Source organism: Mycobacterium sp. PS03-16, from assembly GCF_004570325.1.
Lineage (GTDB): Bacteria > Actinomycetota > Actinomycetes > Mycobacteriales > Mycobacteriaceae > Mycobacterium.
In genome coordinates this window covers 224,004-281,674 of the sequence record NZ_SPQO01000002.1, presented here as the reverse complement: position 1 = coordinate 281,674, position 57,671 = coordinate 224,004, and the positions used below count along the sequence as shown (strand labels likewise).

The window sequence follows — 57,671 nt, the reverse complement described above, 5'->3', positions numbered from 1 at the left end:
CGTGCGGCGGGGCACGCGCGCGGTCAGCGCCGCGATCAGCGGTGCGCCGACCACCACGCCCAGCGCGTAGGCGGAGATCACGTGGCCGGCGGTCGGTTCGGTGACGCCCAGGCTGGTCGCGATGTCGGGCAGCAGGCCCATCGCCACGAACTCCGTCGTGCCGATGCCGAACCCGCCGAGCGCGAGTGCCAGCACGGCGAGCCAGCGCACCGACGGCGCAGGCGCCACCACGGATTGCGGCACCGGGGGTCGCTCCAGAGATGTGGTCACGTGCAGCCACGGTAGCGACACTTAAGCCGCATCGCCACCTCACTTATGTCTTTTTGAGACATAAGTGAGCGACGTTACGCTGGCAGGCATGCCTGTCCTGCCGGTGTCGCCTGGGCCCGGGGAGGTCTATGCGTTGATCCGGGCGCGTGGCGCGATCACCCGCGCCGACATCGGACAGTGGACCGGTCTGTCCCGCACCGCGGTGACGGCCCGGCTCGCCCCGCTGCTCGACGCCGGTCTGGTCACCGAGGTGCAGCCCGCCGCCTCCACCGGCGGCCGCCCGGCCACCCTGCTCACCGTCAACGCCACCGCCGGTGTGGTGCTCGCCGCGGCGGTCGGCCGCAGCCGGGTCCGGCTGGCGGTCTGCGACCTGGCCGGCGCGATCCTGGCGCTCGACGACGTCGACCAGGGGCCCGGTCGCGGTCCCCGGGAGCTGATGCCGGAGGTCGTCACCCGGTCGGCGGCCCTGCTCGCCGACTCCGGGCACGGGCAGTGCCCGGTCTACGGCGTCGGGCTGAGCCTGCCCGGCAGCGTCGACCAGCGCCGCGGATGCACCATCGACTCGCCGGTGATGACCGGGTGGGACGGCGTCGCGCTGCCCCCGTACTTCGCCGACCTGACCGGTGCGCCGGTCGTACTCGACAACGACGCCAACGTGATCGCGCTGGCCGAGCGCCGCGCCGACCGGCCACCCGTCGACGACCTCCTGGTGGTCAAGGCGTCGACCGGCCTGGGCGCGGGCATCATCGCCGGCGGCGCCCTGCAGCGCGGTGCCGCCCAGGCCGCCGGGGAGTTCGGCCACAACAAGACGCCCGCCGCGGACGGCATCGCGTGCCGCTGCGGCGACAGTGGCTGCCTGGAGGCCGTGGCCGGTGGCTGGGCGCTGGTCCGCGCGCTGCGTGAACAGGGCCGGGACGTGACGCACCTGAGAGAGGTCATCGGCCTGGCCCACGGCGGCGACGCCGAGGCCCGCCGGCTCATCAGGGACAGCGGCCGCCATGTCGGCCAGGTGATGGCCGCCGCGGTGAACCTGCTCAACCCGGCCGAACTCGTGGTCGCCGGCGACATGGTCGAGGCCTACGACATCTTCGTCGCCGGCCTGCGGGAGTCGCTGTACGGCTACGCGACCGCCCTGGCCACCCGGACCCTGCAGGTGCTGCCCGCCGCGTTCGGCGACCGGTCCGGCGTGATCGGCAGTGCCATGGTGGTGCTCGACCATGTGCTGAACCCGACAGCCATCGCCGAACGCGTTCGGCGCGCTGACGCGCTGACCGTCGGTCGCGCCGAGTAACCTGGGAGGTCACCCGGGGGTTCAGCACCAGCCCCGCACAGCGTCACCTGGTTGAGGTGGTCACCATTACTTCAGCTGTTGGTCCGACCGGAACCGAACACACCCTCGTCGAGCTCACCGATCCCGACGAGGTCGCGGCGTACCTCGAAACCGCCTACGGCGCCCGGTTGCGCCTGTCGGCGATCACCGAGCGGCGCGACGATGTCCCGCTGCTGTCGCACGCCCGCACCGACGCCGGCCGGTTCGCGATCGACGAGCTGCGCATCGCCGGTGAACTCAAATGCGCACCGGATGCGCTCGAGAAGGTCATGGTGCTGTGGGTGCACGGCGGCACCGTGGAGAGCGACTGCGAAGGCATGAGCACTGTCGCCGGCACCGGTGACGTCACGATGACCGCGCAGCACGACCTGCCGTTCGAAGCGCACACCGAGGACCTGACGGTCACCACCGTGCTGCTCGACCCGGCGCTGGTCGCCGAGGTCGCCACCGGACTGCCCGCCGCCCACACCGCGTTGCCCATCCGGTTCTCGTCGTTTGCGCCGGTCGACGAGGCCGCCTGCCGGCTGTGGCAGGAGACCGTGCGATACGTCACTCAGACCGTGCTGGCCGACGCCGCGTCGGCCGGCCCGGTGCTGCTCGGGCAGGCCAGCCGGTTGCTAGCCGCCGCGACGCTCGCGGCGTTCCCCAACTCCGTCACTGCCCAAGACGAGGATGCGGAGTGTGCCGAGCACTACCCGGCGCTGCTGCGGCGGGCGGTCGACTTCATCGAGGCGAATGCCGGCAACGAGATCGCGCTGGCCGACATCTCCGCGGCAGTGCACATCTCACCCCGGGCGGTGCAGTACATGTTCCGCAGACACCTCGAGACCACCCCGCTGCAGTACCTGCGGCGATTGCGCCTGCACCACGCCCACCAGGATCTGCTCTCCGGCAACCCGGTCGACGACACCGTGACCAGCATCGCTGCGCGCTGGGGGTTCGCCCACACCGGCCGCTTCGCAGTGCAGTACCGGCAGACCTACGGCCGCAGCCCGCATGAGACGCTTCGGGCGTGACGGATGTGTGCCGTGCGCGTGCGCAGTACGGTTGAACCGGTACCTGGCCGGAAAGCGAACCATGAGCACGACGACGAACCCGTCCGACGACAGTGCAGCGGCCGGTCGCGGCGCGACGGCGAAGGCCCGCGCCGAGGAACTGCGCGCCCGGCGTCATGAACTGGCGCAGGGCTTGCCGTCGTCCGACGAGACGGTCCGCCTTGCCCGGCAGCGGGCCGGTGACGCGCTCGAACGCGCCATCCAGGCACACGAGGCGGCGGCACTGCGGCACCGCGAGGCCGGTGAGGCGCATCGTCGCGCGGCGGCGATACACGAAGAAGCCGCGCTGCGGGCCGGCGACGGGAGTGCGGAGTCCCACCAGGACGCGGCCGAATACCACCGGCTCGAAGCGGACCGGCACGACGGCGCCGCCGCCGCGGACGATCGCGGCCGGGACGACGACATCCGCCGCCGGCGCTAGGTGGCGACTTCTTCAATCAACAGCAGGGCGCCATCGACGGTGCCGTTCGGGGACCTGAATGCGGTGCAGGTGACCCTGACTCTGGCCGGGCGTCCCCGGCGGTTCACCGCATCGACCGTCGCCGTGCCCACGCTGTCCGCTTCGACGAATACCTGCCCGATCAACGGGTTGATGTCCTGCACCGGGAGCCCGAAGTCCAGCGCCGCGAGCAGGTTGCCCGTCGTTTCATCGGAGCGCAGGCCCCACAGCTCTTCACATCCGCGGTTCCACACCACGACCCGCAATTCCCGATCCACCACGATCATGCCGAATCGGATGGAATTCACGAGGGTGTCCAGGAACCCGTGGGCGTCGTCGAGTTCGGCGCTGCGTTCCCGCAGAGCGTCATTGATGGTGTGTAGCTCGTCGTTGGTGGACTGCAGCTCCTCGTTCATCGTCTCGAGTTCTTCGTTGGTGGACTGCAGTTCCTCGTTGGTGGTCTCGAGCTCTTCGACGGTCGACTGCAATTCCTCGTTGGTGGTCTCCAACTCCTCGTTCGTGGACTGCAACTCCTCGTACGCGGTTTCGAGCTGCCGGTTGGTGTGTACCACTCGGTCGATCAGCGCGCGTGTCGACGTGACGTCGAAGAACACCACCGAGACGCCGAGCAGCCCGTTTTCGGAGTCCACGAGCGGGTTCACATGAATTTCGAACCAGGTCTCTTCCGCGCCGGGGCGTTGCCATCGGACGTCCTCGATGCGAGCCGAGCGCCGCTCGACCTTCGCCTGCTCGAGATGGGCACGCAGCTCCACCGGACGAAACGAGATCTCCAGATCACGCAGCAGCCTGCCGATGTCGCGCGCGGACAGCCCGAACATCACCTCGGCCTGCTGGTTGACCATGGCGACGACGTCGTCACCGGTCACCACGATCTGGGCCACGGGGCTGACCCGGAAAGCCAATTCCCTGAGCGGGGACAGTCCCGGGAGGTCGCCGGAGCGCTCGATGGCAGGCACCGGAGGATCGACGCGATCCTGAGAGTGGAACGAGCGTAACGACTTTCGGAATATTCGATTCTTCAGGTCGAGCGCGGTGAAGCGATCACTGTGACTGAGCAGCATCTCGGCGTGGCCCAGGAACAGGGTGCCCATCGGCGCGAGGGCGAAGTGCAGGCGGTTGAGCACATTGCGCTGGGTCTCGGCGTTGAAGTACATGAGCGTGTTCCGGCACGTCAGCAGGTCGACGCGGGAGATCGGAGCATCCCGGACGAGGTCGTTGCGCCCGAAGATCACGGCGCGCCGCAGATCCTTCCGGAAGGTGTAACGGCCGCCTGCGTGGTCGAAGTACCGCTCGAGCAGAGTCGCGGGAACCGACTCCACGGCCTTCGCGTCGTAGGACGCCGCCCGCGCCTCGGAAAGGGCGTCCTCGTCGACGTCGGTCGCGTAGATCTTCACCCGGCGCCGGAAGCTCTCCGGCCCGAGCACCTCGGCCAAGAGCATGGCCAGCGTGTACGCCTCCTGACCGGACGCGCACCCGGCGCTCCACACCCGGATGGGATCGTGCGGGCCCCGTTCGGCCAGGATCGACGGGATGACGTCATCGCGGATGACCTCCCAGGCCGCCGGGTCACGGAAGAATCCGGTGACGTTGATGAGGATCGTGTTGAACAGCGCCGAGAATTCGTCCGACGACGCCTGCAGAACATCGAGGTACTCGTCGAACGTCTGATGGCCGGACTGATCCATCCGGTGGCGGACCCGCCGCATCAGCGACGTTCGCTTGTAGCCCGTGAAGTCGAATCCCCGGGAGTCCCGCATGAAGCGCAGGAGCGCTTCGAACGATTCGTCAGTCTCGCCGCTCACCATCGTCCCGTCCGCCGGAATTGACCACGGAGATTGAACATACTCGCGGCTAGAGGCAATTCTCCGGTCCCAGCACCGCCCACACGGTCTTGCCGGTCGGCGTCGGCGCGTTACCCCACATCCGGGTCAGGACCGCGACGATCCTCAGGCCCGAGGGAAGATCCGGCGAGTCGACCTCTTCGCGGACGTGCGCCGGGCGGCTGCTGGTGTCGTCGACCGCGACGGTGAGCACTGTGCCGTCGGTCTCCAGCCGTAGCGATGGTGCGCTCTCGGTGTGCTCGAGAACGTTCTCTATCAGAGCGGTGGCGACGACCTTGGCGACGGGGATGTACGCCGTTTGCGACCACGTCGTCAACCATTCCTCGATCACCGAGCGGGACTGGGCCAGGCTGCCCCGTCCTGCGACCAGATCCGTGCGCGCGCGGCGCCGGTGAGGCCGCGATTCACCGTCTGCCTGTGCGGCGAGGGCCGCGGAAGCACTCGGGAATACCGGAACGTAGCGACATATTCCGTTGCGCTTGATCGCGCCTCGTCCCCACTCGTGTTCACACACCAGCAGGATGGGCACGTCGGGCCACCGCGCGACATGCCAGCGTGCGCTGGTGAACACCGACCATGCCGACTGGGCGGGTACATCGAGCCGCGTGACGTCGACGACCACCGCCGCCGGCTCGTCGAGCGCCGCCTTGATGATCCGGTCGCGCACCCGCTGGTAGGTACTGCTGTCGAGTGTTCCGCGCAGCGTCAGGACCGCTGCATCGCCGTCGGCCATGGCGTCGATGAGCAGGTCCCCGTGGTTACAGCTCACCGCCGCCGCCCTCGTCCAGAGACGGATCGGCGAGACGCTTACCGAGGATTGTCATCGCCCGCTCCGCTTCCTCGGCCTGCTGCGTGTAGCGGCGCTGGAGTGCGCCGGGGCCAACGGTCTCGGACAGCCGGCGTGACAGCCGGGCCTTCTCCTGAAGGCTCCGCAAAGCCACCCACAGGGCTCCCTCGACCTCGTCGTCGCGGGCCCCGAGCAGCGCGTCGGCGGTCCACGCGTGCCCGACCTCGCACCGATAGCTCGTGTCGCTGATCGTCACGAGAGAACCGTTGCAGTCCGGGCAGGTGTACCCCGACGGTGGTCCGAGGGCTTCGGTGTCGAAGTCGACGTTGAACTTCCTGCCCATCGCGATCCGATTCTCCAACTCCATACTCCGGTCGGGTTCCATCTCCCGCTCCTCGATCGCGCGGCCGGACAGCTTGGTGAGAAGGGCGCCGATGTCCGCGGCGGCGGCCTGGTGATCGATGACGCGCGCGTCGACCGCGTGCTGAGGCATCGACGGGAACATGGCATCGCCGGGCAGTTGGGCCACCGTCACACCGCCGCGGTCGCGGATCGCCTTGGCGCCCAGAACACCGTCGTCGAGGACGCCGGACAACACCACGCCGATGGCCCGCGGCCCGAATTGCAGCGCCACCGATCGGAAGAGCGCGTTGACCGACGGTCGGTGTGCGTTCTCCGTCGGCCCTTCGGTCAGCACCATCCGATGATCACTGACCAGGAAGTGACGATCGGGCACGGCGACGTAGATGTGCCCGGGCTTCATTTCACCGCCGTGGACGGCGGGGGACGCCGGCAGCGGAGACCGTCGATTCAGGATCTCGGCGAGGACGCTGGGTGCGTCGGCCGGCATATGCAGAACAACAAGCACCGCGTACGGGAGGTCGGTCGGCAGGGCCGCGACCAACTGGGTGAGCGCCTCAACGCCACCCGCCGACGCGCCGACCGCCACGACCCGCAACGCATCATTCATCCGTTGGCCCCGCCAGACATCGTTGTGTCTGTACCCCGGGAGGGGTCGGTTTACGCGGTGTGCACCTTGGAGATGACGTTCTCGGCGAACCATTCGAGGTTGCGGATCTTGTCCTGCAGCGGCTCGGTGTCGCGTCCGGTGATGTAGGGGATGCGGAAGCCGACGATCACGTCGGTCACGCCCTTGTCCTCCAGGCGTTTGATGCCGTCCACGGTGAACGCGTCGGCCGAGATGACGTGGATCTCGAACGGCCCGGTGCGGCCCTGCTCCTCGCGGAACGCAGTGAGCTGTTTGATCAGCCGGTCGAGCTCGTCCGGGTCGCCGCCACCGTGCATCCACCCGTCGCAGCGGGCGGCGCGCCGCAGCGCGGCATCGGCGTGCCCGCCGGCCAGGATCGGCACCGGCTGCGTCGGGGCGGGCGTCATCTTGGTCTTCGGGATGTCGTAGAACTCGCCGTGGAATTCGAAGTACTCGCCGGTGGTGAGGCCCTTGATGATCTCGATGCACTCGTCCATGCGCTTACCGCGCTTGGCGAACGGGACGCCCATCAGCTCGTAGTCCTCCGGCCACGGGCTGGTGCCCACGCCGAGGCCGAGGCGGTTGCCGAACAGCGCGGCCAGCGACCCGGCCTGTTTGGCCACCAGGGCGGGCGGGCGGATCGGCAGTTTGAGGACGAAGAAGTTGAACTTCAGCGTGGTGGTCACGGCGCTGAGGGCACCGGCCAGCACGAAGGATTCGATGAACGCCTTGCCGTCGAGGAACTCGCGGCTGCCGTCTTCGGTGTAGGGGTAGGTCGAGTCGGAATCGAAGGGGTAGGCGACGCTGTCGGGGATCGTCATCGCGTGGTACCCGGCCGCCTCGGCCGCCTGCGCCAGCGGGATGTAGTAGGTGGGATCGGTCATCGCCTCGGCGTAGGTGAATCGCACCGACCGATACTAGAACAGGTTCTAGTGCTGGGTTTGGACTTCGCGGCGACGGGAACGCAAGCGCCATGAGCGCGGCCAAGACTGTCTACAAGCCCCTGTCGATCGCCAGCAGCGTCCTCGGGGGGCTCATCGCAGGCAAGATCTTCACCGAGATCTGGCAGCGGGTGAATCCGGACGACGAAGAACCCGATCCCAAGGATCTGAGCCGATCGATGAAGGAAGTGTTCATCGCTGCCGCCATCCAGGGGCTCATCGTCGGTGTGGTGCGCGCGGCGCTGGCCCGCGGACAGGCGAAGGGCTTCGCGGCGCTGACGGACGAGGACCTCAGCTAGCCGGCAGTGAGTGTCGCCGGGCGCCGTCGCTGATTGGCGTCGGGCCCGCCGGGTATGCGGCGGCGATGACCGAATCATCAGCGACGAACCTCGTCGCCGACGCGATCGTTGCCCGGCTCCGTGACTGGGGCGCCGAGCGCATCTTCGGCTACGCCGGCGACGGCATCAACACCCTGCTCGGTGCGTTACAGCGCGCCGGCGCCCCGGAATTCGTGTCGACCCGGCACGAGGAACTCGCGGCGTTCATGGCGTGCGGACATGCCAAGTACAGCGGCGGCGTGGGCGTCTGTATGGCCACCCAGGGCCCGGGCGCGATCCACCTGCTGGCCGGGCTGTACGACGCGAAACTCGACCGGCGGCCGGTCGTCGCGATCGTCGGCCAGGTGGTCTCGACCGCGCTGGGCAGCGGGTATCTGCAGGAGGTCGATCTGCACGCGCTGTTCAAGGACGTGTGTGGGCAGTACGTGCAGACGGTGTTCGCACCCGAGCAGGCGTTGATGGCACTGGACAACGCGATGCGCACCGCGATCGCGACGTCCACGCCGACGTGCCTGATCATCCCGCACGACGTGCAGCAGGCCGAGATGCCCGACGAGGTGCAGCACACCCACGGCGTCGTCCCGTCGGCGGCGGTCAGCGCGCGGGCCCGGATCACCGCTCCCGACAGTCAGATCCGCAAGGCCGCCGAGGTGCTCAACGCCGGAGACCGGACCGCGCTGCTGGTCGGGCGGGGAGCGGCGGGCGCCGAGGAGGAGATCGTCCGCATCGTCGACGTGCTCGGCGCCGGCGTCACGACGTCGCTGCTCGGCAAGCCGGTTCTGCGCGAGGACGAACCGTGGCACACCGGGGTGATGGGCCACCTCGGCACCACGGCCAGCGCCCGGCTCATGGAGAACTGCGACACGCTGCTGATCGTCGGCTGCAACGATCCGTGGACCGAGTTCTATCCGCCGCCCGGCCAGGCCCGCGCCGTGCAGATCGACGTGCAACCGCGCGTGATCGGCGCGAAGTACCCGGTGGAGGCGCCGGTGATCGGCGAAGCCGCGGCGAGCCTGTCGGCGCTGCTGCCGCTTCTCGAACCGGCCGCCGACCGCGGGTGGCAGGACCGGGTGCGGCAGTGGACGCAGCAGTGGCATGAGGACGCCGACGCCCGGGCGGCGGTCGAGTTCACCGACGCCAACCCCGAGGCCGTGGTTCGCGCGCTGTCGGAGCACCTGCCCGCCGACGCGCGCGTCGCGGTGGATGTCGGCTCGACCACCTACTGGTATGCCCGGCACCTCCGGCTGCCCGCGGGCGTCCCCGCGCACGTGTCGGGCTATCTGGCCTCCATGGGCTGCGCACTGCCGTACGGTGTGGCCGCGAAACTCGATGCGCCGCAACGTCCGGTGGTCGCGCTCGTGGGGGACGGCGCCATGCAGATGAGCGGGCTGCTCGAGCTGATCACGATCGCCGACCGGTGGCGCAGCTGGGCCGACCCGCGCTTCGCGATCCTGGTGCTGCACAACGCCGACCTCACCGAGGTGTCGTGGGAGCAGCGCGAGATGGAGGGCAATCCGCGGTTCACCGCCTCGCAGGACGTGCCGGCGTTCCCGTACGCCGACTACGCCGAACTGCTGGGCCTGCAGGGCATCCGGCTCACCGATTCGGCCGCGGCCGGCGAGGCGTGGTCGCGCGCCCTGAGCGCCGACCGCCCGACGCTGATCGAGGCGATGGTGGACGCCGCCACGCCGCTGCTGCCGCCTCTGATGCCGGACAGCAAGGCCGACAAGGTGTTCGGCGCCATCGAACGGGAAGAAGGGGACGCGGCCGCGCAGCGGGTCGCCGATCAACGGCAGCGCGAACAGCGCTAGTGGGCCGGGATGCTGACCACCACGTCGTCGAGCGCGAACGGCGGCGTCCCGACCCCGGCCACGGCGTGGCTGCCCCACGGCGTGCGCTCGGCGATGCGGCCCGGCGCGGTGCGTCCGTCGATGGTCACGGTGACCGCCCCGGAGCGGGGCAGCGCGTCATCGGGCAGGGCGTCGAGAATCAGTCCGCGCCAATGGTATCGGCCGTCGATCGGGTCGAGGTGACCCGACAGCCGGACCCGCACCGCGTGGACTGTGTCGCCGGCGCCGAGGTCGGCGGGACCGTCGTACACCTCGTCCTCGACCGCCACGTGGGAGCTGAAGTCGAACGCGGTGCCGATCCGGCGCCGCATCCGGTGCCAGAACCAGCGCCCGGTGCGTGCCGGGGCGCCGGCCTCGCGCTGCGCGCTGTGGCGCACCTCGATCCGGGTGGATCCGGTGGCGGCCATCAACCGGAGGCACTCGGCGATGAACCGCACCTGCGCGGTGCGCAGCGGCTCGGCCGCGGCCAGGCTGAACCAGTTGGGGCGCCCGTGCTCGGCCACGCCGAGGTACGGGGCGTTGCCGTCCGCCGCGCTGATGACGAGGCCCGAGTCGACGGTGCCATCGCCGGTGTCGATCGTCCACCGGTGGGCCGTCTCGTCGAAGCGCGCGCCTGCCACGGCCGGGCCGGACAGCGACAGCACGTCGCCGCCCAGCGCGTCACGAAGCTCAGGGGCGTCGATCACCACGACGTCGAAAAGCGGTGTGCTCACAGGAAACCGGCGCGCTTCCACATCCGCCGGGCCACGCGGCCCATCAGGCCGGTCTCGGTGAGGAAAGCGGCCAGCGGAGCGAACCCGCTCACCTGTACCTCGCGGCGATACGGGCTGCGCCTGGCCATCCGTTGCGCCTGCTTCGGGTCCAGGCCGACGCGGCGGTAGGGCACGGCGTTGGTGAACAGGCGTTGGTAGAACGGGCCGCCGACCCCGTGCAGATTGGCCACCCACATCCGGGTGAGCCTGCGCATGTGCGGCACCCGCTTGCGCACGCCGTCGCGGGCGAACTGGATGTGGCGCGCCTCCTCGGTGACATGAATGCGCATGAGCCGCTGCACAACCGGTTGCAGCTCGGGGTCTTCGAGCATCTGGCGCTGTAGGCTGTCGAAGATCTCCTCGCCGACCAGCGCCGCCACCCACAGCAGCGAGCCGCGGAACAGGAACGGCAGCGCGTTGATGATGATCCGCTGCGAGCGCCGCGGCTGGATCGGCCGGGCGCCGACGGTGGTGATGGCCCGGCCGAACATCACCATGTGGCGGGTTTCGTCACCCAGTTCGGTGAGCTCGTAGTGGGTGGCCCGGGCGGTCGGGTCCTGGTGCATCATCTTGCGCAGCAACGCCTGGTTGAGGATGTTCTCGAACCAGATGCCCGCCGAGAGCGTGTTGACCAGTTCCTGGCGCGAGAGTTCGATCTGCTGCTCGCGGGTCATGGTGTCCCACAACGGGGTTCCGTACAGTGACACCACCTTCGGCGGCAGGAAGAATTTGTCGGGATCCAGCGGCGCGTCCCAGTCGATGTCGACGATCGGGGCGTAGGACTTCTTCACCGAACCCTTGAGCAGGCGTTCGGAGAACTCCTGGCGGCTGCGGGCGGTGCTGGATCGGACCGAGGCTGTCATCGTCGACGTCCCTTCGTTGGCCGGGTACTTGCCGACGGTAGGGTCGCCGTCGCTCACATGTCAATACCCGGGGTATCGGGTACCTGCGGTACAGCGGGGATTGCGTTTGACGGACCGGCGCCCGGGTATCGACGGGGCATGGCCGAATCCGCGCCTGCCGAGGCGGAAAACCGTGTGCCCGATCCGGACGATCCACGCAAACCGGACTCCCCGACCGATCTGACGAAACGGTCGTGGCTGTATGTGCTGCGTAAGACCGCCAGGGAGTTCCAGCAGGACCAGTGCACCGACCTCGCCGCCGCGCTGACCTATTACGCGGTGCTCTCGCTGTTCCCGGCGCTGCTGGTGATGGTGTCGCTGCTCGGCGTCATCGGGCAGGGGGAGCGCACCACCAACGCGGTGCTCGACCTGGTCGACGACGTCGCGCCGGGTACCGCGGTCGACACGCTGCGGCCCACCATCGAACAGCTGGTCGCCGCGCCGTCGGCCGGCTTGGCGCTGATCTTCGGCATCCTCGGCGCGCTGTGGTCGGCATCCGGCTACGTCGGCGCCTTCGCCCGCGCGATGAACCGCATCTACGAGATCGACGAGGGCCGGCCGTTCTGGAAACTGCGCCCGCTGCAGCTGATCCTGACCCTGGGGGCGCTGGTGCTGGCCGCGGCGGTGGCGTTCATGCTGGCCGTCAGCGGTCCGGTGGCCGAGGCGATCGGCGGTGTCATCGGCCTCGGCGAGGCCGCCGTCACCGTCTGGGGCATCGCCAAATGGCCGGTGATCCTGCTGTTCGTGGTGCTCGTCGTCGCCGTCCTGTACTACGCGACGCCCAACGTCAAGCAGCCGAAGTTCCGCTGGATGTCGCTGGGCGCGCTGATCGCGATCCTTGTCTGGGTCCTGGCCTCGGTGCTGTTCGGCCTCTACGTCGCCAACTTCGGCAGCTACAACAAGACCTACGGCGCGCTGGCCGGCGTCATCGTGTTCCTGCTCTGGCTGTGGATCACCAACGTGGTGCTGCTGTTCGGCGCCGAACTGGACGCCGAACTCGAACGCGGCAGGCAGTTGCAGGCCGGCCTGCCCGCCGAACGCGATCTGCAGCTGCCGCCCCGCGACGACCGCAACATCAAGAAGCAGGCCGAAGCCGAGGAGAAGGACATCGAGCTGGGCCGCAAGCTGCGCCACTCGCGCGGAAAAGAGAGCTGACGCCGCGTCGTCCCGTGCCCGCGGCGCGTGCGTGGCAGGATCGGGCGCATGGCGTTTCTGCTGCGTGCCGCGCTGACCGGGATCGCGCTGTGGATCGTCACCTGGTTCGTGCCCGGCATGACGTTCGTCGGCGGCGACACCACGCTGCAGCGGATCGGCATCGTGTTCGTGGTCGCGGTGATCTTCGGCCTGGTCAACGCGGTGATCAAACCGATCGTGCAGATCATGTCGATCCCGCTCTACGTCCTCACGCTCGGGCTGATCCATATCGTGATCAACGCGCTGATGCTGTGGTTCACCGCGTGGATCACCGAGCACACCACCCACTGGGGTCTGGCCATCGACCACTTCTGGTGGACCGCGATCTGGGCCGGCATCGTGCTGTCGATCGTGAGCTGGGTGCTCTCGCTGCTCACCGGCGGCCTGGTCAAGAACTGACGGCACACTGGACCCATGCCTGAACTGCCGGAGGTCGAAGCGCTCGCCGACCATCTGCGCCGCCACGCCGTCGGCTCGACCATCGGGCGCGTCGACGTCTCGGCGTTCTCGGTCCTCAAGACCTTCGACCCGCCGATCACCGCGCTGCACGGCCGCGAGGTCACCGGTGCCCACCGGTGGGGGAAGTACCTCGGCCTGCAGGCCGGCGATCTGCATTTGATCACCCACCTGTCGCGCGCGGGCTGGTTGAAGTGGTCGGACAAGCTGGCGGCCGCACCGCTCAAACCGGGTAAGGGGCCGATCGCGCTGCGCGTGCACCTCGGCCGGCCGGGGGAGGGTGCGGGGTTCGACCTGACCGAGGCCGGCACCCAGAAGCGGCTCGCGGTGTGGCTGGTCGCGGACCCGGCCTCGGTGCCGGGCATCGCCACCCTCGGCCCCGACGCGCTCGAGTTGACCGCCGAGGATCTCGGCGCGGTGCTGGCCGGGCAGAGCGGCCGCATCAAGACCGTCCTCACCGACCAGAAGGTGATCGCCGGCATCGGCAACGCCTACAGCGACGAGATCCTGCACGTCGCCCGGCTCTCCCCGTTCGCCACCGCCAGCAAGCTGACCGGTGAACAACTGGCCACCCTGCACGACGCGATGATCTCGGTGCTGACCGACGCGGTGTCGCGGTCGGTGGGCCAGCAGGCCGCGACGCTCAAGGGCGAGAAGCGGTCCGGGCTGCGGGTGCACGCCCGCACCGGGCTGCCGTGTCCGGTGTGCGGGGACACCGTGCGTGAGGTGTCGTTCGCGGACAAGTCCTTCCAGTACTGCCCGACGTGCCAGACCGGTGGCAAGGTGCTGGCCGACCGGCGGATGTCGCGCCTGCTCAAGTAGCGATTTCGGGGTAGTTGGTCGCGCTGGCCGTGACCAACCACACCGAAATCGCCAGGCGGCTAGGCGGAGCGGCCGCGCTCGCTGCGGTAGCGGCGCACCAGGGCGTCGGTCGAGGTGTCGGACTGCTCGGCCGGGGAGTCGTCGCCGGTCAGCACCGGCAGCAGCGCCTTGGCCTGCGTCTTGCCCAGCTCGACGCCCCACTGATCGAACGAGTCGATGCCCCACACCACACCCTCGGTGAACACCTGGTGCTCGTAGAGCGCGACCAGCTGGCCCACCACCGACGGCGTCAGCGTGGTCGCGAGAATGCTCGTGGTGGGCCGGTTGCCGGGCATCACCTTGTGCGGCACCACATCCGACGGAGTCCCTTCGGCGGCGATCTCCTCGGCCGTCTTGCCGAACGCCAGCACCTGGGTCTGGGCGAAGAAGTTGCTCATCAGCAGGTCGTGCATGCTGCCCGTGCCGTCGGCGGTCGGCAGATCGTCGGTGGGCCGGCTGAACCCGATGAAGTCCGCGGGCACCAGCCGGGTGCCCTGGTGCAGCAGCTGGTAGAACGCGTGCTGGCCGTTGGTGCCCGGCTCACCCCAGAAGATCTCGCCGGTGTCGGTGACGACGGACGAGCCGTCGGCGCGTACCGACTTGCCGTTGGACTCCATGGTCAACTGCTGCAGGTAGGCCGCGAACCGTGACAGGTCGTTGGAGTAGGGCAGCACCGCGCGGGACTGTGCGCCGAAGAAGTTCGAGTACCACAGCCCGATCAGCCCGAGCAGCGCCGGCGCGTTGACCTCCAGCGGCGCGGTGCGGAAATGCTCGTCGACGACGTGGAAGCCGGACAGGAATTCCGCGAACCGCTCCCGGCCGATCACCGCCATCACGCTCAGCCCGATCGCGCTGTCCACCGAGTACCGGCCGCCGACCCAGTCCCAGAACCCGAACATGTTGTCGGTGTTGATGCCGAAGTCGTCGACCAGCTTGCGGTTCGTCGACACCGCGACGAAGTGCTTGGCCACCGCGGCGTCGCCGAGCGCATCGGTCAGCCAGCGCCGCGCGGCGGTCGCGTTGGTCAGTGTCTCCAGCGTCGAGAACGTCTTCGAGGCGACGATGAACAGCGTGCGGGCCGGGTCGAGGCCGTCGAGCTTGGCCACCAGGTCGGCGGGGTCCACGTTGGACACGAAGCGCGCCGAGATGCCGGCGTCGGCGTAGTGGCGCAGCGCCTCGTAGACCATCACCGGGCCGAGATCCGATCCGCCGATCCCGATGTTGACCACGGTCGTGATGCGTTCGCCGGTGGCGCCGGTCCATTCGCCGCTGCGCAGCCGGTCGGTGAAGTCACCCATCCGGTCCAGGACGTCGTGCACGTCGGCGACCACGTCCTGTCCGTCGACCTCGAGCGTGGCCCCGCGGGGCAGCCGCAGCGCGGTGTGCAGCACCGCGCGGTCCTCGGAGGTGTTGATGTGCACGCCGGAGAACATCGCGTCGCGCCGCTGCTCGAGCCCGGCCGCCCGGGCCAGGTCGATCAGCAGCGCCACCGTCTCGCGGGTGATGCGGTGCTTGCTGTAGTCGATGTAGAGGTCACCGACCGTCAGCGTCAGCTCGGTACCGCGCTTCGGGTCGTCGGCGAAGAACTCCCGCAGGTGCCGACCCCCGATCTCCTCGTGGTGCCGGACCAGAGCCTGCCACGCCGGAGTGGCTGCGATGTCGGGGATCTGCTGCGTCTGATCGGTCATGTTTTCGACCCTAGTGCGGCGGTCTCGTCGAAGGTGTAAATGATGGATGTATGGACACCAGCGCGCTGTTGAAGTCAGTTCCCACCGGGTTGTGGATCGGCGGTGAGGAACGGCAGGGTTCGTCGACGTTCGACGTGCTCGACCCCAGCGACGATCAGGTGCTCGTCTCGGTCGCCGACGCGACGGCCGAGGACGCGATCGCCGCGCTCGACGCCGCCTGCGCGGTGCAGGCCGAATGGGCCGCCACCCCGGCCCGCAAGCGCGGCGAGATCCTGCGGTCGGTGTTCGAGACGATCACCGCCCGGGCCGACGACATCGCCGCGCTGATGACCCTCGAGATGGGCAAGGTGGTCGCCGAGAGCAAGGGGGAGGTGACCTACGGCGCCGAGTTCTTCCGCTGGTTCGCCGAGGAAGCCGTGCGCATCGGCGGTCGCTACACGCCGAGCCCGGCAGGCACCGGCCGCATCATCGTCACCAAACAGCCCGTCGGCCCCTGCTACGCGATCACGCCGTGGAACTTCCCGCTGGCCATGGGCACCCGCAAGATGGGGCCGGCGTTCGCGGCGGGCTGCACGATGATCGTCAAACCCGCGCAGGAGACGCCGCTGACGATGCTCTACCTCGCCAAGCTGTGCGACGAGGCGGGCCTGCCCAAGGGTGTGCTCTCGGTGCTGCCGACCAGCAGCCCCGGCCCGGTCACCGAGGCGCTCATCGACGACGGCCGGCTGCGCAAGCTGACCTTCACCGGGTCGACCGGGGTGGGCAAGGCGCTGGTCAAGCAGTCGGCCGACAAGCTGCTGCGCACGTCGATGGAGTTGGGCGGCAACGCGCCGTTCATCGTGTTCGACGACGCCGACGTCGACGCCGCCGTCGAGGGCGCGCTGCTGGCCAAGATGCGCAACGGCGGTGAGGCGTGCACGGCGGCCAACCGCTTCCACGTCGCCAATGCCGTGCGTGAGGAGTTCACCGAGAAGCTGGTGAAGCGGATGAGCGAGTACACGCTCGGCAAGGGTCTCGACGAATCGTCGAAGCTGGGGCCGCTGATCAACTCCAAGCAGCTGGAGAAGGTCACCGAACTGGTGTCCGACGCGGTGTCGCGCGGCGCCACCGTCGCGGTCGGCGGCGTCGCCCCGGGCGGGCCGGGCAACTTCTACCCGGCCACCGTGCTGGCCGACGTCCCCGACGACGCGCGGATTCTCAAGGAGGAGGTGTTCGGGCCCGTCGCGCCGATCACCGGCTTCGACACCGAGGCCGACGGCATCGCCGCGGCCAACGACACCGAATACGGCCTGGCCGCCTACGTGTACACCCAGTCGCTGGACCGGGCGCTGCGGGTGGCCGAGGCGATCGAGTCCGGCATGGTGGGCGTGAACCGCGGGGTGATCTCCGATGCGGCCGCCCCGTTCGGCGGCATCAAGGAGTCCGGCTTCGGCCGCGAGGGCGGCATCGAGGGCATCGAGGAGTACCTCGACACGAAATACATTGCCTTGACGAAGTAATTCGCCGGCGCGAGCAGGCCCCCGCAAGCGGGCGGTGCCCCCCGCGAAAGTGCCCGACACAGCCTGATTTCGGGCACTTTTGCGACTGCTCGCCAACGCGCCGGTGCGCCTTACCTATCGGGCGCCGCGCCGCCCATAAACTCCCATGCTCGGAACCGATATGGGAGGCGCCGGAGACGTGACAGCCGTGACTGCGGCGCCGGTCCGCGTTGCCGCACGTCGTCGGTGGGTGGCTCCCGTGGCGGCGAAGGGGCGGCGCGGGACCGGAGTCCGGCGCGACATCCCCGCACTCGACGGCATCCGTGCCGTCGCCGTCGCACTGGTGCTCGCCGACCACGGCGGCATCCCCGGCGTGTCCGGCGGCTTCCTCGGCGTCGACGTGTTCTTCGTGCTGAGCGGATTTCTGATCACCTCGCTGCTGCTCGACGAGCTGGGCCGCACCGGCCGGATCGGGTTGCGCGGGTTCTGGATCCGGCGGGCCCGCCGGCTGCTGCCCGCCCTGCTGGCGACGGTGATCGCGGTGATCGCGGCACGCGAGTTCTTTCCGCCCGAGTCGGTCGCCGCACTGCGCGACGATGCGGTCGCCGCGTTCTTCTGGGTCGCCAACTGGGCGTTCGTCGCCCAGGACACCGACTACTTCTCCCAGGGCGCCCCACCCTCACCGCTGCAGCACATGTGGTCGCTGGGCGTGGAGGAGCAGTTCTATCTGGTGTGGCCGCTGCTGCTGATCGCGGTCGTGGGCGTGCTGGCGCTGCGGCGTTCGGCGCCGACGCTGCGCACGGTGCGCTGGGTCGTGTTCGGGCTGGCCGCCGTCGGCGCCGCGGGATCGGCCGCCGCGGCGGTGCTGCTGACCAGCGACGCCACCGCCAACCGCGTGTACTTCGGCACCGACACCCGGGTGCAGGCGCTGCTGATCGGCGCGGCCGCGGCCGCCCTGCTGGTCTCCGACTGGTCGACGGTCACGCTGGGCACCCCGATCCGGTCCCGCTGGGTGCGCTGGCCGGCGCGGCTGCTGTCGGTGGCCGGGGTGGCCGGGCTGGCCCTGCTGGCCCATCACGCCACCGGCAACCCGGGCGAGTACCGTGCCGGGCTGTTCACCGCGGCCGCGGCGGCGGCGGTGCTGGTCGTCGCGACCGTGGCGCTCGACCAGCGCGGGCCGATGGCGCGGGTGCTGGCACTGCCGCCGCTGGTGTGGCTGGGCGCCATCTCCTACGGCGTGTACCTGTGGCACTGGCCGATCTTCCTGGTCCTCAACGGTGAGCGCACCGGCTGGTCGGGGTGGGCCCTGTTCGCCGCCCGCTGCGCGGCGACGCTGGCGGCCGCGGTGGTGTCGTACTGGCTGATCGAGCGGCCGGTCCGGCGCTGGCGACCGGTGTCGGTGCCGCAACTCCCGCTCGCGGTCGCGACGGCCGCGACCGCCGCCGTCGTGACGATGAGCGTGGTGCCCGTCGGCTTCACGCCGGCCGAGGACACCGAGCCCGGAGGACCGCTCGACATCGCGACGGCCGCCCAGGTGCTACCCGAGATCCCGTCGGCCATCGGCTCGAGAGAGGCGCAGCTGCCGCCGGGCACCCGGACCGTCGCGGTGTTCGGGGATTCGATCGCCTGGACGCTGATGCGCTACCTGCCCGAGACGCCGGGTCTGCACTTCAGCAACTACACGACGATCGGCTGCGGCATCGCCCGTGGCGGGCCGTACCGCACCACCGGCCAGACGCTCACCCAGAAACCCGAGTGCGACACCTGGCCGAGCCGCTGGGCGCAGCGCATCAACCACGACCGGCCGGACGTGGTGCTGCTGATGATCGGCCGCTGGGAGCTCGTCGACCGGGTCAACGAGGGCCACTGGACCCATGTCGGTGAGGACGGCTACGACGCCTACCTGCGCGGGGAACTCGACCGCGCGCTCACGATCCTCGGCTCCACCGGCGCGCGCGTCGTCGTCACCACCGCGCCCTACAACCGGCGCGCCGAACAGGCCGACGGCAGCCTGTACCCCGAGGACGACCCCGACCGGGCGGACGAGTGGAACGAGATCCTGCGCGCGGCCGCCGAGAAGCGGCCCAACGTCACGGTGCTCGACCTCAACGACAAGCTCGCGCCGCGCGGCGTCTACACCAACCGCATCGACGGCATCCAGATGCGCAGCGACGGGGTGCATCCCACGCCGGAGGCCGTCGAGTGGCTGACGCCGTGGCTGGCCGACGCGCTCATCAAGTGATTTCGGCGTGGCCGGTCGCGCTGAACGCGACCGAGCACACCGAAATCGCTGAGACGAGTCAGTGACCGAGGCGGCCGCGGCCCAGGCGCAGCAGCAGCATCGCCAGATCCTTGCCCTCCGGGCCGAGCTGGCTGTAGCGCTCGATGACCTTCATCTCGCGGCTGTGCACCAGACGGGTGCCGCCGGAGGCCATGCGGGCCTTGCCGATCAGACGGGACACCTCGGTACGACGCTGCACGGCCGCGAGGATGGCGGCGTCGAGCTCGTCGATCTCCTTGCGCAGGTCGTCGATGTCGTCAACGCTTCGGTCGGCTTCGATACTCACCTCGGACTCCTCGTCGTGTGGGGGTTGTGGTCTCATCCGGTTTCGGGCCTCACACAGGAGTCGAGCCCCGGATCCGGAAAGCGGACCGCGGGGCTCTGGGGGAAGCAGCTAGACCACGGGCACCGCGGGCCGGTACCCGTAGAAAAATCGCCGCGTGTCGAGCACGGTTGTCAGTGTGCCACCTGCCGCCGCGCCGACGCAAAGGATGTCACCCGGCGGCGGTAAGTTGGGTCAGACATGAGCGTGCACGTGACCGAAGCGTTATCCACATCCGACCACTCGGCGGACGGCCTTCTCGAGGGCCTCAACCCGCAGCAGCGGCAGGCCGTCCTGCACGAGGGGTCGCCGCTGCTGATCGTCGCGGGCGCCGGCTCGGGCAAGACCGCGGTGCTCACGCGCCGCATCGCCTACCTGCTGGCGGCCCGCGAGGTGGGCGTCGGGCAGGTCCTGGCGATCACGTTCACCAACAAGGCCGCCGCCGAGATGCGCGAGCGGGTGGTGGCGCTGGTCGGGCCGCGGGCTCGTTCCATGTGGGTGGCCACGTTCCACTCCACCTGTGTGCGCATCCTGCGCAACCAGGCCTCGCTGCTGCCCGGGCTGAACTCCAACTTCTCGATCTACGACGCCGACGATTCCCGGCGCCTGCTGATGATGATCGGCAAGGACATGGGGCTCGACACCAAGAAGTACTCGCCCCGCCTGCTGGCCAACGGCATCTCCAACCTCAAGAACGAGCTGATCGGTCCCGAGCAGGCGGCCGCGGAGGCCTCTGAGGCCGCCGACGATCTGGCCCGCATCATCGCCGACGTCTACGCCGAGTACCAGCGCCGGCTCCGGGCGGCCAACGCGCTCGACTTCGACGACCTCATCGGTGAGACCGTCGCGGTGCTGCAGCGCTTCCCGCAGATCGCGCAGTACTACCGCCGCCGGTTCCGGCACATCCTCGTCGACGAGTACCAGGACACCAACCACGCCCAGTACATGCTGGTGCGCGAGCTGGTCGGGCACGACCTGCCCGAGGACGACGGCGTCGGGCCGGGCGAGCTGTGCGTGGTGGGCGACGCCGACCAGTCGATCTACGCGTTCCGCGGCGCGACGATCCGCAACATCGAGGACTTCGAGCGCGACTACCCGGACGCCACCACGATCCTGTTGGAGCAGAACTACCGCTCCACCCAGACCATCCTCAACGCCGCGAACTCGGTCATCGCGCGCAACGCCGGCCGGCGGGAGAAGCGGCTGTGGACCGACTCCGGTCAGGGTGAGCTGATCGTCGGCTACGTCGCCGACAACGAGCACGACGAGGCCCGCTTCGTCGCGCAGGAGATCGACGCGCTGGCCGACCGCGGCGGCATCTCCTATAACGATGTCGCGGTGTTCTATCGCACCAACAACAGCTCCCGCGCGCTGGAGGAGGTGTTCATCCGCGCAGGCATCCCGTACAAGGTCGTCGGCGGTGTGCGGTTCTACGAGCGCCGGGAGATCCGCGACATCGTCGCCTACCTGCGCGTGCTGGACAACCCGGGCGATTCGGTGAGCATGCGGCGCATCCTCAACACCCCGCGGCGCGGCATCGGGGACCGCGCCGAGGCGTGCGTCGCGGTGTACGCCGAGAACACCGGAGCGAGTTTCAACGACGCCCTGCAGGCCGCCGCCGAGGGCAAGGTGCCGATGCTCAACACCCGGTCGGAGAAGTGCATCGCGAGTTTCGTGCAGATGCTCGACGAGCTGCGCGGCCGCCTCGACGACGAGCTGGGTGATCTGGTGGAGGCGGTGCTGGAACGCACCGGCTACCGCGCCGAGCTCGAGGCCTCCAGCGATCCGCAGGACCTGGCCCGCCTCGACAACCTCAACGAGTTGGTCAGCGTCGCACACGAATTCAGCATCGACCGGGCGAACGCCGCCGCGCTGGCCGAGGAGCTCGACGAACCGGCCGACGAGGACGTGCCCGACACCGGTGTGCTCGCCCAGTTCCTCGAGCGGGTGTCGCTGGTGGCCGACGCCGACGAACTGCCCGAACACGGCGCCGGCGTGGTCACGATGATGACCCTGCACACCGCCAAGGGACTGGAGTTCCCGGTCGTCTTCGTCACCGGCTGGGAGGACGGCATGTTCCCGCACATGCGGGCACTCGGCGACCCGACCGAGCTCTCCGAGGAGCGCCGGCTGGCCTACGTCGGCATCACCCGCGCGCGCCAGCGGCTCTACCTCAGCCGGGCCAAGGTGCGCTCGTCGTGGGGTCAGCCGATGCTCAACCCGGAGTCGCGGTTCCTGCGCGAGATCCCGCAGGAGCTCATCGACTGGCGCCGCACCGACCCCGCGCCGTCGTCGTTCAGCGCGCCGGTGAGCGGTGCCGGACGCTTCGGCACCCCGCGCCCGTCACCGATGCGTCCGGGCGCCGGGAAACGCGCGCTGGTCGTGCTGGAGCCGGGCGATCGCGTCACGCACGACAAGTACGGATTGGGCCGCGTCGAGGAGGTCTCCGGCGTCGGTGAGTCGGCGATGTCGCTGATCGACTTCGGCAGTTCGGGACGGGTCAAGCTGATGCACAACCACGCGCCGATCCAGAAGCTCTAGTCCTCGCGGCTCCAGCGCCCGGTGGACGGCAGCAGCGTGGTGGCGATGGCGGCCAGCGGCAGCACGGGGATCGCGTAGACGATCGGCGGGAACTTCGCCCCGGCGAGGAACAGGCTGCCGAAGATGAGCAGCCCGATGACGCAGCCGACGACGATCAGCAGCCGGCCCATGCGCCGGCGCAGCAGCAGCGCGATCAGCCCGCCGATGGTCGCGGCCGCGGAGATCGCGGCGAGGAATCCGATCGCCACGCAGAACAGCCGGTCGGTGCTCCACCACCCGGTGATCAGGTCGGTGGCGATGACGCCGGTGCTCCAGCCGGACAGGATGCTCAGCGCCGCGGCGGCCACCGCGGTGCGCGGATCGGCCTCCGCCGCGGTGGGCGGGATCTCGACCGGCCGGGGCCGGGGGATGTACGACGTCTGGGGGCCGTCCGCGGCGGGCGGCTCGATGTAGCTGGTCGGCGGTTCGGTGCCGGTCGGCAGGCCGCCGGTGGGATGGCGGCGGATGATGCCGGTCTTGGGCTCGTCGGACGCGACGGGAAGCTCACCGGTCGGGTGCCGGCGGATGATGCCTGTCCTGGGTTCGTCGGTGGTGGCGGGATCGTCTGGGTGACCAGTCGAGTCGGCTGCGCTCACTCAGCCAACATAGCCGCCGACGCTGATGCCACGCTGGGCCAGCCATCCGGCGGGATCGATGCGGTTCGCACCGTCTTGCAGGACCTCGAAGTGCAGATGCGGACCGGTCGAGTTGCCGCGGTTGCCCATCGTGGCGATCTGGTCACCGGCCATGACGCGCTCACCGACGCTGACCGACCAGGTGTTGAGGTGGCCGTAGAGCGTGACGGTGCCGTCGGCGTGGCGCAGCTTGACCCAGGCGCCGTAGCCGGCGGTCGGGCCGACGTCGATGACGACGCCGTCGGAGGCGGCCAGGATCGGGGTGCCGATCGGGCCGGCGATGTCGATACCGGCGTGCAGCACGCCCCAGCGGTAACCGAAGCCCGACGTCCACACACCCTTGGTGGGCATCACGAACAGCGGGCGCAGCTGGCGGGCCTCGCGTTCGGCGCGTTCCTGGGCGAAGGCGGCGGCCTTGGTGATCTCCTCGGCGTGCACCGCGGAGTTCGTGGTGGAGGCCACCGAGACGATCTGCATGCCGTCGACCGAACCGGTGATCGACGCGCCCTCGACCACGGTCTCGCCGGAAGCGAGCACGGTGTCCGCGTTGGCCGGGGCGGAGTTCTGGGTCATCGAGTACGCACCGGCGGCGGTGGCGCCCGCGGCCATGGCGGCGATGACCAGCCTGCTCTTGATCGGCCCCTCGGCGTCCTTGCGGTGCGCGGCACGGCGGGAGCCGATGTTGATGATGTCGGTGGCGGCTGTGCCGTCGCTCACATCGGTGTTGCTGTCGCGGTACGCGCGCGACGCGCGGGCGCCGCGCGACGCGGCCGACGGGGTGCCCGCGCCGCGGGTGGCGTCACCGTCGGCGCGGAATTGCGCGGGGACGGCCAGCCGCAGCGGGATCAGGTCGTCGGTGTCGTGAAGGTCGTCGAGCTCCGGCGCACCGATGACCTGCGCCTCACGGTCGAACGTCGAGTTGTCACGAAAACCCAAGTCGCCGGCCAGATCTCCGAGATCCCCGAATTCGTTGAACGGGATGATGTCGGTGATCTCCGCGGCGGTCTCCGGCGGTGCGACGGGCGTCTGCCGCGGGCGTGCGTTCGTCGACGCTCCCTGAGGGGACCGGGACGAACGATGCGCTGCCAACCTGAAGAGTCCTTCGTCGTAATCAGAACGTGACCTGTCGAGACCAGATGGCACGTTAACCAAATCCCAATGTTGGTGGCAACCCGTGCGGGTATTCCGGCCGATATTGTGAGCTGTATCACGCTTGGGGTGCGGTGAGATCTACCACATGACCGGCAGGCGGTGCCGAGGTCGGACGGGGTTGTGGATACAGTTCCTGCGAGCCCATCGGGCGCCAGGTGCGAGCGACCGTCACGGCCCGCGGGCCGGGGCTCAGCGACCGGGGATCGATAACAGACAGACAGTGAGTCAATGGACCTTTTCGAGTACCAGGCGAAAGAGCTGTTCGCCAAGCACAACGTCCCGACCACGCCTGGCCGGGTGACCGACACCGCCGAGGATGCCAAGGCGATCGCCGAGGAGATCGGCAAGCCGGTGATGGTCAAGGCGCAGGTGAAGACCGGCGGCCGCGGTAAGGCCGGCGGCGTGAAGTACGCGGCCACCGCCGACGACGCGTTCACCCACGCGCAGAACATCCTGGGCCTCGACATCAAGGGCCACGTCGTCAAGAAGCTGCTGGTGTCCGAGGCGAGCGACATCGCCGAGGAGTACTACATCTCGTTCCTGCTGGACCGGGCGAACCGCACCTACCTCGCGATGTGTTCGGTCGAGGGCGGTATGGAGATCGAAGAGGTCGCGGCCACCAAGCCCGAGCGCCTCGCCCGCGTCCCCGTCGACGCGGTCAAGGGTGTCGACGAGGCCTTCGCCCGCGAGATCGCCGAGAAGGGCCACCTGCCCGCCGAGGTGCTCGACGCCGCCGCGGTGACCATCGCCAAGCTGTGGGAGGTCTTCGTCAAGGAGGACGCCACGCTGGTCGAGGTCAACCCGCTGGTGCGTACCCCCGACGATCAGATCCTGGCGCTGGACGGCAAGGTCACCCTGGACGCCAACGCGGACTTCCGTCAGGAAGGACACGCGGAGTTCGAGGACAAGGACGCCACCGATCCGCTGGAGCTCAAGGCCAAGGAGAACGACCTCAACTACGTCAAGCTCGACGGGCAGGTCGGCATCATCGGCAACGGTGCGGGCCTGGTCATGTCGACGCTCGACGTGGTCGCCTACGCCGGTGAGAAGCACGGCGGCGTGAAGCCGGCCAACTTCCTCGACATCGGCGGCGGCGCCTCGGCCGAGGTGATGGCCAACGGGCTCGACGTGATCCTGGGCGACCAGCAGGTCAAGAGCGTGTTCGTCAACGTGTTCGGCGGCATCACCGCGTGCGACGCGGTCGCCAACGGCATCGTCAAGGCGCTCGAGATCCTCGGCGAGGAGGCCAACAAGCCACTCGTCGTGCGCCTCGACGGCAACCGTGTCGACGAGGGCCGCAAGATCCTCGCCGACGCCAACCACCCGCTGGTGGTGCTCGCCCAGACCATGGACGAAGGCGCCGACAAGGCCGCCGAGCTGGCCGCGAAGTAAGGGACGCGAAGAATGTCGATCTTTCTGAACAAAGACTCCAAGGTCATCGTCCAGGGCATCACCGGCGGCGAGGGCACCAAGCACACCAAGCTGATGCTCAAGGCCGGCACCCAGATCGTGGGCGGCGTGAATGCCCGTAAGGCCGGCACGACCGTGACGCACGAGGACAAAGACGGCAACGAGGTCGAGTTGCCGGTGTTCGGCAGTGTCGCCGAGGCGATGAAGGAGACCGGCGCCGACGTGTCGATCGCCTTCGTGCCGCCGAAGTTCGCCAAGGACGCGATCATCGAGGCCATCGACGCCGAGATCCCGCTGCTGGTCGTCATCACCGAGGGCATCCCGGTGCAGGACACCGCCTACGCGTGGGCCTATAACGTCGAGAAGGGCGAAAAGACCCGGATCATCGGGCCGAACTGCCCCGGCATCATCACCCCCGGTGAGTCGCTGGTCGGCATCACGCCGAACAACATCACCGGCAAGGGTCCGATCGGCCTGGTGTCGAAGTCGGGCACGCTGACTTACCAGATGATGTACGAGCTGCGCGATCTCGGCTTCTCGACCGCCATCGGCATCGGCGGTGACCCGGTCATCGGCACCACCCACATCGACGCCATCGAGGCGTTCGAGAAGGATCCCGAGACCAAGATCATCGTGATGATCGGCGAGATCGGCGGTGACGCCGAGGAGCGCGCGGCCGACTACATCAAGGCCAACGTGAGCAAGCCGGTCGTCGGCTACGTCGCGGGCTTCACCGCGCCGGAGGGCAAGACCATGGGCCACGCGGGCGCGATCGTGTCCGGCTCGTCGGGCACCGCCTCGGCGAAGAAGGAGGCCCTCGAGGCCGCAGGCGTGAAGGTCGGCAAGACGCCGTCCGAGACCGCCGCGCTGGCCCGGGAGATCCTGCAGAACGCCTGAGCACTGCACCGAGACTGCGGTCAGATCGCGAATCCGGCGGGGTTCGCGATCTGGCCGCAGTTTCGCGTTGCGGGCCGGTTCGATTAGCCTGGCGAATTAACACCTGTCGGGAGGTTTGTCATGGCGGTCGATCCGCGCACGCCGGTGCTCGTCGGCGTCGGACAGTTCACCGAGCGCATCGACGACCCCGACTACCGGGGCATGTCGGCGGTCGACCTCGCCACCGCCGCGGTCCGCGCGGCCCTCGATGACACCGGCGCCCCCGCCGACACGATCGCCGAGGCGGTCGACGTGGTGTTCGGCCTGCGGCAGTTCGAGATCTCCGGCCCCATGCCGGCGACGCTGGGCAAGTCCAACAACTACCCGCGTTCGGTGATGCGCCGGGTGGGTGCGGACCCGGCGCGGGTGGTGCTCGAACCGGTCGGCGGCCAGAGCCCGCAGAAGCTCGTCACCGAGGCGGGCAACGGCATCGCCGCCGGCGAGATCGACGTCGCGATGATCATCGGATCCGAACCGGGGTCGACCCATAGGTACTTCGCCGACCGGGACGACAAGCCGGATTTCACCGAACACGTCGACGGCCAGCTCGAGGACCGCGGCCACCAGATCCACCAGTACTTCACCGAGTACACCGCCAATCACGGGTTGACCGGCGCCGCCGTCCAGTACGGCCTGCTCGACAACGCCCGGCGGGCCCGGCTGGGCATGAGCGTGGCCGACTACCGCCGCACGATGGCCGAGCTGTTCGCGCCGATGTCCAAAGTGGCTGCGAAGAACCCGTTCTCGTCGTCACCGGTGGAACGCTCCGTCGATGAGATCGTCACGGTCACCGACGACAACCGGATGATCTGCGATCCGTACCCGCGCCTGCTGGTGGCGCGCGACCAGGTCAACCAGGGCGCCGCGGTGGTCATGATGAGTGTGGCCGCGGCGCGCCGCCTCGGCGTGCCCGAGGAGAAGTGGGTGTACGTCCACGGGCACGCGGACCTGACCGAACAGCCCCTGCTCGACCGGGTCGACCTGAGCGCCAGCCCCGCGGCGGTGCGCTCGGCGCGCGAAGCGCTGCGGGTGGCGCAGATCGGCGCCGACGACATCGCGACGTTCGACCTCTACAGCTGCTTCCCGTTCCCCGTCTTCGTCATCTGCGAGGCCCTCGGCCTCGACGGCGACGACCCGCGCGGGCTGACGGTCACCGGCGGGTTGCCGTACTTCGGCGGTCCGGGCAACAGCTACTCGCTGCACGCCATCGCCGAGACCGTCGCGCAACTGCGGGACCGGCCGGGACGGTTCGGCTTCGTCGGCGCCAACGGCGGCACCATCAGCAAGTACTCGACCGGGGTGTACTCGACGCTGCCGGTCGAGTGGCGGGCCGACAACAGCGCGGCGCTCAACGCGGAGGTGGCCGCCCTGCCGACCGTGCCGGTGACCGAGAGGCCGGACGGGATCGGCACGATCGAGACCTACTCGGTGCGCTACGACTGGCCGGTGCGCACCGGCATCATCGTGGGCCGCACGCCGGCCGGCGAGCGGTTCATGGCGACGTCGGAGGACGAGGAGCTCGTCGCGCTGATGAGCGACGGCGACCCGCTCGGCGCGCGCATCGTCGTGCGCGCCGGCGACAAGGCCAACCACGCGACGCTGGCCTGAGTCCGCTCAGATTTCCGGCCGAGCAGACGCAAAAGTGCCCTGAAACAGTCGATTCAGGGCCCTTTTGTGTCTGCTCGCGCAGAGAAGGTCAGACCAGGGCGGAGAGCTTGCCGGCCAGCCGCTCGACATACGCCGCGACGTCCGCCTCGGATTTGTCCGGCAACCCGAACAGCACCTCGGTGACGCCCAGGTCGCGCCAGCGCGCCAGCTTGTCCGGGTCCGGCTTGAAGTCCAGCGCGACGATCTGCGGGGCGCCGTCGCGGCCGGCCGCCGCCCAGGTGTCCTGCAGCAGCTTGACCGGCGCGTCGATGTCGAAATCGCGCGGCGTGGTGATCCAGCCGTCCGCCGACCGGGCGATCCACTTGAAGTTCTTCTCGGTGCCCGCCGCGCCGACGAGCACGGGGATGTGGGACTGCACCGGTTTGGGCCACGCCCAGCTGGGCCCGAAGTTCACGAATTCGCCCTCGTAGGACGCCTCCTCCTGCGTCCACAGCGCCCGCATCGCCTCCAGGTATTCGCGCAGCATCGTGCGGCGCCGCCCGGGCGGAACCTTGTGGTCGGCCAGTTCGTCGGTGTTCCACCCGAACCCGACGCCGAGCGAGACCCGCCCGCCCGAGAGGTGGTCCAGCGTGGCGATCGACTTCGCCAGCGTGATCGGGTCGTGCTCGACCGGCAGCGCCACCGCCGTCGACAGCCGCACGCGCGACGTCACCGCGCACGCCGTGCCCAGCGACACCCACGGGTCCAGCGTGCGCATGTAGCGGTCGTCGGGCAGCGATTCGTCGCCGGTGGTCGGGTGGGCCGCCTCCCGCTTGATCGGGATGTGTGTGTGCTCGGGCACGTAGAAGGTGCGGAAGCCGTGATCGTCGGCGAGCGTCGCGGCTTTCGCCGGTGTGATGCCCCGGTCGCTGGTGAACAGTACGAGCCCGTAGTCCATGTCACGAATTAGAACGTGTTCTAGTGGATAGGGCAAGCACACGTTCCGGCGTCGCCCGGAGCCCCGTGGTGCGCCGGGGGTGACGGGGCGTGCGCTAGCGTGGGAGATCGAATTGCTCAGGTGGTCCGTGTTCAGCGCACGTGTTGCCCACGTCCGACGCCCGATCAACACAGGAGAGGTCATGACCTACTCGCCCGGTAACCCCGGATATCCACCGGCCAATCAGCCGACCACCCAGTTCTCGGCGCCCACGCAGAATTTCGGCAAGCTGGCCGAGACCCCCACGGCCGACGGCCCGAGCAAGCTGCCCGGCTACCTGCTGATGGCGGCCGCCGTGCTGGGCCTGCTCGTCTACCTGCTCAACTTCGGGCCGATCTTCGAGGTCAACGCCGGTGACATCTTCGGTCAGGGCGGCACCGTCAGCGGTTCCACGCTGGGCATCGGGCTGGCGGTCATCTCCGCGCTGCTCGCGGGTCTGCTCGCCGGCGCCAGCCTGCTCGTGAAGAACAAGGGCTTCATCGCGGTGTCCGCGGTGCTGTCGGTCCTGGCGTTCCTGCTGATCATCGCCGAGCTGGTCAACAAGCCCGAGGAGGCGTCGATCGGCTGGGCGCTCTACGTGCTGATCGTGGTGTCGCTGCTGCAGGCCGGCACCTCGGTGGCCGCGCTGCTCTACGACACCGGCGTGCTGACCCCGCCGACCCCGCGACCCAAGTACGACCAGCAGCAGCAGTACGGCCAGTACGGCGCACCCGGCGGGTACTACGGTCAGCCGCACAGCGGTCAGCACCAGGCCCAGCACCACGGTGGCCACCAGGGCCCGCCCCAGCAGGTCCCGCAGCAGCGGCCCGGCTACCCCACGCAGTACGGCGGCTACCCCGGTGGCAGCGGCCCGTCGACCGGCGGTTTCTCCGGTGGTGGGCAGCAGAGCGGTCCGCCGACCCCTCCCACCGGCTTCCCGACGTACGGCCAGCCGCAGCAGCAGGCCCAGTCCGGCAGTGGGCAGTCGACGGCGCCGCAGCAGCCGCAGTCGTCGCAGCAGTCCGGCCCGACCTCCTCATAAGCTGACCGCGCGTGCGTGACCGGCGCGCACGCCGGCCTGCGCGACCAACGGCCCCGTACGTGGACAAGCGCCCCGCCGGGGGAGGAACCCCCCGGCCCGTCGGCCCACGCCAAGCGCGTGAGCTGCTGCGGGTCGCGTTCGGGCCGTCCGTCGTGGCGCTCGTCGTCATCGCGGCGGTGACGCTGCTGCAGCTGCTCATTGCGAACAGCGACATGACGGGGGCGTTCGGCGCGATCGCCAGCATGTGGCTCGGTGTGCACCAGGTACCGGTGTCGATCGGCGGGCGTGAGCTCGGCGTCATGCCGCTGATGCCGGTGTTGGCGATGGTGTGGGGCACCGCGCGCACGACCGCCGCGGCGACGTCACCGTACGGATCGTGGTTCGTCACCCGCTGGGTCGTCGCGTCGGCGCTGGGCGGTCCGCTGCTGATCGCGGCGATCGCGCTGGCGGTCATCCACGATGCGGCGTCGGTGCTGACCGAACTGCAGACCCCGTCGGCGCTGCGGGCATTCGGCGGGGTACTCGCCGTCCACGCCATCGGCGCGTTCCTCGGTGTGGCGTCGCGGGTCGGCCGGCGGACGGTGGCGTCCTCGCCGCTGCCGAACTGGCTGCCCGAGGCGGTGCGGGCGGCCGCGGCCGGTGTGCTCGCGCTGGCCGGGCTGTGCGGGCTGGTGACGGCCGTGTCGTTGATCGTGCACTGGTCGACCATGCACGAGCTGTTCGCGATCACCGACTCGGTGTTCGGCCAGTTCAGCCTCACGGTGCTGTCGCTGCTCTACCTCCCCAACGTGGTGGTCGGGGCTGCGGCGGTCGCCGTGGGATCGAGCTCGCACATCGGGCTCGCGACGTTCAGTTCGTTCACGGTGCTCGGCGGCGACGTGCCCGCGGTGCCCGTCCTGGCCGCCGTCCCGACGCCGCCGCTGGGCCCGGTGTGGGTGGCGCTGCTCATCGTGGGCGCCGCGTCGGCGGTCGCGGTCGGGCAGCAGGTCGCGCGCCGGCCGGCGCCGCTCCCGGTGGCGGCCGCCAAGCTGCTGACCGCGGCGGGGCTGGCGGCGGTCACCATGGCGCTGCTCGGCTACGCCGGCGGTGGGCGGCTGGGCAACTTCGGCGACGTCGGCGTCGACCAGACCACGTTCGGGCCCGCGGTGTTCCTGTGGTTCACCGCGATCGGCGGGCTCACCGTCGCGATGACGGGCGGCATCACCCGCCGGCCCCGCCGGGTCCGCGTCGCCGACCCCGAACCAGAATCCGACCCGGACCCGAACTCAGGGCCGGACGATGACACCGGCCCGATCACGGATACGGACGCGGCGACCGGGCCGATCGTCGACACGCCCCCGGAGCCGGAACTCGTGCCGGATCCCGACCCGGAACCGACGCCCGGGCCGGCCGCACCCCGCACCGCGGCGGTCCCGGATCCGGGGCTCGCCGACCCCGGCCCCGACCCCGAGGAACACTTCCTCACCGACGACGACACCGGCGACCGGCCACGCCGCTCCGCCGACTAGGCTGCTGCGCGTGCCGGAACCGCTACGTGTGCCCCCCAGCGCACCTGCGCGGCTGGCCGTCCTGGCCTCCGGGACCGGATCGTTGCTCGCCTCGCTGCTCGACGCCGCCGTCGGCGACTACCCGGCGCGCGTGGTGGCCGTCGGCACCGACCGACCCTGCGCAGCACTCGACATCGCCGCCGCCGCCGGCGTGCCCGGCTACACCGTGCGTCTGGGCGACCACCCGGACCGGGCGGCATGGGACGCGGCGATGACCGCCGCGACCGCCGCCGTCGAACCCGACCTCGTCGTCTCGGCCGGATTCATGAAGATTCTTGGCCCGCAATTTCTCTCGCGGTTCCCCGGCCGGGTCGTCAACACCCACCCGGCGCTGCTCCCGGCGTTCCCCGGTGCGCACGCCGTCCCCGACTCCCTGGCCTACGGCGTGCGGGTCACCGGCTGCACGGTGCACCTGGTCGACGCGGGGATGGACACCGGGCCGATCCTGGCCCAGGAGGCCGTCGCGGTGGCCGACGACGACGACGAGGCAACGCTGCACGAGCGGATCAAGGTGGTCGAACGGCGACTGCTGGTGGAAGTCCTGGCCGCGGTGGCGACCCGCGGCGTGACCTGGACCGGACGAAAGGCGACCATAGGATGAGCACAGCCGAAGGGCATTCACCGACGAAGAAGCCGATTCGCCGCGCCCTGATCAGCGTCTATGACAAGACCGGCCTGACCGAGCTGGCGCGCGGACTGCACGACGCCGGCGTCGCGATCGTGTCCACCGGCTCGACCGCCAAGACCATCGCCGGTGCGGGTGTCCCCGTCACCCCGGTCGAGGACGTCACCGGCTTCCCGGAGGTGCTCGACGGCCGGGTCAAGACCCTGCACCCGCACGTGCACGCCGGGTTGCTCGCCGACCTGCGCAAGCCCGAACACGTTGCGGCACTGCAGGATCTCGGCGTCGAGGCGTTCGACCTCGTGGTCGTCAACCTGTACCCGTTCAGCGAGACCGTCGCGTCCGGCGCGTCGGAGGACGAGTGCGTCGAGCAGATCGACATCGGCGGCCCGTCGATGGTGCGCGCGGCGGCCAAGAACCACCCGAGCGTCGCCGTCGTCGTCGAACCGCGCGGATACGACGGGGTGCTGGCCGCGGTCCGCTCCGGCGGCTTCACCCTCGCGGAGCGGAAGATCTTGGCGTCGTTGGCGTTCCGGCACACCGCGGAGTACGACGTCGCGGTGGCCACCTGGATGGGGTCGACGCTGGCCCCGGAGGAACCCGCGCAGCACCTGCCCGCCTGGGTGGGCGGCACCTGGCGGCGCGCGGCGGTCCTGCGCTACGGCGAGAACCCGCATCAGCAGGCCGCGCTGTACCGCGACGACGCCGCGTGGCCCGGCCTGGCCCAGGCCGAGCAGCTGCACGGCAAGGAGATGTCCTACAACAACTACACCGACGCCGACGCCGCGTGGCGTGCCGCCTTCGACCACGAGCAGATCTGCGTGGCGATCATCAAGCACGCCAACCCGTGTGGGATCGCGATCTCGTCGACGTCGGTGGCCGACGCGCACCGCAAGGCCCACGAATGCGATCCGCTCTCGGCGTTCGGCGGGGTGATCGCGACCAACACCGCGGTCAGCGTCGAGATGGCCGAGACCGTCGCCGACATCTTCACCGAGGTGATCATCGCGCCGGCCTACGAGCCCGGCACCGTGGAGATCCTGTCCCGCAAGAAGAACATCCGGATCCTGGTGGCCTCCGAACCGATGTCGACGGGCACCGAGATGCGGCCGATCAGCGGGGGGCTGCTGCTGCAGGAGCGCGACGCCCTCGACGCGGCCGGCGACGACCCGAACACCTGGACGCTGGCCACCGGCGAGCCGGCCGACGCCGCGACACTGACCGACCTGGCGTTCGCCTGGCGAACCTGCCGCGCGGTGAAGTCCAACGCGATCGTGGTGGTCGCCGACGGCGCCACGGTCGGCGTCGGGATGGGGCAGGTCAACCGCGTCGACGCGGCCCGGCTGGCGGTGCAACGGGCCGGGGACCGGGTGCGGGGCGCGGTCGCGGCGTCGGACGCGTTCTTCCCGTTCCCGGACGGGCTCGAGACATTGACCGACGCGGGCGTGAAGGCCGTGGTGCATCCGGGTGGCTCGATGCGCGACGAACTGGTCACCGAGGCCGCCGCCAAGGCCGGCGTGACGCTCTACCTCACCGGCGCCCGGCACTTCGCGCACTGACCGCGGTCTCGGCGTCGCTACAGCGGCGGCTCGTCGTCCTCGAGCGTGCGCAGCGGCGGACACCGGACGTGGTGGGCCTGATTACCACCCGCCCGCCGCGCCACCTGCGCCGCGCCGCGGGCGATCTCGAGCAGTTCGTCGAGGGTCTCGTAGGGCGGCCGCTGCACCAGCCCGTGCATCGGGGTGCTGACCACACCGATGCTCGCCGACGTGCGCGGGGGCGTGGTGCGGATCGCGCTGCGGACCCGCTCCACCAGCGGTGAACTGTCGGTGGTCGGGAAACTGTCGGCGATCAGGAACTCCGACCCCGGCAGGTGGGCGATCACCGCGCTCTGCCGGGTGGTCTCGCGCAGCGTCTGTGCCGCGGCGACGCGGGCCCGGTCACCCGCCTGGCGGCCCTTGGTCTGGGTGAGCAGCGCGAAGTTGTCGAGGTCGACCACCACGATGACGAAGAACCGGTCGTCGTCGCGGTTGCGGGAGGCGATGAACGCCGCCACCGCCCGGTCGAACGCCTCCCGGTTGTAGAGCCCGGTCACCGGGTCGATGTCGGCGTTGAGCACGTTGATGCCCAGCAGATGCACCAGGGCCTGGCAGGTGGCCGGGGTCGCGAAGTTCACGACCGTGAGGAACACCAGCGTCGACACCGCCAGCGCGGGGTCGCTGTCGAGCGCCAGGCGCACCGCCAGCACCGTTGCGGTCCCCAGCGCGACCGCGAAGTTGAATGCCATCAGCCGCGGGGTGTGGAAGAACGCGATGTAGCCGGACAGCACCGCGAACGTGGTGGCGCCGAACATGCCGTTGAACGGTTCGGCCTGGATCAGACAGGACGCGCTCACACACAGCGAGGCCAGCACCACGAAACCGGCCGACTGCCGTTGCGTCGGCCAGCCTTCCCGCAGCCAGCCCGCCGCCATCGCGAGCAGCGCGACCGCGATCGCGACCGCCACGATCTGCCCGGTCGGCCCGGCCGGACCCGCGGGGCTGGCCAGCGACACCAGCAACACCACGGCGAACCCGAACAGCGATCCGGCCGTCACCCGGCAGATGTTGCGCTGGGCGCCGCGGGCGGCCAGGTACGCCGTCAGCCAGTAGTAGTGGTCAGGCTGGCGCCACCATTCGCGCAATGCGCCGGTCAACAGTTCCCCTCCGGTGAAGGCCGGGCCCTCTCGATTGACGACCCCGGCAAAAAGCAGCTTGGTACCGCAACCGTATTCGCGCAAGGGCGTTTGCGCGGCGGGTCACGGCCCGATCGTGGTCTGCCGGTCGACGACCCCGCCGACGTCGGTCAGCAACGGCGTCTGCTCGACGAGCGCGTCGGCGTTGATCTGCAGGACGTACAGGGCCTGTGGCACCGGGATCAGCACCGTCTTCTGCCAGATCGCGCGGCGCCGGCCGTCGCGTTCGTAGGTGCCGTCGGTCTGCACCATGTCGAACCCGGACAGTTTGCCGGGGCGGCCGCCGCCGGCCTGGAAACCGGGCAGGTTGCGGAGCTCGTTCGGCGCGTACTCGGTGATCTCGGCGGCGTTCACGTCACCGGTCAGCTTGGACATCAGCGTGATCACCGTCGGCGGGTCAATGTTGGCGGGCAGGCCCTCGAACAGCATCGCCGAGTACGCCCACGACGGCGCGCGAGGGCCGGCGTCGGCCCAGCCGGGCGGGACCGGCAGCGTGACGGCCGGCGCGCCGGGGGTCTCCCGCTTGATCGGGACCTCGACGATCCGGTTGTCGCGGATGTAGTCGGCGATGGTGTACGCCCGCCCGTCGGCGCGGGTGGGCGGCGCCGCGGTCCGGGTGGGCCGCGTGGTGGTGACCGCGTCGGCCCGTGCGGTGGACGACGACGTCGACGTGCCGGCCGGGCCGTCCGCGTCGTCGGAACCGCCGAGCGTGACCGCGGTGACGACACCGGCCACCAGCAGCACCACCCCGATGACGGCGGCGGCGACGATCAACCCCTTGCGGGAGCGCCGCGGCGGCGCACCCGGTGGCGGGCCGAACGCACCGCCGGGGTGCGGGCCGCCGGCCGGCGCCCACGGGGAGACCAGCACCGGCGGACCCTGGGCGACGTTCGGCGCCTGCGCCGGCGGCGCGGAGACGGGCGGGCCGGGATAGGACACGCCCGGCGGCGGACCGGGTGGAGCGGTGAACGTCGGTTCCGGCACCGCGGCAGAGTGGGAGGCCCGGGCCAGGGCGACCGCGAAGTCGTGGCAGGTGTCGAACCGGGACGCCGCGTCCTTGGCCAGCGCCCGCGCCATCGCCGCGTCGTAGACGGCCAACTCCGGCCGGGTGTCGCCGAGCCGCGGCGGCGGGGTGTTGAGGTGGTGGCTGATGATCACCGCGGGATTGCTGTGCGGGAACGGCGGCGCCCCGGTGAACAACCGGTAGGCCGTGGCGGCCAGCGAGTACTGGTCGGCCCGGCCGTCGATCGGGTGACCCATCAGCTGTTCGGGCGCGCTGTAGCTCATCGACCCGACCGCGATGTTGGTCGACGTGAGCCCGGTGTTGTCCTCGGCATGGCGGGCGATGCCGAAGTCGGCGAGCAGGATCCGGCGGCGGGCACGGTCGGGTCCGGTGATGAGGATGTTGGCCGGTTTCACGTCGCGGTGCAGCAGCTGACGCTGGTGGGCGTAGTCCAGCGCATCGCCGACCGCGGTGACGATCTCGAGCACATCGGCGGCGGGCATGCCCGCGGGGTAGCGGTCGACGAGCAGCCCGGCGGCGTCGTGGCCGTCGACGAAGTCCATCGAGATCCACAACCGACCGTCGTACTCACCGCGGTCGTGAACGCCGACGATGTGCGGATGCCACAGGGTGGCGGCCAGATCGGCTTCCCGGCTGAACCGCTGCCGGAATTCCGCGTCCGCGGAGTACGACGCCGGCAGCACCTTGAGCGCATCCTGCCGCGGCAGCCGGGGATGTTGCGCCAGGTAGACCTCACCCATGCCGCCGGTGCCGACGAGCCGGACGATGGTGTAACCCGCGAACACCTGACCGGTTTCGAACGGCATGGCCCGCAGACTACCGGCCGTCGGCGCGCACAGCCCCGGCTCCGCAGGCGTATTCCCGCGTTCGCTCTCGGGGTAAGCGGTGCCGCATCGGCGCGGCAGTCGTAGCGTGGGAGTCGTGACCCAACCTCAAGATCTGCCGCGGACCGTCGGCGAGCTCCGCGCCTCCGGCCACCGGCAGCGTGGTGTCAAAGAAGAGATCCGCGACAACCTGCTGGCTGCGCTGGCCGAGGGCGGCGACGTGTGGCCGGGCATCCTGGGCTTCGAGGACACCGTGATCCCGCAGCTGGAGCGGGCGTTGATCGCCGGACACGACATCGTGCTGCTCGGCGAGCGCGGTCAGGGTAAGACCCGGTTGCTGCGCGCGCTGACGGGGTTGCTCGACGAGTGGACGCCGGTGATCGAGGGGTCGGAGCTCGGTGAGCATCCCTACGACCCGATCACTCCGGAGTCGATCCGCAAAGCGGCCGATTCCGGTGACGATCTGAAGGTGTCGTGGCGGCACCGCAGCGAGCGCTACACCGAGAAGCTGGCCACCCCCGACACCAGCGTCGCCGACCTGGTCGGCGACATCGACCCGATCAAGGTGGCCGAGGGCCGCAGCCTGGGTGACCCGGAGACCATCGCCTACGGACTGATCCCGCGCGCCCACCGCGGCATCGTCGCGGTCAACGAGCTGCCCGACCTCGCCGAGCGCATCCAGGTGGCGATGCTCAACGTGATGGAGGAGCGCGACATCCAGGTACGGGGATATACCTTACGACTGCCGCTCGATGTTCTTGTTGTAGCCAGCGCCAACCCCGAGGACTACACCAACCGCGGCCGCATCATCACCCCGCTCAAAGACCGGTTCGGCGCCGAGATCCGCACCCACTACCCGCTGCGGCTCGAGGCCGAGGTCGGCGTCATCACCCAGGAGGCGCAGCTGGCCGCCGACGTCCCCGAGTACCTGCTGCAGGTGCTGGCCCGCTTCGCCCGGCTGCTGCGCGAATCCCATTCGGTCGACCAGCGATCCGGCGTGTCAGCGCGGTTCGCGATCGCGGCGGCCGAGACGGTGGCGGCGTCGGCGCGGCACCGGTCGACGATCCTCGGCGAGCAGGATCCGGTGGCGCGTGTCTGCGACCTCGCCACGGTGATCGACGTGCTGCGCGGCAAGCTGGAGTTCGAATCCGGGGAGGAGGGTCGCGAACAGGCGGTGCTCGAACACCTGCTGCGCCGCGCCACTGCCGACACCGCGCAGCGGCTGCTGGGCGGCCTCGACGTGGGTCCGCTGGTCGCGGCGGTCGAGGAGGGGTCGCCGGTCACCACGGGGGAGCGGGTGTCGGCCAAGGACGTGCTGGCCGCCCTGCCGGATCTGCCCGTGGTCGAGGCGATCGCCACCCGGCTCGGGGCGCAGTCCGACGGTGAGCGCGCGGCCGCGGTGGAACTCGCGCTCGAGGCCTTGTATCTGGCGAAGCGGATCGACAAGGTGTCCGGCGAAGGCGAAACCGTCTATGGCTAAACCGGGCCACGGACGGTCGTCGCGGTACTCCCGCTACACCGGCGGGCCGGATCCGCTTGCGCCGCCGGTGGATCTGCGCGAAGCGCTCGAGCAGATCGGCGAGGACGTGATGGAGGGCAGCTCCCCGCGGCGGGCCCTGTCCGAGCTGCTGCGCCGCGGCACCAAGAACATGCGCGGCGCGGATCGGCTGGCCGCCGAGGTCAACCGCCGGCGACGGGAACTGTTGACGCGCAACAGCCTCGACGGCACGCTGGCCGAGATCAAGAAGCTGCTCGATGAGGCAGTGCTCGCCGAGCGTAAAGAACTGGCCCGCGCGCTCGACGACGACGCCCGCTTCAACGAGATGCAGATCGAGTCACTGTCGCCGTCACCGGCCAAGGCCGTCCAGGAGCTCTCGGACTACCAGTGGCGCAGTCCCGAAGCACGCGAGAAGTACGAGCAGATCCGCGACCTGCTCGGCCGCGAGATGCTCGACCAGCGCTTCGCCGGGATGAAGCAGGCGCTGGAGAACGCCACCGACGAGGACCGGCAGCGGGTCAACGAGATGCTCGACGACCTCAACGACCTGCTGGACAAACATGCCAACGGGCAGGACTCGCAGCAGGACTTCGACGAGTTCATGGCCAAACACGGCGAGTACTTCCCGGAGAACCCGCGCAACGTCGAGGAGCTGCTCGACTCGCTGGCTCAGCGCGCCGCCGCCGCGCAGCGATTCCGCAACAGCCTGTCACCCGATCAGCGCGCCGAACTGGATGCGTTGGCGCAGCAGGCGTTCGGGTCGCCGTCGCTGATGAACGCGCTCAACCGGCTGGACTCGCATCTGCAGGCGGCCCGGCCCGGGGAGGACTGGACGGGGTCGTCGCAGTTCTCCGGGGACAACCCGCTGGGGATGGGAGAGGGCGCCCAGGCGCTGGCCGACATCGGCGAACTCGAACAGCTCGCCGAACAGCTGTCGCAGAGCTACGCGGGCGCGACGATGGACGACGTCGACCTCGACGCACTGGCCCGCCAGCTCGGCGACGACGCCGCCGTCGACGCCAGGACACTGGCCGAACTCGAGCGCGCGCTGGTCAACCAGGGGTTCCTCGACCGCGGGTCGGACGGTAAGTGGCGCCTGTCGCCGAAGGCGATGCGCCAACTCGGCCAGGCGGCACTACGCGATGTGGCACAACAACTCTCGGGCCGGCACGGGGAACGCGAAACCCGTCGCGCGGGGGCGGCCGGGGAACTCACCGGCGCCACCCGGCCGTGGCAGTTCGGCGACACCGAACCCTGGAACGTCACCCGCACGCTCACCAACGCGGTGCTGCGCCAGGCCGGTACGGGCACGGTCGAACGCCCGCTGCGCATCACCGTCGATGACGTCGAGATCTCCGAGACCGAGACCCGCACCCAGGCGGCGGTCGCGCTGCTGGTGGACACGTCGTTCTCGATGGTGATGGAGAACCGCTGGCTGCCGATGAAACGCACGGCACTGGCGCTCAACCATCTGGTGAGCACCCGGTTCCGCTCCGACGCCCTGCAGATCATCGCGTTCGGCCGGTACGCGCGCACCGTCACCGCGGCCGAACTCACCGGTCTGGAAGGGGTGTACGAGCAGGGCACCAACCTGCATCACGCACTGGCGCTGGCGACGCGCCACCTGCGCCGCCACCCGAACGCGCAACCGGTCGTGCTGGTGGTCACCGACGGTGAGCCGACCGCGCATCTGGAGGACTTCGGGTCGGTCGGCGACGGCACGCAGGTGTTTTTTGATTACCCGCCGCACCCGCGGACCATCGCCCACACCGTGCGCGGGTTCGACGAGGTGGCCCAAATGGGCGCGCAGGTCACGATCTTCCGGCTGGGCAGCGACCCCGGCCTGGCCCGCTTCATCGACCAGGTGGCCCGGCGCGTGCAGGGCCGCGTCGTGGTCCCCGACCTCGACGGGCTGGGCGCCGCGGTGGTCGGCGACTACCTGACCTCACGCCGGCGCCGGCGGTAGCAACCGGGTATCCGCCCATCGCCCGCAGTTGCTGACCGAGGGGAATCGGGGGTGATGAGCCACCTCTCGTGCGGTACCTTGGCTCCGCACCTGTGCACGAGGGGAACGGTATGGCAAAGCATCGGGCTGGGCGACGGTCGGCGCGCGAACGCCGGGCGGGGCGGGCGGCGCCTGCGGTGCTGACCACCGCCGTGGTGGCCTCGGTCGCCGCTGCGGGTGGCGTCGCGGTGACCGCACCCGAAACCGTGGCGTCGACGATGTACGACCTGTCGGCGTTGATCGTCGAGGGCAGCTCGACCAACCCCACGGGCGCGGGCGTCGAGGACTTCTACCGCGGGAAGTTCGCCGCGGGCCGCGACGTGGTCACGGTGAACTTCCTGACCGGCCCGTTCGGCGTCTACGACGCGCTGGCCGCCAACGGCGCTGCCGACGACAACGTCGTGCTGTCGTCCGGCTGGGGCGCGGCGAACGTGAGCCTGCTGCTCTCCTACCTGGAGGCGACCGGCGGCGACGATCCGGTGGCCACCGACGCGGTGTACGTACTCGACAACAACGTGGCCCGCCCGAACGGGGGGTTCGGCACCCGCTACCCGGTCTTCGGCCTCATCGGGGTCAACCCGGTGCCCACCCCGACCGCGCCGGGCGGTCAGGTGGTCGACGTCGGCTACGAGTACGACATCAACGGCAACACCCCGGCGTACGTGCTGAACGTCGTGGCGATGGCGAATTCCCTGGCCACCTACTTCGACAACCGGCTCAACCAGAACGACATCGACCTGCCGCTCGACGCCGACGGCAACCTCGAGCTGACCGACGCCGAATGCGGTACCGCGTGCCAGGTTTCGATCGACAGCGGTGAGGACACGACCGTCATCCTCGAGTCGGGGAAGGTCGTCGTCATCAAGCACGTCGGCGAGACCACATACATCAGTTATCGCCGCGACGGCCTGCCGTTGCTGCAGCCGTTGCGTACCTACGGCGGCGAGGTCGGCAACCGATTCGCCGACGCGATCGAAGACCCGCTGACCGCCATCGTCAACTACGGCTATCCGAACAACGATCCGCTCGCCGATCCCAACGTCTACCGGCCGGCCGGATTGCTCCCGACCCCGCGGGAGACCGCGACCTTCCTGCGCAACCTCGCCGACCCCGACAACAACCGCAGGCCGACCGTCACCACGGTCGAGCGATCCGACCGCGTGACCGGCGAGCGGTCCGAGGCGGTCGAGCAGGTCCGGGAGCTCGAGCAGGAGGAGCAGGCGGAGGAACCGACCGCCTCGACCACCGGGGGTGACGACGAACCGGACAGCCGACAGACCACCACCTCGCGGCGACCGGAGGGTGTCGGGACCATCGTCCGCAACACGATCGACCGGCTGACGACCGCGCCGTCGAAGAAGGCCGACGCGCCGGGCGACGCGGGCTCGAAGGATGAATCGGCCGGGTCGGCCGGCGACACCGACGATGCCACTGACTAGCTGCAGTAGGCAGTAGGTGTTTGACTTCGCGCGGACTTGATCTTTCGCCCCTTTTTGCACCTGTTGATCTCGGTCTCATCTGCGCTACGGTTTGCTGCATTCACGCCGTCCGGGTGAGGAAGGGGAGCTCGCCGCGGACGGATCGCACGCGATCTGTTGAGGGGAATCGATGGCGAAGCACCGTGCTCTGGACCCAACCAGCCGTCGGGGATCATCCGTGGCGCGGCTGGTGGCACCGGGCGGTCTCGCCGCGGCCGCGCTGGGTGCCACCAGCCTGTCGTCGGCATTACTGACGGGCGCGACGACGGCTGTCGCGCCGTCGGTCGACCTGCTCGCACTGATCACACCCGCCAACTCGACGGCGCAGATCATCGCCGGCACCACCTACTACGGCACCGATTACACCGAGGTCTATGGTCCGCAGGAGGTGGTCCCGTTCTTCCTCGGCCCGCAGGGCATCGCCGACGCGATCAGTGCGCATGAGGACGACGTCGACCCGACCGGCGTGACGGCGTCCGGCTGGGGCGCCGGGCAGACCGGGACCGCGCTGGAAATCCTCGCGAACAATGCGGATGAGGACGACCTGTCGAACGTCGAGCTCGTCATCCTCGACAACAATTCCAATCGCGGTGGCGGTGGATTCTGGACGACCTACTCCCCGTTCGCGCCGCTGCTGCTGACCTCGTCGGCGCCCACGCCGAGCGATCTCAACGTGCCGATCCTGGACGTGGCCTACGAGTACAACATCAACTCCAGCGCGCCGGTCGACCCGCTCAACCCGTTCGCGCTGGGCAACAGCCTCATGGCCTACGTGTACGGCTATGGCGGCGAGCAGACCGCCGAGGTTCCGGACTACATCATCGAGGAAGCGAAGAACCCTCAGGGCGATCACTACCACTACGTCCTGGATTCCGAGGGCGATGTCGTCGAGCGCATAGATCTGCCCGGCAGCACCACCACCTATGTCACCTTCGAGGCGGACGGACTACCCCTCGTGCGGCCGCTGCGGCTGCTGCCCGGCGGGGACATCATCGCCGACGCGCTGGAGCCGACACTGACGGAATTGGTCAACGCGGGTTATGCCGACGGCAAGGGCGTCCCGGGCGACGAGGCGATCCCGGTCGATCCTCGGACGCCGCGAACCATGCAACCGGGGTCGTCGCTGACCGCGCTGGGCGGGGTGCCGGAGTCGATCGGTGAAGGGTTCGGCGCGAGCCTCGCAACCGCGGAGGCGGACCTGTCGGATCCGACGAACTTCGTGACCAAACCGATCGACGAGGCAGCCACGTTGCCGCTGGTGCCGACCCTCGTCGACCAGCCTGATCCAGGGCTCAACCGGTCGGCCTCCGTCGACGACGGGACCGAGGAGTCCGCGCGCGAACCGGAGAGCGACGACGACACCTCGACCACCCGGTCGTCGACCCCGGTGAAGCGGTTCACCGACCGCCTCAACGACGCCGTGAAGAGGTTCACCGGGGCAGCGTCGGGCGGGGCCCAGGATGATGCGAACGACGCGGACGACGACAAGGCGAACGATGCGCCGGCTGACGACTCCGGCGACCGGTCTGATTCCGCGACGTCGTAGACGGAGTCCGAGCCCGCCGCTCAGCCGGTGGTGGCGTGCTTGCGCTTCTTGCGCTTGACCTTCACGCTGCCCCACAACGCCAGGCCGCGGATGCGTACACACGGCGCGCCGGGCGTGCCGTCGCCGGCCACGCTGTGGTCGAAGGCGCCCATCACCGCGACGCCGCGCAGATCGGCGTTCACCTCCGGCGGGATCAGGATGGTCTGCCCGCCGAACACCGAGTAGGCCCGGATCTCCACCTCGGGGGCGGTGAAGTCCGCGTAGCGCAGGTCGACGACGCCGCCGCCGAAGAGTGCGACGGCGGTGAGTCGGCGGGGGACGTTCCAGCGGCCGCGACGCTCGAACCCGCTCATGATGGCCAGCAGCATGGTCGATGGCGCCGGGCGGCACGGCCCGGTGTTGCGCGGTGTGGTCATCGCCCCGGGCAGGTCGGCGCTCAGCAGCGCGAGTTCCTCGTAGGTCTGGGCCGCGTACGCCTTGGTCAGGCGGTCCTCGTACTCGGTCATCTGGAGGCGGCCCTGGGCGGCGGCATCGGTGAGCAACTGCGCGATCTGAATCCGATCCGTATCGGCAGCGCGCTTCGACCCGTTCCGCGGCGTCGCAGGAGTGCTCATCGAGGACGAGCCTACGACGATGCCTGGCACATGCAAGGGTGTTGGCTAAACTGTGCCCTCCGCACGTGGGGCGAAGCCGCTAGCCGGTCGAAGTTTCTCGGGCTTCACCGCCGCGTTACCGGAAAGTTATCGGCGCGAGCAGGTCTTTCGCCGGTGGCCCCGCCGCGGATTTGTAACGTACGGCGGCACTTTCGATCGCTGCGATTTCGAACACACCAGCCCTGAACGGGGGTCGATCGGTCCTCGGTGCCGCCCGCCGAGGCGTGCGGGCCGCCGTCTGCTCGGCGGTGGCGGCGACGGCCCGCACGGCGTCGACCTGCGTCAACCCACCCAGTTCGGCGGTCGCTTCTGCAGAAAAGCCAGCATGCCTTCGCGCGCCTCGGCCGAGTCGAACAGCGTCACCGATTGTGCGGTCAGCGCCTCGGCGTCGCGGTCGAATCCGGCGAGCACCGCCGCGGTGGTCAGCGCCTTGGACGCCGCGAGCCCCTGCGGCGATCCGCGGCCGATCTCCGCGCCCAGCGCCGCCACCGTCGCCGCCACGTCGTCGGTGGCCACCGTCACCAATCCGATCCGTTCCGCCTCGGCTGCGCCGAACTTCTCGCCGGTCACGAAATACCGTCCCGCGGCGCGCGGCGTCATCTTCGGCAGCAGAGTCAGCGAGATGATCGACGGCGCGACGCCGATGCGCGCCTCGGTGAGTGCGAACGTGCTGCCCGCGCCGGCCACCACGATGTCGCAGGCGCCGATCAGCCCGAGACCGCCGGCCCGCACGTGCCCGTCCACCGCGGCGATCACGGGTACCGGCAGTTCGAGGATCGCGCGCAGTGTGTCGGCCAGTTCTCTGGCGCGGTCGGCCGCGAGGTCGGCGGGTGCGCGTCCGGCCGCCTCCGACAGGTCGGCGCCCGCGCAGAACGTGCCTCCGGTGTGGTCGAGCACGACCGTGCGCACGGTGGCGTCGGTCGCCGCGGCGCGCAACCCCTCGTGCAGTTGGGTGACCAGCGCGGTGGACAGCGCGTTGCGGTTGTGCGGCGAGTCCAGCGTCAGGCGGGCGACGCTGCCCTCGACGGCGTAGCGGACCAGCTCGCTCATCAGTAGGACCGGGGGAGGCCGAGCGACGTCTGAGCGACGAAGTTCAGGATCATCTCGCGGCTCACCGGAGCAATGCGGGCCAGCCGCGACGCGGTCACGGCCGCGGCCACGCCGTACTCCTTGGTCAGACCGTTGCCGCCCATGGACTGCACGGCCTGATCGACGGCGCGCACCGAGGCCTCGCCGGCGGCGTACTTGGCCATGTTGGCCGCCTCGGCCGCCCCGGCGTCGTCGCCGCTGTCGTACAGCGCCGCCGCCTTCTGCATCATGAGCTTCGCCAGCTCGATCTTGATATGGTTCTGCGCCAGAGGATGTGACAGGCCCTGGTGGGCGCCGATCGGGGTCTTCCACACCTGCCGGGTCTTGACGTAGTCGACGGCGCGGCCGATGGCGAAGCGGCCCATGCCCACCGCGCTGGCGGCCCCCATGATGCGTTCGGGGTTGAGCCCGGCGAACAGCTGGGCGATCGCGGCGTCCTCCGAGCCGACCAGCGCGTCGGCCGGCAGCCGCACATCGTCGAGGAACACCTGGAACTGGTTCTCCGGACTGATCAGTTCCATGTCGATCTTGGTCCACGTCAGCCCGGGCGTGTCGGTGGGGACGATGAACAGCGCCGGCTTCAGGTTGCCGGTTTTGTGATCTTCGGTGCGGCCGACGACGAGCACCGCCTGCGCCTGGTCGACGCCGGAGATGTAGACCTTCTGGCCGCTCAGCAGCCAGTCGCTGCCGTCGCGGCGCGCGGTGGTGGTGATCTTGTGCGAGTTCGACCCGGCGTCGGGTTCGGTGATCGCGAACGCCATGGTGATCGAACCGTCGGCGATGCCGGGTACCCAGCGCCGCTTCTGCTCCTCGGTGCCGTACTTGGAGATGATGGTGCCGTTGATGGCGGGGGAGACCACCATCATCAGCAGGGCCGACCCGGCGGCGGCCATCTCCTCCATCACCAGCGCCAGCTCGTACATGCCTGCGCCGCCGCCGCCGTACTCCTCGGGCAGGTTGACCCCGATGAAGCCGAGTTTTCCTGCCTCGGACCACAGTTCGTCGGTGTGCTCACCGGCGCGCGCCTTCTCCAGGTAGTAGTCCTGGCCGTAGTTGGCCGCCATCGCGGCCACCGCCGTGCGCAGCGCCTGCTGTTCCTCGGTCTCGACGAAACCTGTCATGACTCTCCTTGACTATCCACTCGGGCGAGTACCGCACCGACGTCGACCTGTTGGCCCGGTGCGACATTGAGTTCGGCGAGCACTCCGTCGCCGGGGGCGGCGAGGGTGTGCTCCATCTTCATGGCCTCCAACCACACCAGCGGCTGACCCGCGGTCACGGTGTCGCCGACGGCGGCGCCCACCCGCACCACCGCACCGGGCATCGGCGCGATCAGCGAGCCCTGGGCGACCGCGGAATCGGGGTCGGGGAAGCGCGGGGCGACGGTGAGGGCGACCGCGCCGAGCGGCGAATCCACGTACACCTCGCCGCCGTGGCGCGCGACCTCGAAGGCGTGCTCGACCCCGCCGGTGCGCAGCACCACCCGCGCCGGGGCCGCCGACACCAGTGCGAGATCGTCGTACCCGGGCACATCGACGCCGGTGCGGGTGATGCGGTAGCGCACCTCGTGTTCGTCGCCCGCGGCGTCGCGGTACCGCCTGCTCTGGTGGCCCGATGCCAGGTTGCGCCATCCGCTGGGCGCGGCCGCGAACACCGGTGCGGTGGCGCGGTTGTGAGCGGCGTCGGCGAAGGCGGCCGCAACCATCGACAGTGCGGTGGCGCGGTCGTCGCCGCCGGGCGCGGCCAGGTCGGCCAGGCCGTGGGTGTCGAAGAACGCGGTGTCGGTGGCGCCGTCGAGGAACGCCGGGTGGCGCAGCACGTTGACCAGTAGGTCGCGGTTGGTGCGGACGCCGTGCAGTCGGGTGCGGGCCAGCGCGTCGGCCAGGATGCCTGCGGCCTGCCTGCGGGTCGGCGCATACGAGATGACCTTGGCGAGCATCGGATCGTAGAAGATCGACACAGGAGATCCGTCGACCACACCGCTGTCCACCCGCACCCCGGTCCGCTGCAGCGGGCCGAATTCCGTTGTCGCGGTGGGCACGTCGAACCGCTGCACGGTCCCGGCCTGCGGCTGCCAGTTGCGGGCCGGATCCTCGGCGTACAGGCGCGCCTCGATCGAATGGCCGCGCGACGGCGGCGGCTCGGTGTCGAGCCGCTCGCCGTCGGCGACGAGCAGCTGCAGCTCGACGAGGTCGAGACCGGTGGTGGCCTCGGTGACCGGATGCTCGACCTGCAGGCGGGTGTTCATCTCGAGGAAGAAGAAGTCGCCCGCTGAGTCCGCCATGAACTCGACGGTGCCCGCACCGGTGTAGCCGATCGCCTGGGCGGCCAGCCGCGCGGCCTCGAACAGGCGCTCGCGCATCCCCGGGATCCGCTGCACCAGCGGGGAGGGCGCCTCCTCGATCACCTTCTGGTGGCGGCGCTGGATCGAGCACTCCCGTTCGCCGACGGCCCAGACGGTCCCGTGCGCGTCGGCCATCACCTGCACCTCGATGTGGTGCCCGGCGGCCAGATAGCGCTCGCAGAACACCGTCGGGTCGCCGAATGCGGACTGCGCCTCGCGCTGCGCGGCGGCCACCTCGCCGGCCAGCGCGTCGAGCTCGCGCACCACCCGCATTCCGCGTCCGCCGCCGCCGGCCGAGGCCTTCACGAGCACCGGCAGCTGAACGGCGGTGACGGTCTCGGGGTCGAGTTCGTCGAGCACCGGCACCCCGGCCGCGGCCATCATCTTCTTGGCTTCGATCTTGCTGCCCATCGCCGAGACGGCGGCGACCGGCGGACCGATCCAGGTCAATCCGGCGTCGAGCACCGCCGCGGCGAAATCCGCGTTCTCGGAAAGGAATCCGTAGCCGGGATGGACCGCGTCGGCGCCTGCCGCCCGTGCCGCCGCGATCAGCTGCGCGGCGTCGAGGTAGCCGCTGTTGCCCTGCAGCCGCACCCGGGCGTCGGCCTCGGCGACATGCGGGGCGTTCGCGTCGGGGTCGGTGTACACGGCGACGGTGCCGATGCCGAGGCGGCGGCAGGTGGCGAAGACGCGGCGGGCGATCTCCCCGCGGTTGGCGACCAGGACTCTGGTGATCACTGACGTCTCCTCTGCGCCGACACTACGGTTGTTGACGATTTCCGGCCGATTTCGGTCATCTTCCGTAGTCTCGGCGCGCTGTGGGCGCTCACATCCGGAAGACGCCGAAGTTCGACGTCCCCTCGATCGGGCCGGTGGCGATCGCGGACAGGCACATCCCCAGCACGGTGCGGGTGTCGCGGGGGTCGATCACCCCGTCGTCGTAGAGCCGCCCCGACAGGAACATCGGCAGCGACTCGGCTTCGATCTGCGCCTCGATGGCGGCCCGCAGTGCGGCGTCGGCATCCTCGTCCACGGTCTGGCCGCGGGCCTCGGCGGCCGCGCGGCTGACGATCGAGATGACCCCGGCGAGCTGGGTCCCGCCCATCACCGCCGCCTTGGCGCTCGGCCACGCGAACAGGAATCGCGGATCGTAGGCCCGCCCGCACATGCCGTAATGCCCGGCGCCGTACGAGGCGCCGATCAGCAGCGACAGGTGCGGCACCGTCGAATTGGACACGGCGTTGATCATCATCGAGCCGTGTTTGATCATGCCGCCCTCCTCGTACTGCCTGCCGACCATGTATCCGGTCGTGTTGTGCAGGAACAGCAACGGCGTGCTGGACCGGTTGGCGAGCTGGATGAACTGGGTGGCCTTCTGCGACTCCTCGCTGAACAGCACGCCGCGCGCATTGGCGAGGATGCCGATCGGGTAGCCGTGCAGCCGTGCCCAGCCGGTCACCAGCGACGAGCCGTAGAGCGCCTTGAACTCGTCGAACTCCGACCCGTCGACGATGCGGGCGATCACCTCGCGCGGATCGAACGGGATGCGCAGATCCGCGGGCACGATGCCGAGCAGTTCCTCGCCGTCGTGGACGGGTTCGGAGACCGGCGCGGGCGCCGGACCCTGTTTACGCCAGTTCAGCCGGGCCACGATGCGCCGGCCGATGCGCAGCGCGTCGAGCTCGTCGTGGGCCAGGTAGTCGCCGAGACCCGACGTGCGGGCATGCATCTCGGCGCCGCCCAGCGATTCGTCGTCGGACTCCTCGCCGGTGGCCATCTTGACCAGCGGTGGTCCGGCCAGGAAGACCTTGGACCGCTCCTTGATCATCACGACGTGGTCGCTCATCCCGGGCACGTAGGCGCCGCCGGCCGTGGAGTTGCCGAACACCAGCGCGATGGTCGGGATGCCCGCCGCCGACAGGCGGGTGAGGTCGCGGAACATCTGCCCGCCGGGGATGAACACTTCCTTCTGGGTCGGCAGGTCGGCGCCGCCGGATTCGACGAGCGAGATCACCGGCAGCCGGTTCTCGAAGGCAATCTGGTTGGCACGCAGAATCTTGCGCAGCGTCCAGGGGTTGCTGGTGCCACCCTTGACGGTGGGGTCGTTCGCCACGATCAGGCATTCGACGCCGCTGACCGCGCCGATGCCGGTGACCACGCTGGCCCCGACGGCGAAGTCGCTGCCCCAGGCGGCCAGCGGGCTGAGCTCGAGGAACGGGGCGTCCGGGTCGAGCAGCAGTTCGATGCGTTCGCGGGCGGTCAGCTTGCCGCGGGCGTGGTGGCGCTCGACGTATTTCGCGCCGCCGCCGGCCAACGCCTTGGCGTGTTCGGCGTCGAGTTCGGCGAGCTTGGCGGTCATGGCGGCCGCGGCCTCGGTGTAGGCGGGGGCGTTGACGTCGAGCGCCGAGGGCAGGGCGGAGGCGCGGTCCGCTGCGCTACTCGCTGGGCTCACGACTGATATCCCAGCGTCTTGGCCGCCAGTGCGGTGAGGATTTCGGTGGTTCCGCCGCCGATCCCGAGGATTCGCATGTCGCGGTACTGCCGTTCGACCTCCGACTCGGCCATGTAGCCCATGCCGCCGAACAGCTGCACCGCCTGGTTGGCCACCCACTCACCGGCCTCGACCGCGGTGTTCTTGGCGAAGCACACCTCGGCGATGAGGTTCTGCTCACCCGACAGCTGCCGTTCCACGACGTGGCGGGTGTAGATCCGCGCGACGTCGACCCGCCGGGCCATCTCGGCCAGCGTGTTCTGCACCGACTGCCGGGAGATCAGCGGTCGGCCGAACGTCTCGCGGTCGCGGCACCACTGCACGGTGAGGTCCAGGCACCGTTGCGCGCTGGCGTAGGCCTGCGCGGCGAGACCCACCCGCTCGGCGACGAAGGCGCCGGCGATCTGCAGGAATCCGCTGTTCTCGGGGCCCACCAGGTTGGCCGCCGGCACCCGGACGTCGGTGTAGGACAGCTCGGCGGTGTCCGACGACCGCCACCCCATCTTGTCGAGCTTGCGGCTCACCTCGAACCCCGGCGTCCCCTTGTCGACGACGAGCAGCGACACGCCGCCCGCGCCGGGTCCGCCGGTGCGCACCGCGGTGACGACGTAGTCGGCCCGGACGCCGGAGGTGATGTAGGTCTTGGCGCCGTTGACGATGTACTCGTCTCCGTCGCGGACCGCGCGGGTGGTCAGGTGCCCGACGTCGGAGCCGCCGCCGGGTTCGGTGATCGCGAGGCTGCCGATCAGCTCGCCGCGCAGGGTGGGCCGCACGTAGGTGTCGATCAGCCGTGCATCGCCGGAGGCGGCCATGTGCGGGGTCGAGATGCCGCAGGTGAACAGCGACGCGAACACCCCGCCCGGCGCGCCGGCGTAGTGCATCTCCTCGCAGATCACCACCGCGTCGGCGCCGTCGCCGCCGCCCCCGCCCACCGACTCGGGCATCCCGGCGCCGAGCAGACCCGCCTCACCCGCCTTGCGGTGCAGATCGCGCGGCAGCTCACCGATGCGCTCCCACTCGGCGACGTGCGGCAGCACCTCGCGTTCGGCGAAGGCGCGCACCGACTTCCGTAGCTGTTCGCGCTCGGGTGTGTGCCAGATACTCACGGGAACAACTCCTCCGGGATGTCGAGGTGACGGCTGCGCAGCCATTCGCCGAGACCCTTGGCCTGCGGGTCGAACCGGGCCTGGTAGGCGACGCCCTGGCCGAGGATGTCATCGATCACGAAGTTCACCGCCCGCAGGTTCGGCAGCAGGTGACGGGTGACCGGCAGGCCGGCGGTCTCGGGCAGCAGTTCGCGCAGCGCGTCGACGGTGAGGGCTTCGACCAGCCAACGGAACTCGACGTCCGTGCCGACCCAGACGCCGATGTTCGCGCTGCCGCCCTTGTCGCCGCTGCGCGCCCCGGCGATCGTGCCCAGTGGCGCCCGCCGGGTCGCGCCGGAGCCGCCGAACGCCGGTACCTCGGGCGTCGGCACCGGCGTCAGCTCCAGCGTCTCTGTCGCGCAGGCGATGTCGTGGCGGGTGCCGTCCGGGTGCACCGCGATGTGCGGGACGTCGGCGGCGGGTACGAACGCCGGGGAGAACACCCCGAAGACCTGGCCCGGACCCGGCGGGCTGGTGGCGTGGAAGCCGGGGTAACTGGCCAGCGCCAGTTCGACTGCGGCCGAGGAGAACTGCCGCCCGACGGTGGCCGGGTCCGGGTCGCGCACCACGCAGCGCAGCAGCGCGCTCGCGGCCTCCTCGGTGTCGGCGTCCGGGTGGTCGGTCCGGGCCAGCGTCCACTCGAGCTCGGCCGGCGTGACCGTGAGTGACGCCTCCAGCTGGCGGCGCACCAGTTCGGCCTTGGCCTCGATGTCCAGACCGGTCAGCACCAGCGTCATCTCGTTGCGGAACCCGCCGATGCTGTTCAGCGACACCTTCAGCGTCGGTGGGGGCGGTTCGCCCCGTACGCCGCTGATCCGCACCCGGTCCCGGCCGTCGTCGGACAGCTCGACGGTGTCGACGCGCAGCGTGGCGTCGGGGTTGGCGTAGCGCGCCCCGCCGATCTCGTAGAGCAGCTGGGCGGTGACCGTGCCGATGGTGACCGCGCCGCCGGTGCCCGGGTGCTTGGTGATCACCGACGAGCCGTCGGCGTGGATCTCGGCCAGCGGAAACCCGGGACGGCCGAGGTCGGCGATGTCGGTGAAGAAGGCGTAGTTGCCGCCGGTGGCCTGTGCGCCGCATTCGATGACGTGACCGGCGGCGATCGCGCCGGCGAGCGCGTCGTAGTCGGTGCGCGCCCAGCCGTGGTGCGCGGCGGCCGGACCGACGATCACCGAGGCGTCGGTGACGCGTCCGGTGACCACCACGTCGGCGCCCGCGGTCAGGCAGTCGGCGATGCCCCACGCACCGAGGTAGGCGTTGGCCGCGAGCGGGTTGTCGAAGCCGAACTCGGCCGCCCGGCCGACGAGGTCGTCGCCCTCGACGTGTGCGACCGTCAGGCTCAGCCCCAACCGGTCGACGAGCCCGCGAACCGCGGCGGCCAGCCCGGCGGGGTTGAGCCCGCCGGCGTTGGTCACGATGCGCACCCCGCGCTCTGCTGCCAGGCCGAGGCAGTCCTCGAGTTGGGTGAGGAAGGTCTTGGCGTAGCCGCGGCCGGGGTCCTTCGCCCGGTCGCGGGCGAGGATCAGCATGGTCAGCTCGGCGAGATAGTCGCCGGTGAGGTAGTCGAGCTCACCGCCGGTGATCATCTCGCGCATCGCTGCCAGGCGGTCGCCGTAGAACCCCGAGCAGTTGCCGATGCGAACGGGCTCGGGCAACCGGTGCTCCCATCCTCGTCGATGTGCCAACCAACCGGTAGGTTAGACGGTACCTCCGGTCCCACGTCAAGGTCCGCATCCGGGCGCGCCGCCGCGTTTTGGAGGCGGCGCAGCGCACCGGCTATCCTGAAGGGCACTTGCCGGCGGCCCGCGTACAGCGGATGTTGCGTGGCACTGACCCCCCGTACGAGGAGAAGCTTCATCATGGCTGTGCCCAAGCGCAGAATGTCGCGCTCGAACACCCGTAGCCGCCGCGCGCAGTGGAAGGCCAAGCCGACCGAACTCGTCGGTGTCACGGTGGCCGGGCAGCAGCGTCGCGTGCCGCGCCGCCTGCTCAAGGCCGCCCGACTCGGACTGATCGACCTCGACCGTCGCTGAGGTCGCTTTTGCCGTATTAGCGGCGCGCCTCTCAGCCCACTCTCAGGGCTTGGGTTGAGACTGTGGCTGTGCGGATTCTTGTCGTCGATGACGATCGTGCCGTGCGCGAATCGCTGCGCCGGTCCCTGTCGTTCAACGGATACTCGGTCGAGTTGGCCCAAGACGGGGTCGAGGCTCTCGATCTGATTGCCAACGACCGTCCCGACGCCGTGGTCCTCGATGTGATGATGCCCCGGCTGGACGGTCTCGAGGTGTGCCGTCAGCTGCGCAGCACGGGTGATGACCTGCCCATTCTGGTCCTGACCGCCCGCGATTCGGTCTCCGAGCGGGTGGCCGGGCTCGACGCCGGCGCCGACGACTACCTGCCCAAGCCGTTCGCGCTCGAGGAGTTGCTCGCGCGGATGCGGGCGCTGCTGCGCCGCACCACCCCCGACGACGGGCCCGAGTCGCCGGCCCTGACCTTCCTGGACCTGACGCTGGATCCGGCGACCCGCGAGGTGACCCGCGGATCGCGGCAGATCAGCCTCACCCGCACCGAGTTCGCGTTGCTGGAAATGCTGATCGCCAATCCGCGCCGGGTGCTGACCCGTAGCCGCATCCTCGAGGAAGTCTGGGGCTTCGACTTCCCGACGTCGGGCAATGCGCTCGAGGTGTACATCGGCTACCTGCGCCGCAAGACCGAGGCGTCGGGCGAGCCGCGGCTGATCCACACGGTGCGGGGCGTGGGCTACGTGCTCCGCGAGACACCGCCCTGATGGTCCTGCCACCTCATCCCGTACCGTCGCAGGCCCCGCGGCAGAAGCCGCTGCGCAACACCAGCTCGTTGTCGCTGCGGTGGCGGGTGATGCTGCTGGCGATGTCGATGGTGGCGATGGTGGTGGTGCTGATGTCGCTCGCCGTCTATGCGGTGGTGTCCCGTGCGCTCTACGACGACATCGACAACCAGCTGCACAGCCGCGCCCGGCTGCTCATCGAGAGCGGGTCGCTGGCCGCGGACCCCGGCAAGGCCATCGAGGGAACCGCGTACTCGGACGTCAACGCGATGCTGGTCAATCCGGGCCGGTCGATCTACACCGCCAATCAGCAGGGTCAGACCCTCCCGCTCGGCGAGGCCGAGAAGGACGTCATCTCCGGTGAACTCCTGCTGTCGCTGCGCACCGCCAACCACCAGCGGGTGCTGGCCGTCCACCTGACCAATGGCAGCTCGCTGCTGATCAGCAAGAGCCTGGCCCCGACGGGACAGGTGCTCGGCCGGCTCGGCACCGTGTTGCTGATCGTCGGGGGCGTCGGGGTGGCGGTCGCGGCGATCGCCGGTGGCATGGTGGCGCGGGCGGGCCTGCGCCCGGTGGGCCGGCTGACCCAGGCCGCCGAACGGGTGGCCCGCACCGATGACCTGCGGCCGATCCCGGTGTACGGCAGCGACGAACTCGCCCGCCTGACCGAGGCGTTCAACATGATGCTGCGCGCGCTCACCGAGTCCCGGGAGCGACAGGCGCGGTTGGTGTCCGATGCGGGCCACGAACTGCGCACCCCGCTGACGTCGTTGCGCACCAACGTCGAACTGCTGATGGCCTCGATGGCGCCGGGCGCACCGCGGCTGCCGGAGGAGGAGATGGCGGACCTGCGCGCCGACGTCATCGCCCAGATCGAGGAACTGTCCACCCTCGTGGGCGATCTGGTTGACCTCACCCGCGACGAGGCCGGCGGGGTGATCTACGAGCCCGTCGACATATCCGAGGTCGTGGATCGCAGCCTGGAACGAGTCCGGCGGCGGCGCAACGACATCGAGTTCGACGTCGACGTCATGCCGTGGCAGGTGTACGGCGACGCCGCGGGGCTGGGGCGGGCCGTGTTGAATCTGCTTGACAATGCGGCCAAGTGGAGTCCGCCCGGCGGCCGGGTGGGAGTCCGGTTGACGCAGACCGATCCCGTGCACGCCGACCTCGTGGTGTCCGACCGCGGGCCGGGCATCCCGCCGGCCGAACGCCGGCTGGTGTTCGAGCGGTTCTACCGGTCCACCGCCGCACGGGCGATGCCCGGTTCGGGCCTCGGACTGGCCATCGTCAAGCAGGTGGTGCTCAAACACGGTGGGGCACTGCGCATCGAGGACACCGACCCGGGTGCGGACCCGCCGGGCACCTCGATCGTCGTCATGCTGCCGGGCCGGCCGGTGAGCTCGCTCAACGGTCATGCGGGAAACGATTCGGTGACATACGACGGTGCTGCTCTGGACTCGGCCCGTTCACGTAAAGAGAATGAGTGATCAGCACCACGTCCGCCGAAACGAAGTCTCGGTTTGCTGCAACGGTTCTCTAAGTGGATTCTCAGTCCATCTGGGCACTGTGAGGACATCGCCTTCGTTGACCAACTGACGGAACCACATACGAGGAAGAGCGCCGAAGCCACATGACGAACCACCCACGGTATTCACCGCCGCCGCAGCAGCCGGGGCATCGCCCGGGCGGGCAGGACTCCGGATATCCGGGTGGGCACCGGCCGGATGCCTACCCGCAGCAGCCGTATGACTGGCGCTACGCCGCCCAGCCGCAGCATCACCAGCAGCACCAGCAGTTCCGGGCGCCCTATGACCCGTACCGCGGCGCCGCCCATCCGACCACCGTCATGCCGAATCCCCGTCCCGCTCAGAAGCGTTCGCGCGCACTGAGTCTGACCGCGGGAGCGCTTGCGGTGGCCCTGGTGTCGGCGGGTATCGGCGGCGGGGTGGCCACCATGGCGCAGGACAACCGGCCGTCCTGGAGCAACTCGATCACCGGCGCCGCACCGAGCGTGCCCGCGGCCGCCCTGCCGGCCGGGTCGGTGGAACAGGTGGCCGCCAAGGTGGTGCCCAGCGTGGTGAAGCTGGAGACCAACATGGGCCGCGCCGCTGAGGAGGGCTCGGGCATCGTGCTCACCTCGGACGGTCTGATCCTGACCAACAATCACGTGGTGGCGGCGGCCGCGGACGGTCAGGCGCAGACCAAGGTCATCTTCTCCGACGGCCGCACCACGGGGTTCGAGGTCGTCGGCACCGATCCGAGCAGCGACATCGCGGTGGTCCGCGCCGAGAACGTGTCCGGGCTGACGCCGATCACGCTCGGTTCGTCGAGCAATCTGCGGGTCGGCCAGGACGTCGTGGCGATCGGCTCCCCGCTGGGCCTGGAGGGGACGGTCACCACGGGCATCATCAGCGCGCTCAACCGCCCGGTGGCCGCCGGTGGTGACGCCCGCAACCAGAACACCGTGCTGGACGCCATCCAGACCGACGCCGCGATCAACCCGGGTAATTCCGGCGGCGCGCTGGTCAACATGAACGGTGAGCTGGTCGGCGTCAACTCCGCCATCGCCACCCTGGGCGGCGACGCCGGTCCGCAGGCCCAGAGCGGGTCGATCGGGCTCGGCTTCGCGATCCCGGTCGACCAGGCCAAGCGGATCGCCGACGAACTGATCCAGAACGGTTCGGCGTCGCATGCCTCGCTCGGCGTCCAGGTCAGCAATGACACCGCCTCCGACGGCGCCAAGATCGTCGAGGTGACCAACGGCGGGGCCGCGGCCGCCGCCGGCCTGCCCAGCGGTGTGGTGGTCACCAAGGTCGACGATCGCGTGATCAACAGCGCCGACGCGCTCGTGGCCGCGGTGCGCTCCAAGGCGCCAGGGGAGAAGGTGACGCTGACCTACGTCGATCCCTCCGGTAAGCCGCAGAGTGTGCAGGTGACGCTGGGGAAGGCGCAGCAGTGATCGCCGACAGCCCGGTGGGCACCCTGCGAGTGGCTGCGCCGCTGTCTGCGCCCACATATACGGTTGAGGTCATGGAACAGCCAGGGGAGTTGGTGGGCCGGGCGCTCGTCATCGTCGTCGATGACCGCACCGCCCACGGCGACGAAGAGGACCACAGCGGTCCGTTGGTCACCGAGTTGCTCGGTGAGACGGGGTTCGTCGTCGACGGCGTCGTCGTGGTGTCCGCGGACGAGGTGGAGATCCGCAACGCTCTGAACACCGCCGTGATCGGTGGGGTCGACCTCGTGGTGTCAGTGGGCGGCACGGGTGTCACTCCCCGTGACGTCACGCCCGAGGCCACCCGCGACATCCTGGACCGCGAGCTGCTCGGCATCTCCGAGGCGCTGCGGGCCTCCGGGCTGTCTGCCGGCATCGTCGACGCCGGGGTCTCGCGGGGTCTGGCCGGCATCTCCGGCAGCACGCTCGTGGTCAACATCGCCGGGTCCCGTGCGGCGGTGCGTGACGGCATGGCCACGCTCGGCCCGTTGGCCGTGCAGATCATCGGACAGCTATCGAGCCTCGAGATCTGACGCCGGTACGGCCTGCCGAGACGCCGAGACGACGCGATTCCAGCGTCGGCTCGGCGTTTCTCATTGGTTGCTGTGATGGCTACTGTCTGCAGTGTTACGAGAAGGTGAACAGCAATCCGGCCTGGGTTGTGATCTTCATCACAGAGAAGGTTTGTCATGACATACCCGCCGCCGCGCCGGCGCGACTCAGTTAACAAGATCTTCGGCGAGATACTTCCCGAG

At 69.9% G+C, this 57,671-nt stretch carries 47 protein-coding genes and 2 pseudogenes (1 of these 49 only partly in view); 28 read left to right on the top strand and 21 right to left on the bottom strand.

Annotated features, from left to right (window positions below; translation table 11 throughout):
* Positions 1–270, bottom strand: partial view of an MFS transporter gene (locus tag E4P42_RS02880; RefSeq protein ID WP_135122833.1) — the start only. The gene continues 942 nt to the left of window position 1, outside the view; 270 of the gene's 1,212 nt are visible here — the first part of the coding sequence; it begins with the start codon at positions 268–270; the stop codon falls past the left edge of the window.
* An 88-nt stretch (positions 271–358) separates the two neighbouring features.
* Between E4P42_RS02880 and E4P42_RS02875 the strand changes: the two genes are divergently transcribed.
* The 3 genes from E4P42_RS02875 to E4P42_RS02865 all read left to right on the top strand — a co-directional run bounded on the left by E4P42_RS02875 (position 359) and on the right by E4P42_RS02865 (position 3,076).
* A complete protein-coding gene (locus E4P42_RS02875) occupies positions 359–1,561 on the top strand; it encodes an ROK family transcriptional regulator (protein ID WP_135122832.1) in 1,203 nt (400 codons plus the stop codon).
* Positions 1,562–1,617: 56 nt separating this feature from the next.
* A complete protein-coding gene (locus E4P42_RS02870) occupies positions 1,618–2,616 on the top strand; it encodes a helix-turn-helix transcriptional regulator (protein WP_245233860.1) in 999 nt (332 codons plus the stop codon).
* A 61-nt stretch (positions 2,617–2,677) separates the two neighbouring features.
* Positions 2,678–3,076 (top strand): hypothetical protein, encoded by a 399-nt coding sequence (locus E4P42_RS02865; RefSeq protein ID WP_135122831.1) that lies wholly within the window; start codon positions 2,678–2,680, stop codon positions 3,074–3,076.
* Here E4P42_RS02865 and E4P42_RS02860 read toward each other — a convergent pair.
* From E4P42_RS02860 to E4P42_RS02845, 4 genes are all read right to left on the bottom strand, one after another.
* Complete coding sequence (locus E4P42_RS02860; protein WP_371286976.1) at positions 3,073–4,872, bottom strand: CheR family methyltransferase; 1,800 nt, start codon at positions 4,870–4,872, stop codon at positions 3,073–3,075. The genes E4P42_RS02865 and E4P42_RS02860 overlap by 4 nt on opposite strands.
* Positions 4,873–4,966: 94 nt before the next feature.
* Positions 4,967–5,689: an STAS domain-containing protein gene (locus E4P42_RS02855; protein ID WP_135122829.1), complete on the bottom strand. Its 723-nt coding sequence runs from the start codon at positions 5,687–5,689 to the stop codon at positions 4,967–4,969.
* Between the two features lie 25 nt (positions 5,690–5,714).
* Positions 5,715–6,713 carry a chemotaxis protein CheB gene (locus E4P42_RS02850; protein ID WP_135122828.1) on the bottom strand — a complete coding sequence of 333 codons (999 nt, stop codon included), beginning with the start codon at positions 6,711–6,713 and terminating at the stop codon, positions 5,715–5,717.
* Positions 6,714–6,763: 50 nt separating this feature from the next.
* Positions 6,764–7,639 carry a TIGR03619 family F420-dependent LLM class oxidoreductase gene (locus E4P42_RS02845; protein ID WP_135122827.1) on the bottom strand — a complete coding sequence of 292 codons (876 nt, stop codon included), beginning with the start codon at positions 7,637–7,639 and terminating at the stop codon, positions 6,764–6,766.
* A gap of 65 nt (positions 7,640–7,704) precedes the next feature.
* On the opposite strand from E4P42_RS02845, the gene E4P42_RS02840 reads away from it, so the two are divergent.
* Together E4P42_RS02840 and E4P42_RS02835 are read left to right on the top strand one after the other, a co-directional pair.
* Positions 7,705–7,971, top strand: coding sequence for a DUF4235 domain-containing protein (locus E4P42_RS02840; protein WP_135122826.1), 267 nt, complete (start codon positions 7,705–7,707; stop codon positions 7,969–7,971).
* A 65-nt stretch (positions 7,972–8,036) separates the two neighbouring features.
* On the top strand, positions 8,037–9,821 hold the full coding sequence (locus E4P42_RS02835; RefSeq protein ID WP_135122825.1) for a thiamine pyrophosphate-requiring protein: 1,785 nt from the start codon (positions 8,037–8,039) through the stop codon (positions 9,819–9,821).
* Here E4P42_RS02835 and E4P42_RS02830 read toward each other — a convergent pair.
* Together E4P42_RS02830 and E4P42_RS02825 are read right to left on the bottom strand one after the other, a co-directional pair.
* Positions 9,818–10,573 (bottom strand): DUF4873 domain-containing protein, encoded by a 756-nt coding sequence (locus E4P42_RS02830; RefSeq protein ID WP_135122824.1) that lies wholly within the window; start codon positions 10,571–10,573, stop codon positions 9,818–9,820. The genes E4P42_RS02835 and E4P42_RS02830 overlap by 4 nt on opposite strands.
* A pseudogene (locus tag E4P42_RS02825) lies at positions 10,573–11,475 on the bottom strand (diiron oxygenase); the annotation flags it as partial. The gene E4P42_RS02830 and the pseudogene E4P42_RS02825, both read right to left, overlap by 1 nt.
* Positions 11,476–11,613: 138 nt before the next feature.
* Here E4P42_RS02825 and E4P42_RS02820 point away from each other — a divergent pair.
* From E4P42_RS02820 to E4P42_RS27320, 4 genes and pseudogenes are all read left to right on the top strand, one after another.
* Positions 11,614–12,669, top strand: coding sequence for a YihY/virulence factor BrkB family protein (locus E4P42_RS02820; RefSeq protein ID WP_135122822.1), 1,056 nt, complete (start codon positions 11,614–11,616; stop codon positions 12,667–12,669).
* Between the two features lie 48 nt (positions 12,670–12,717).
* Positions 12,718–13,107 (top strand): phage holin family protein, encoded by a 390-nt coding sequence (locus E4P42_RS02815; RefSeq protein ID WP_135122821.1) that lies wholly within the window; start codon positions 12,718–12,720, stop codon positions 13,105–13,107.
* Between the two features lie 15 nt (positions 13,108–13,122).
* Positions 13,123–13,365, top strand: a pseudogene (locus E4P42_RS27325) (DNA-formamidopyrimidine glycosylase family protein); the annotation flags it as partial.
* Between the two features lie 153 nt (positions 13,366–13,518).
* On the top strand, positions 13,519–13,986 hold the full coding sequence (locus tag E4P42_RS27320) for a zinc finger domain-containing protein (RefSeq protein WP_245233867.1): 468 nt from the start codon (positions 13,519–13,521) through the stop codon (positions 13,984–13,986).
* A gap of 59 nt (positions 13,987–14,045) precedes the next feature.
* On the opposite strand, the gene pgi is transcribed toward E4P42_RS27320, so the two are convergent.
* A complete protein-coding gene (pgi, locus tag E4P42_RS02805) occupies positions 14,046–15,713 on the bottom strand; it encodes a glucose-6-phosphate isomerase (RefSeq protein ID WP_135122819.1) in 1,668 nt (555 codons plus the stop codon).
* Between the two features lie 50 nt (positions 15,714–15,763).
* Here pgi and E4P42_RS02800 point away from each other — a divergent pair, with 50 nt between their 5' ends.
* Together E4P42_RS02800 and E4P42_RS02795 are read left to right on the top strand one after the other, a co-directional pair.
* Entirely contained in the window at positions 15,764–17,212 is a 1,449-nt protein-coding gene (locus E4P42_RS02800) for an NAD-dependent succinate-semialdehyde dehydrogenase (protein ID WP_135122818.1), read from the top strand.
* Positions 17,213–17,372: 160 nt separating this feature from the next.
* Positions 17,373–19,433: an acyltransferase family protein gene (locus E4P42_RS02795; RefSeq protein ID WP_209305677.1), complete on the top strand. Its 2,061-nt coding sequence runs from the start codon at positions 17,373–17,375 to the stop codon at positions 19,431–19,433.
* Between the two features lie 58 nt (positions 19,434–19,491).
* On the opposite strand, the gene E4P42_RS02790 is transcribed toward E4P42_RS02795, so the two are convergent.
* On the bottom strand, positions 19,492–19,794 hold the full coding sequence (locus tag E4P42_RS02790) for a chorismate mutase (RefSeq protein WP_135122816.1): 303 nt from the start codon (positions 19,792–19,794) through the stop codon (positions 19,492–19,494).
* Positions 19,795–19,995: 201 nt separating this feature from the next.
* Between E4P42_RS02790 and pcrA the strand changes: the two genes are divergently transcribed.
* The gene (gene pcrA, locus E4P42_RS02785; RefSeq protein WP_135122815.1) at positions 19,996–22,335 is read left to right on the top strand and encodes a DNA helicase PcrA; all 2,340 of its coding nucleotides are present in this window, start codon (positions 19,996–19,998) and stop codon (positions 22,333–22,335) included.
* On the opposite strand, the gene E4P42_RS02780 is transcribed toward pcrA, so the two are convergent.
* Both E4P42_RS02780 and E4P42_RS02775 read right to left on the bottom strand, forming a co-directional pair.
* Positions 22,332–22,970 (bottom strand): hypothetical protein, encoded by a 639-nt coding sequence (locus E4P42_RS02780; protein ID WP_135122814.1) that lies wholly within the window; start codon positions 22,968–22,970, stop codon positions 22,332–22,334. The two genes, pcrA and E4P42_RS02780, sit on opposite strands and share 4 nt — an antisense overlap.
* The gene (locus tag E4P42_RS02775) at positions 22,971–24,098 is read right to left on the bottom strand and encodes a M23 family metallopeptidase (protein ID WP_135122813.1); all 1,128 of its coding nucleotides are present in this window, start codon (positions 24,096–24,098) and stop codon (positions 22,971–22,973) included.
* A gap of 291 nt (positions 24,099–24,389) precedes the next feature.
* Between E4P42_RS02775 and sucC the strand changes: the two genes are divergently transcribed.
* The 3 genes from sucC to E4P42_RS02760 all read left to right on the top strand — a co-directional run bounded on the left by sucC (position 24,390) and on the right by E4P42_RS02760 (position 28,115).
* Positions 24,390–25,553, top strand: coding sequence for an ADP-forming succinate--CoA ligase subunit beta (sucC, locus tag E4P42_RS02770; protein ID WP_135122812.1), 1,164 nt, complete (start codon positions 24,390–24,392; stop codon positions 25,551–25,553).
* 12 nt (positions 25,554–25,565) lie between these two features.
* The gene (gene sucD, locus E4P42_RS02765; protein ID WP_135122811.1) at positions 25,566–26,468 is read left to right on the top strand and encodes a succinate--CoA ligase subunit alpha; all 903 of its coding nucleotides are present in this window, start codon (positions 25,566–25,568) and stop codon (positions 26,466–26,468) included.
* Between the two features lie 120 nt (positions 26,469–26,588).
* Complete coding sequence (locus E4P42_RS02760) at positions 26,589–28,115, top strand: acetyl-CoA acetyltransferase (RefSeq protein WP_135122810.1); 1,527 nt, start codon at positions 26,589–26,591, stop codon at positions 28,113–28,115.
* An 88-nt stretch (positions 28,116–28,203) separates the two neighbouring features.
* Here E4P42_RS02760 and E4P42_RS02755 read toward each other — a convergent pair whose 3' ends face one another.
* Positions 28,204–29,052, bottom strand: coding sequence for an LLM class F420-dependent oxidoreductase (locus tag E4P42_RS02755; RefSeq protein ID WP_135122809.1), 849 nt, complete (start codon positions 29,050–29,052; stop codon positions 28,204–28,206).
* A 181-nt stretch (positions 29,053–29,233) separates the two neighbouring features.
* On the opposite strand from E4P42_RS02755, the gene E4P42_RS02750 reads away from it, so the two are divergent.
* The 4 genes from E4P42_RS02750 to purH are packed head-to-tail and all read left to right on the top strand — an operon-like array spanning position 29,234 to position 33,840.
* On the top strand, positions 29,234–30,112 hold the full coding sequence (locus E4P42_RS02750) for a DUF5336 domain-containing protein (RefSeq protein ID WP_135122808.1): 879 nt from the start codon (positions 29,234–29,236) through the stop codon (positions 30,110–30,112).
* Between the two features lie 59 nt (positions 30,113–30,171).
* A complete protein-coding gene (locus E4P42_RS02745; protein WP_135122807.1) occupies positions 30,172–31,620 on the top strand; it encodes a DUF6350 family protein in 1,449 nt (482 codons plus the stop codon).
* Between the two features lie 10 nt (positions 31,621–31,630).
* The gene (gene purN / locus E4P42_RS02740; RefSeq protein WP_135122806.1) at positions 31,631–32,260 is read left to right on the top strand and encodes a phosphoribosylglycinamide formyltransferase; all 630 of its coding nucleotides are present in this window, start codon (positions 31,631–31,633) and stop codon (positions 32,258–32,260) included.
* Positions 32,257–33,840, top strand: a complete 1,584-nt coding sequence (gene purH, locus E4P42_RS02735) for a bifunctional phosphoribosylaminoimidazolecarboxamide formyltransferase/IMP cyclohydrolase (RefSeq protein ID WP_135122805.1) — start codon at positions 32,257–32,259, stop codon at positions 33,838–33,840. The genes purN and purH overlap by 4 nt, the downstream gene beginning before the upstream one ends.
* A 17-nt stretch (positions 33,841–33,857) precedes the next feature.
* Here purH and E4P42_RS02730 read toward each other — a convergent pair whose 3' ends face one another.
* Complete coding sequence (locus E4P42_RS02730) at positions 33,858–34,976, bottom strand: GGDEF domain-containing protein (RefSeq protein ID WP_135122804.1); 1,119 nt, start codon at positions 34,974–34,976, stop codon at positions 33,858–33,860.
* Between the two features lie 102 nt (positions 34,977–35,078).
* The gene (locus E4P42_RS02725) at positions 35,079–36,845 is read right to left on the bottom strand and encodes an LpqN/LpqT family lipoprotein (protein WP_135122803.1); all 1,767 of its coding nucleotides are present in this window, start codon (positions 36,843–36,845) and stop codon (positions 35,079–35,081) included.
* Positions 36,846–36,960: 115 nt separating this feature from the next.
* Between E4P42_RS02725 and E4P42_RS02720 the strand changes: the two genes are divergently transcribed.
* The 4 genes from E4P42_RS02720 (at position 36,961) to E4P42_RS02705 (ending at position 43,390) form a co-directional block, all read left to right on the top strand.
* The gene (locus E4P42_RS02720) at positions 36,961–38,343 is read left to right on the top strand and encodes a sigma 54-interacting transcriptional regulator (protein WP_135122802.1); all 1,383 of its coding nucleotides are present in this window, start codon (positions 36,961–36,963) and stop codon (positions 38,341–38,343) included.
* Complete coding sequence (locus tag E4P42_RS02715; RefSeq protein ID WP_135122801.1) at positions 38,336–40,327, top strand: VWA domain-containing protein; 1,992 nt, start codon at positions 38,336–38,338, stop codon at positions 40,325–40,327. Before E4P42_RS02720 ends, E4P42_RS02715 begins: the two co-directional genes overlap by 8 nt.
* Before the next feature lie 110 nt (positions 40,328–40,437).
* On the top strand, positions 40,438–41,805 hold the full coding sequence (locus E4P42_RS02710; RefSeq protein ID WP_135122800.1) for a PE-PPE domain-containing protein: 1,368 nt from the start codon (positions 40,438–40,440) through the stop codon (positions 41,803–41,805).
* Positions 41,806–42,022: 217 nt separating this feature from the next.
* Positions 42,023–43,390, top strand: coding sequence for a PE-PPE domain-containing protein (locus tag E4P42_RS02705; RefSeq protein WP_245233859.1), 1,368 nt, complete (start codon positions 42,023–42,025; stop codon positions 43,388–43,390).
* Positions 43,391–43,410: 20 nt separating this feature from the next.
* Here E4P42_RS02705 and E4P42_RS02700 read toward each other — a convergent pair whose 3' ends face one another.
* From E4P42_RS02700 to E4P42_RS02670, 7 genes are all read right to left on the bottom strand, one after another.
* Entirely contained in the window at positions 43,411–44,004 is a 594-nt protein-coding gene (locus E4P42_RS02700) for a DUF1707 domain-containing protein (RefSeq protein WP_135122798.1), read from the bottom strand.
* Positions 44,005–44,325: 321 nt separating this feature from the next.
* A complete protein-coding gene (locus E4P42_RS02695) occupies positions 44,326–45,093 on the bottom strand; it encodes an enoyl-CoA hydratase family protein (protein WP_135122797.1) in 768 nt (255 codons plus the stop codon).
* On the bottom strand, positions 45,093–46,253 hold the full coding sequence (locus E4P42_RS02690) for an acyl-CoA dehydrogenase family protein (RefSeq protein ID WP_135122796.1): 1,161 nt from the start codon (positions 46,251–46,253) through the stop codon (positions 45,093–45,095). Before E4P42_RS02690 ends, E4P42_RS02695 begins: the two co-directional genes overlap by 1 nt.
* Entirely contained in the window at positions 46,250–48,214 is a 1,965-nt protein-coding gene (locus E4P42_RS02685) for a biotin carboxylase N-terminal domain-containing protein (RefSeq protein WP_135122795.1), read from the bottom strand. Before E4P42_RS02685 ends, E4P42_RS02690 begins: the two co-directional genes overlap by 4 nt.
* A gap of 88 nt (positions 48,215–48,302) precedes the next feature.
* Complete coding sequence (locus E4P42_RS02680; RefSeq protein ID WP_135122906.1) at positions 48,303–49,889, bottom strand: acyl-CoA carboxylase subunit beta; 1,587 nt, start codon at positions 49,887–49,889, stop codon at positions 48,303–48,305.
* Between the two features lie 35 nt (positions 49,890–49,924).
* Positions 49,925–51,073, bottom strand: coding sequence for an acyl-CoA dehydrogenase family protein (locus E4P42_RS02675; RefSeq protein WP_135122794.1), 1,149 nt, complete (start codon positions 51,071–51,073; stop codon positions 49,925–49,927).
* A complete protein-coding gene (locus E4P42_RS02670; protein ID WP_245233866.1) occupies positions 51,070–52,707 on the bottom strand; it encodes an acyclic terpene utilization AtuA family protein in 1,638 nt (545 codons plus the stop codon). The genes E4P42_RS02675 and E4P42_RS02670 overlap by 4 nt, the downstream gene beginning before the upstream one ends.
* 264 nt (positions 52,708–52,971) lie before the next feature.
* Between E4P42_RS02670 and rpmF the strand changes: the two genes are divergently transcribed.
* The 5 genes from rpmF (at position 52,972) to E4P42_RS02645 (ending at position 57,449) form a co-directional block, all read left to right on the top strand.
* The gene (gene rpmF, locus E4P42_RS02665) at positions 52,972–53,145 is read left to right on the top strand and encodes a 50S ribosomal protein L32 (protein WP_135122792.1); all 174 of its coding nucleotides are present in this window, start codon (positions 52,972–52,974) and stop codon (positions 53,143–53,145) included.
* A 68-nt stretch (positions 53,146–53,213) separates the two neighbouring features.
* The gene (locus tag E4P42_RS02660; protein WP_135122791.1) at positions 53,214–53,900 is read left to right on the top strand and encodes a response regulator transcription factor; all 687 of its coding nucleotides are present in this window, start codon (positions 53,214–53,216) and stop codon (positions 53,898–53,900) included.
* Entirely contained in the window at positions 53,900–55,408 is a 1,509-nt protein-coding gene (locus E4P42_RS02655; protein ID WP_209305676.1) for a HAMP domain-containing sensor histidine kinase, read from the top strand. The genes E4P42_RS02660 and E4P42_RS02655 overlap by 1 nt, the downstream gene beginning before the upstream one ends.
* A gap of 143 nt (positions 55,409–55,551) precedes the next feature.
* Positions 55,552–56,880: a S1C family serine protease gene (locus E4P42_RS02650; protein WP_135122790.1), complete on the top strand. Its 1,329-nt coding sequence runs from the start codon at positions 55,552–55,554 to the stop codon at positions 56,878–56,880.
* Between the two features lie 23 nt (positions 56,881–56,903).
* Positions 56,904–57,449, top strand: a complete 546-nt coding sequence (locus tag E4P42_RS02645; protein ID WP_167759336.1) for a molybdenum cofactor biosynthesis protein B — start codon at positions 56,904–56,906, stop codon at positions 57,447–57,449.
* Positions 57,450–57,671 lie beyond the last annotated feature (222 nt).

Bases quoted from the DNA above. Each gene is read 5' to 3' on its own strand.
- E4P42_RS02855 (WP_135122829.1), bottom strand. From the start codon at position 5,689: ATGGCCGACGGCGATGCAGCGGTCCTGACGCTGCGCGGAACACTCGAC.
- E4P42_RS02875 (WP_135122832.1), top strand. From the start codon at position 359: ATGCCTGTCCTGCCGGTGTCGCCTGGGCCCGGGGAGGTCTATGCGTTG.
- E4P42_RS02820 (WP_135122822.1), top strand. From the start codon at position 11,614: ATGGCCGAATCCGCGCCTGCCGAGGCGGAAAACCGTGTGCCCGATCCG.
- sucD (WP_135122811.1), top strand. From the start codon at position 25,566: ATGTCGATCTTTCTGAACAAAGACTCCAAGGTCATCGTCCAGGGCATC.
- E4P42_RS02710 (WP_135122800.1), top strand. From the start codon at position 40,438: ATGGCAAAGCATCGGGCTGGGCGACGGTCGGCGCGCGAACGCCGGGCG.
- E4P42_RS02835 (WP_135122825.1), top strand. From the start codon at position 8,037: ATGACCGAATCATCAGCGACGAACCTCGTCGCCGACGCGATCGTTGCC.
- purH (WP_135122805.1), top strand. From the start codon at position 32,257: ATGAGCACAGCCGAAGGGCATTCACCGACGAAGAAGCCGATTCGCCGC.
- E4P42_RS02700 (WP_135122798.1), bottom strand. From the start codon at position 44,004: ATGAGCACTCCTGCGACGCCGCGGAACGGGTCGAAGCGCGCTGCCGAT.
- E4P42_RS02860 (WP_371286976.1), bottom strand. From the start codon at position 4,872: ATGCGGGACTCCCGGGGATTCGACTTCACGGGCTACAAGCGAACGTCG.
- E4P42_RS02690 (WP_135122796.1), bottom strand. From the start codon at position 46,253: ATGACAGGTTTCGTCGAGACCGAGGAACAGCAGGCGCTGCGCACGGCG.
- E4P42_RS02865 (WP_135122831.1), top strand. From the start codon at position 2,678: ATGAGCACGACGACGAACCCGTCCGACGACAGTGCAGCGGCCGGTCGC.
- E4P42_RS02725 (WP_135122803.1), bottom strand. From the start codon at position 36,845: ATGCCGTTCGAAACCGGTCAGGTGTTCGCGGGTTACACCATCGTCCGG.
- E4P42_RS02715 (WP_135122801.1), top strand. From the start codon at position 38,336: ATGGCTAAACCGGGCCACGGACGGTCGTCGCGGTACTCCCGCTACACC.
- pgi (WP_135122819.1), bottom strand. From the start codon at position 15,713: ATGACCGATCAGACGCAGCAGATCCCCGACATCGCAGCCACTCCGGCG.
- E4P42_RS02760 (WP_135122810.1), top strand. From the start codon at position 26,589: ATGGCGGTCGATCCGCGCACGCCGGTGCTCGTCGGCGTCGGACAGTTC.
- E4P42_RS02815 (WP_135122821.1), top strand. From the start codon at position 12,718: ATGGCGTTTCTGCTGCGTGCCGCGCTGACCGGGATCGCGCTGTGGATC.
- pcrA (WP_135122815.1), top strand. From the start codon at position 19,996: ATGAGCGTGCACGTGACCGAAGCGTTATCCACATCCGACCACTCGGCG.
- E4P42_RS02670 (WP_245233866.1), bottom strand. From the start codon at position 52,707: ATGCGCGAGATGATCACCGGCGGTGAGCTCGACTACCTCACCGGCGAC.
- E4P42_RS02840 (WP_135122826.1), top strand. From the start codon at position 7,705: ATGAGCGCGGCCAAGACTGTCTACAAGCCCCTGTCGATCGCCAGCAGC.
- E4P42_RS02790 (WP_135122816.1), bottom strand. From the start codon at position 19,794: ATGAGACCACAACCCCCACACGACGAGGAGTCCGAGGTGAGTATCGAA.
- E4P42_RS02850 (WP_135122828.1), bottom strand. From the start codon at position 6,713: ATGAATGATGCGTTGCGGGTCGTGGCGGTCGGCGCGTCGGCGGGTGGC.
- sucC (WP_135122812.1), top strand. From the start codon at position 24,390: ATGGACCTTTTCGAGTACCAGGCGAAAGAGCTGTTCGCCAAGCACAAC.
- E4P42_RS02800 (WP_135122818.1), top strand. From the start codon at position 15,764: ATGGACACCAGCGCGCTGTTGAAGTCAGTTCCCACCGGGTTGTGGATC.
- E4P42_RS02695 (WP_135122797.1), bottom strand. From the start codon at position 45,093: ATGAGCGAGCTGGTCCGCTACGCCGTCGAGGGCAGCGTCGCCCGCCTG.
- E4P42_RS02750 (WP_135122808.1), top strand. From the start codon at position 29,234: ATGACCTACTCGCCCGGTAACCCCGGATATCCACCGGCCAATCAGCCG.
- E4P42_RS02655 (WP_209305676.1), top strand. From the start codon at position 53,900: ATGGTCCTGCCACCTCATCCCGTACCGTCGCAGGCCCCGCGGCAGAAG.
- E4P42_RS02755 (WP_135122809.1), bottom strand. From the start codon at position 29,052: ATGGACTACGGGCTCGTACTGTTCACCAGCGACCGGGGCATCACACCG.
- E4P42_RS02795 (WP_209305677.1), top strand. From the start codon at position 17,373: ATGGGAGGCGCCGGAGACGTGACAGCCGTGACTGCGGCGCCGGTCCGC.
- rpmF (WP_135122792.1), top strand. From the start codon at position 52,972: ATGGCTGTGCCCAAGCGCAGAATGTCGCGCTCGAACACCCGTAGCCGC.
- E4P42_RS02650 (WP_135122790.1), top strand. From the start codon at position 55,552: ATGACGAACCACCCACGGTATTCACCGCCGCCGCAGCAGCCGGGGCAT.